Source organism: Desulfocicer vacuolatum DSM 3385, assembly GCF_900176365.1.
GTDB lineage: Bacteria > Desulfobacterota > Desulfobacteria > Desulfobacterales > Desulfobacteraceae > Desulfocicer > Desulfocicer vacuolatum.
Genome location: NZ_FWXY01000003.1, coordinates 115344 through 173014, shown reverse-complemented (window position 1 = coordinate 173014; position 57671 = coordinate 115344). Strand labels below are relative to the sequence as shown.

Genomic DNA, 57671 nt, shown 5'->3' with positions numbered 1-57671 from the left:
TGGTATCTGGATTCCCGGCGATTCGGGTCGGTTCCCCATTCCGGATTTGGCATGGGCTTTGAACGATTTCTCATGCTCATCACCGGAGTGACCAATATCCGGGACGTGGTTCCCTTTCCCAGAACCCCGGGAAGCATTGATTTTTAACTTGCAGTCAGACTTGTTCCGCTGAAATCCGCATGGTCGGGGGAAAATTTTTTGCTTGATTTTTTACTTTTTTTTTTATAACTGCCATGGGCAGAACCGAGGCCAAAATACGGTTTATCCATAGCAGTGTAATGTGTTATCACAGGATCATTGAATCGTTTTGGGGAACTCAATAGGAGATTATTTAAATGCCCACACTGGAAGAGAGGAAAGCAGAAACGAAAAAAGAGTTGGAAAGCAGGCTGAAAGACAGGGGCCATGAACTGGGAATTACCCCGGAATTTTCAGAGTACATTGAGATGATGGAAACCTACTTGCTGACCTTGGAAAGGCGGGTGATGCGCCTTGAAAAAGAGCATGATCTCCATGGAAAGGATGTTTTACAGGCGGATTTGTAAAAAACATTTAATAAAACTGCATCCATCCCGGTTTTTTCTATAACCGCCATGGGCAGGCCTTATTCTAACCTCGGTCTGCCCACAACAAAGATAGAAATTCTCTACAGGTTTGCGGCGTATTTCACATAAACGGGCATGTCCTGTCGAACATAACGAATAGTGAAAATGGTGTCATACCGCCGCCCCCCGAGGGGCAATGGGCCCGGTCGGAACTGTAGACAGCTCAATTGGCCGGTTCCTATTGCCCCTCGGGGGGGGCTCGGCTGAGGTCGCCTGGAAGTTTTATTTTCTAACAAAAAAAATATTCATAAACTTTTACGATTGGTTATGGCTTCTGGGCATCCTGTATGGCCACCTCTTCAAATGTTTTGATTTCCGCCAGAATCCGGGTGGCTGCCTCCATAAGCTGAAAGGCCAGGGCAGCACCGGTACCTTCTCCCAGTCTGAATTGGAGGTCCAGCAGGGGATCAAGCTGCATTCTCTGGTGCATAAAGGCGTGCCCCACTTCAACGGATCGATGGCCCGCAAAGAGATAGTCCCGGGCATGGGGGGCAAGTTCACAGGCAATGAGTGCCCCTGCTGTGGAAATGATACCGTCACACACCACCGGGATGCCATGGGCCGCCGCTCCCAGCACCAGCCCGGCAAGGCCCCCAATCTCAAAACCTCCCACCTTGGAAAGCACATCAATGGGGTCCTGGGGATCAGGGTTATGAAGTGCCAGGCCCTTGTCAATGACAGCAATTTTATTTTCCAGCATTTCATCGTTTATGCCGGTACCCCTGCCTGTGAGTTTTGATGGGGTAATGCCTGAAAAGGCGGCAATAATGGCCGTGGACGGGGTGGTGTTACCGATACCCATATCGCCGGTTCCCAATAGGTCAAGGCCTTGTTGCTCCACCAGTTCATCCACAATGTGGACACCGGCCATGATGCTTTCAACGGCTTCTTCTCTTGTCATGGCAGGGGTTTTGGTGAAATTGGAGGTTCCTTTTCTTACTTTTTTGTGAAAAATGGGCATCTCCGGGTTGAAGTCAAAATTAACCCCTATGTCTGCCACCTTCACCGTGGCTCCCACATGTTTTGCCAGCACATTGATGGATGCGCCGTTGTTGACAAAATTTTCCACCATCTGGGGGGTGACTTCCTGGGGGAAAAGGCTGACACCTTCTTCAACCACCCCGTGATCTCCTGCGCAGGTGATGACTATTTTTTTATTAAAACTGACATCCAGTGTGCCGGTGATGGCTGCCAGTTTTGCCCCCACCCCTTCCAGGATGCCAAGGCTTCCGGCAGGTCTTGCCTGTTCTGCCAGCCGCTTCAGGGCCTTTTGTTTGATTTTCCGGCTGGATGGCTCAATGTTTTTTATTACCTGTGTCAACTTTTCCATTTTTTGTCCTTTGGCTTGAATTGAGATGCACGATAAAACCGGTCAGTTGTGGAAAAGGGGGGCTGTTTTTTTTGCAGAAACAAAATAACTTTGCCCCCTTGTATTCGCCTTTGTCTGGATGGCCGGTGTGAAATATTTTTTTAAATTTCAGGCTGAGTAAGCGGGCTTAGGGAGTCCATGGAAAATAATATATCCAAATTAAATGAGCCTTGCTTGATAGTGCCGGACATGTCTTTTCAGAGTGGGTATTTTTATTGTCATAGCACCCTAAGTCTTTACTTAATGGGTGTTCATTTGCTTACTTTGTCATATTTGATATCGTCGGCAAAGACTTCCATTCCTTTTTTCATGGCACAGAAATCACCGCACATGGTACAGGTTTTTTCTTCCTGGGGGCATCTTTCCCGGCGCATCTGTTTTGCCACTTCCGGGAACATGAGGTGTTTTTCAAGATCTTCCCAGCGCATGTCCCGTCTTGCCATGGCTGCCAGTTTTTCAGATTCTCTTTTGTTGGGATATTTTGAAATGTCACCGATTCTAACGGCCAGCCGGGTGGCCCGGACACCCTCTCTTACATCATTTTCATTGGGCAGGGCAAGGTGCTCGGCCGGGGTGATGTAACACACCAGATCTGCGCCGTGCCAGGAAGATGTGGCAGCTCCGATGGCCGCTGTGATGTGATCGTAACCGGCCCCGGTGTCTGCGGGCAGGGGCCCCAGGACATAATAGGGGGCATTGCCGCTCATTCGTTTTTCCAGCATGATGTTGCCCTGGATTTCATCCAGGGGCACATGGCCGGGTCCTTCCACCATCATCTGACAGCCCCTTTCCCTGCCAAGTTCTGCCAGTTCGCAGTTGATGATCATCTCTGCCATCTGTGCCCGGTCGTGGCTGTCATGGATGGCACCGGCCCGGATGCCGTTACCAAGGGAGAGGACAGCATCATATTTTTTCATTAGATCGCATACCCGGTCAAACTGTTCATACAGTGGATTTTCTTTTCCTGTGGCATCCATCCAGGCCACCATAAAGGTACCCCCCTTGGAGGCAAGTCCTCCATATCTAAAGCCCTGTTTTCTGAGCCGCTCAATGGTGTATTGATTGATGCCGCAATGGATTGCCATGAAGCTCAGGCCGTCGGCCAGCTGTTTTTCTATGAGGTCAAAGAGAAATTCCGGGTCCAGCTTGGAGGGATTTTTGTATTTTCTGCCGGTTTCTTTAAACGCCTGGTACAGAGGCACATTCCCCACCGGCAGATTTACAGCTTTTAAAACTTCCCGTCGGATGGCATCAAGATCTCCGCCTGCGGAAAGCTCCATAAGGGTGTCAGCCCCTTCTTCCTGGGCGATGAGGGCTTTTCTCACCTCTGCATCAATGTCGCAGATGTCCGAGGATGTGCCGATGGAGGCATTTACCTTGGTGCGAAGTCCCGCACCAATGCCCACGGCCCGCTGGTTTTTTCTTGAGGGATTACAGGGAATGACAATTTCACCTTTGGCCACACGGCTGCGGATGAGTTCGGGGGAGATGTTTTCGTCGGCGGCCACCTGGTTCATTTGCTCAGAGATGATCCCGTCTCTGGCGATTTCAAGCTGGGTTTTCATTGGTTTATGTCCTTTTTACGGTCAAGTTCCGGACATTTTCCCGGAACTGACTTTGGTGTCAGCCCTGGGATTTACCATTTCACCTGGGTGGTTCTTTACCGTTTCTGGCAGGTCTTCTGACTTACGGATCATTGAAGTGACTTGCGTCTTCCCACAACGTTTATAAAGACGTTGCAGTGACATGGATGCAGCCACTCTCCCCGTTTACAGCGGCGGGACCGTTCCGGATTTTCACCGGATTCCCTTATTAAGGCAAGGTGCCACCAGAAACAGTGCGATGTTGGGACGCTAAATTACCATGGTATTGTTGGGGTGTCAATGTCAAAAAAAGATCCCTGTTTAAGACTCCTTCAGTTTAAAAATAAAGGGCAGGCCCATGAGTCCCACAACGGCACACACCAGATACATGTTACCAAGCCCGATGAGGTCAGCAATGCCACCCACCACCACAATGGCAATGGATCGGGTGATAAAGGAGATCATCATAAAAAGGCCATTGGCCGCAGAAGGGCTTCCCTTTGCCTGTTCCTGGATGATTGCCAGCATCACCGGGGTGGTGGAGAGAATGCAAAAGCCTGTGAGGCAAAGCATGACAGCCTTGAGTATCCCGGCGGTGATGATAAACAAAAACAGCGTAACCGGGGCCAGCATCACTGCGGCACAGAGGATTTTTTTCCTTCCCACGGTATCGCTTAAAATGCCTGCACTTAACACCCCGGCCACCCCAAATGCCTCATAAAGGGCAAGGGCGCTTCCGGCAAGCCAGAGATTCCCTGTCTGCTGCTCAATGAACACCGGAAGAAATACCCCCATGGCCGAATGCATGAAGGCCCGGGCTGTGAGTATCCCGGCAAGGGGTGTCAATACGTGGCGGATTTCTTTTGTGGTGGTGAGCAGAGATGTTTTTTTAGGGGAGCTGTTGGATGACATGTCCAGGGGGGCAAGTTTGATATAAAGCATCACCGAGGTGGCCAAGGCAAAAATCATCATGGGGTAAAATCCGGCAAGGCCTCCCATGGAGACCACACCCACGGCAATGATGGGGCCTGCCATTCTTGCAGCTTCCCCTCCGGTCATGTAAAAACTCATGCCACGGCCCTTTTTGTTGCCTGATACATGGGCAATGACCCCGGGGGCCGGGACATGGTAAACAGCCACACTGATACCTGAGATAAAAAACATGGCCAGAAGCATCCAGTAGTGTGTTGCCATGCCAATGAGGCACATGGGGACGGCGGTTATGCTGGGGGCCAGAATAATGGCCCACCGGGCAAGTCCCTTTCTATCTGCCAGGGCACCGATAAAGGGGTTCAGCAGTGCAGGAAGCTGCATGATGGTGGATAGCAGCCCGGCCTGGTAAAGGGTGATGGAGAGTTTTTCTATGATAATGGGTAGAACCGGGGCAAGAAAACTTGTGTAAATATCATGGATGAAATGGGAAAAAGAGAGGAGCAGAACATGCTGGGTCTGGAATTTTTTTTCATGGGATGCCATAGGAAAAGGTCCTTGTGAAGATAAATGCACCCCATATTCACACCCCTGGCAGGGCCGTTACTTTTTGTCCGGGGGCTTTTTGTCATGGCCGTTATGGCCATGACAAAGGATGATCAGTTTTGTGGGTTAAATGTCATAATAGAGAAAAAATTCATGGGGGTGGGGCCGGCTGTCCACCGGTGTCACTTCATTTGTCCGTTTATAAGCGATCCATTTTTCAATGACATCCCTGGTGAACACGTCGCCCTTGAGCAGAAATTCATGATCCGCTTCCAGGGCATCCAGGGCCTCTGCCAGGGAGGCCGGAGCCGATGCCATTTCTGCCAGCTCTTCCGGGGGCAGATCATAGATGTTTTTATCCATGGGGTCCCCGGGATCAATTTTGTTTTGAATGCCGTCCAGCATGGCCATGGTCATGGCAGAAAAGGCAAGGTAGCCGTTGCAGGAGGGGTCCGGGGTTCTGAATTCAATGCGTTTGGCAGCAGGGGCGCTGGAGTACATGGGGATTCTGATGGAGGCACTGCGGTTCCGGCTGGAGTAGGCCAGATTAATGGGGGCTTCAAAACCCGGCACCAGCCTTTTATAAGAGTTGGTGGTGGGATTGGTGATGGCACAAAGGGCCTTGCAATGCTTGATGATGCCGCCAATGGCCCACAACGCTTCCTGGGAAATTCCGGCGTATTTGTTTCCGGCAAAGGTGGGCTTTCCATCCTTCCAGATGCTCAGATGTGTGTGCATGCCGGTTCCATTGTCTTCGTAAAGGGGTTTTGGCATGAAGGTCACGGTGTGATCGTATTTTGCAGCAACGTTTTTCAATACATATTTAAACCAGGCAAGGGTGTCTCCCATGTGAAGCAGGGTGCTGTATCTCAGATCAATTTCCGCCTGTCCCCCTGTGGCCACTTCATGGTGCTGGCACTCTATTTCTATGCCCATATCTTCCAGGGCAAGCATCATCTCTGTTCTCATATCCTGGTATTTATCCGCAGGGGGCAGGGGAAAATATCCCTGTTTATGTCGAATTTTATACCCGGTATTGGGAATCTCCTCCCGGCTTGAGTTCCATATGCCTTCATCGGAATCAATTTCATAAAAGGCGGCATTGTTTTCCGAGGCAAACCGGATGTTGTTAAAAATAAAAAACTCCGGCTCCGGCCCCACAAAAATGGTGTCGCCAATGCCTGTGCTTTTAATATATTGCTCGGTTTTCCGGGCAATGTAACGGGGGTCCCGGCTGTAGGGTTCTCCGGTGATGGGGTCTTTAATGTCCCCTATGAGCACCAGGGTGGGCTCTTCAAAAAAAGGATCCATCCTGCCTGTGCCGGGGTCCGGTACCACCACCATATCACTGTTGTCTATTTCCCGCCATGCCCGCATGCTGGAGCCGTCAAATCCAAATCCATCCTCAAAGCAGGTTTCGGTTATTTCGCATGCCGGTACCGTGAAATGCTGCCAGGTGCCTGGTAAATCCATGTAGCGGATATCAATGACCCTGATTTTTTCGGCTTTGATTTTTGAAATGATTTGTTCTGGTGTCATTTTCTATTTCCTTAAAATAAGCGGATTGATCACAACATTGGTTTTTATCAAGTGGATACTTACAGTGCTTGACTGCCCCTTTCCCCTGTTCTTACCCGGATGACCTCATCAACGGGAAGTACAAATATTTTGCCGTCACCGATTTTACCTGTGTTGGCGGCCTTGCATATGCTGTCAATTACCTCTTCCACCCGTTCTTTATCAACCAGGATTTCAATTTTAATTTTGGGTACAAAATCAACCACATATTCAGCCCCCCGGTAAATCTCTTTGTGGCCTTTCTGGCGGCCATAGCCTTTTACTTCGGAGATGGTCATCCCATGGATACCGATTTCGTTCAAGGACTCTTTTACATCATCCAGTTTAAAAGGTTTGATAATGGCTTCTATTTTTTTCATTGGTGTCTCCTTTTCTTTTATATGAAATACTCCGCAAATCAGAGGCGTATTTCTACCTTTGTTGTGGGCAGCACCGGATCAAAATACGGTCCGCCCATGGCGGTTATATGAAACGGCAGCCTCCAAGACAACCTCAGCAGAGCCGCCGCCCCGATGGGCAATAGGAATCGGACAATTGGGCCGTCTATGATCCCGGGTCAGTCCATTGCCCGTCGGGGGGGCACCCGCTCAGTTGCGTTATTTTTTCGGCGGGATTTCGATGTCCGGTCAAACCGTCTCCTTTTCCGGGATAAGTTCCGGCAGCGCGTCAAGAATGGCCTGCTTTACAGATTCAATGCCATGGGGATCTATGAGTTTTTCGCCATGAAGGGTTTTAACATAAAAAACATCCACCACCTGATCCACTTTGGTGGCTGCCATGGCAATTCTCACATCCAGACCTTGGAGGAACAGGGTGTGGGTGATGGCAAAAAGAAGGCCGGGAAAATCATAGGTGAAAACTTCAATAATGGTGAAAAAGCTGGAGGTTTCATTGTCAATTTTCACACGATTGGGGATGGGGGCCTGGCCCGATGACAGCGTCAGTGTTCCAGGCAGTTTCTTTTTTAATCGATTCAAGAAACAATCATCTGCAATGGCAAGATGAAGATCCTTTTCTGCTTTTTCCCATTTTTCTGTTTCAAAGAGGCGGTCCCTGGGGGGCATAACTTTAAAAATATCAAGGGCTGTGTTGTTTCCCCAGGCATATGCCTGGGAGCCCACAATGTTTAACCCATTAAGGAAGAACACACCGGCAAGTTTAAAGAAAAACCCCGGGGTATCTTTTCCACAGATGGCAATGGTTCGTATGTCGGCATCTTCTGTCTTTTTAACTTTCCACAAAAATGCATTATCACCGAGTTTTTTATGCAGGTCAAGGTGTTCAATGATTTCTTCCGGGGGAACGTAAAGCAGATAGCGATGGGCCATGGAGCTCAGTTCCCGGGCCAGGCTCTCTTTATCCCATGATGCTTTTTTCAGGGCCATCACATCGGCTTTTTTCCTTTGGATGATTCTTGCGGCCCTCCGGGAGGCAAGTTCCCCTTTTTTTAAAATTCCCATTGTTTTTAAAAAAAGCTCTTTTAAGAGGTTCTCTGTCCACTCATTCCAGGCCTTGGGCCCGGTGGCCCGGGAATCGGCAACGGTGAGAAGGTAAAGCATTCTCAATCGTCCCACCTGGTTTATTTTATTGGCGCATAAAATAACGGTTTCTTCATCACTGATATCCCGACGGGTGGCGACTTTGATGAGAAACAGATGGTGTTCAATGAGAAAGCAGATCTCTTCGGTGTCTGTGGGGGAGTATCCAAATCGTTGGAGAATCTTTTCGGTGATTTCTGAGCCCTTGCGGGAGTGTTCACAGTTAGGCTCACCTTTGCCGATGTCATGGAGAAGGGCTGCCATCAAAAGATTTCGTCGATTCCGAACCTCTTTATAGATGCTGTTGTAAAAAACAGTTCTGGGGTCATTTTTTTTTGTTTTTTTCAGGCTGTTGATTTCCTGCACGCATCGGATGGAGTGTTTATCCACGGGAAAAAGATGGTATTGATTGTATTGGATTTTGTGCACAAGCCTTGAAAATTCAGGGATGATTTTAACCAGAAGTCCCGTGGCCAGCATCACATTGAGAACATTGAATTCCCAAAAGGAGGTGGCCAGGGTTTTTTCAAAATCTTTGACATGGGCGGGGTCTTTGCAGAACGCATCATCCACCAGGTGGACAAATTCTCCTACGATTCTTCTGGATTCAATGGAAAGAGGGGTCCTGGATCGACCGCTTTCCACAAAAATTTTTAACAAAAGGGAGGGGTTTTGGGGAATTTTTTTCATGGAGGAAAATTCCAGGCGTCGCCGCTGGATCTGGATGCCCGGAGTGGGGGTGGGTTTGGCTGGAAAGGAGAATCGTTTCCCCCGTTTATCCAGCAAAATGGTTTCTGTCACCCGTTGATTGGTTTGTTTGAGAAAATCCATTTTTGCATGGAGTTTACCCATGAAACTCTCCACGCCCTGGTGACGGTGCCTGCTTTTAAATCCCAATAGTTTTGCCACTTCCACCTGGTGTTCAAAATGGAGTTGATCACATTTTCTTCCGGTGATGTAGTGGAGTCTGTTTCTGATGCTCCAGATAAATGTCAAAGCTTCTTCAAGGGCTTCGTACTCTTCATGGGATAAGAAACCGTTGCGTTCCAGGTCCCTTCTACAGCGTATGTTTTCCTTTATACGGGCATACCACAGCAGGGTGTGGTAGTCCCGTAACCCGCCATGACCGGATTTTAAATTGGGTTCAATAAGATAGGTGGAGTCTCCAAAATCCCGGTGGCGCTTGCGGCCGTTTTCCACCAGGCGGGTCAGGCTTTTTTCCTGGTGCTGGGATGAAAGTGTTCTTCTGAACTGTTCCCGCAGCATAAAAAAAATGGGAGAGGCGCCGCAGATAAACCGGGCATCTAACATGGTGGTGAGGATATCAAACTGTTGCCAGGCCATATCCAGGCAATCTTTAACGGTTCTGACAGCATACCCGGTTTCCAGATGAATATCCCACAGGGGGTACAACAAGTCCTTGATTAATTGTTCTGTTTCACGGGGAATATTATTTTCAAATAAGAGCAGCAGATCCACATCGGAATGAACGCATTGTTCCTGGCGCCCATACCCCCCCAATGCCACCAGGGCCACGGGATTTCCCTGGAAAGTCATGTCCGCTGCCGCATTGCTTTTTCCCAGGGCAGACTGGAAATATTCGTCCAGAATCACGGCAAAGGATTCCAGAAATCGGGGTTCTTTGTTCCTTAGAAAATTTTTAATCAATTGATCCCTTTTTTGGATCAATATGCCAGCGTCGGTCTCATTTTTCATGGCATCCACTGTGGTATTGGGTTCTGATTAAGGGATTTGAATTTCATTTTATTCCTCCCCGGGCTTGCAATTAATACTGCAAAGAAGATGCCACAGAATTTTGCGTTGATGATGTAGAACTTCAGGTGCACCCATACATAGCCAAATCTTATTTGATTTTCAAAATTGTAATAAACCAGGGAGCCTATATTACAATTTTGTTATATGGCAGGCATGCCGATATAACGGCCATGCGTTGTTGCGGGCGGGAGCAAGGTTAAAATAAAGTTTGCCCGTGGCCGTTGCGTTGCGCCTGTCCACGACATCCATTAACGTTTTCCTTTGGGTTCATCCTCCATGGAAATCCCACAAAATTTAAGGATGGATTTCCTGGGATGATAGGTGTGATGCCACGGGAATGGCTGATGACGTCCATGTTTATATTGTCTGGGGGGATGGCAATGACATTTTTACAACGGTTGGCAGCGGTGGACGGCCGGATTATGATTTTGAATCATTTTCCAATTTTTCCGGATCTTTCTCCTCGGTTTCAACTTCTTTTGTGGCTTTTTTAAAATTTTTAATGCCCTTTCCAATGCCTGACCCGATTTCAGGTAATTTTCCTGCACCAAAAATAATTAAAATAATTACAAGGATAATTATCAGCTCCGGCATGCCAATTCCACCAATCATAACGAACTCCTGTGTCTGGGTTTAGCAAAGGGGTCCCCACGGGGGTACCCAAGGGTAAACATAGCTGCCATGGGCAGACCTTATTTTTATCTGGGTCTGATCATAACAAAGATAGAAATGCTCCCCGGATTTGCGGGGACTTTTTACAACTGCCCCTGTAGATCTCATGGCGTTGATCAGCCCGGTCAGCAGGTAACTCCAAGTGGTCGAAGTTAGAAGCAATTTTAAAAATTCTATAGCATCCGGTGTATTTTGTGTCAATGTTTAAACTTATCGTAAATATATCAGCCGATATCCCATTTACATTTCTTTTGACAGGCTCATTTAACATCCCCAGGTTACCCAGGGCAGCTAAGCCAATATGGCATGGGTCAACCATTTGTATTGCAATGCCTGATCTTTATAACTTTCCGGGTCGGCAATAAAGTTCTTGAGAAGCGCCTTAATATGCTTTATCCTGTTCCGATAAATGAAACACTGTTTTTATGATAAAATAAAAGGAGCCCCAATGACGCCCAAAAGAGAAAAGAACCTTCAATTTTCCGGTGCCAACCGATATGTGCTGGACCCGGAACTTGCCGGTATTGTTAATATATCCATGACCCTGGAGATGCCCCTGTTGCTCAAGGGCGAGCCTGGAACCGGTAAAACCATGCTGGCCCATGCCATTGCGGAAAACCTGGGGATGCCCCTCATGGTTTTGAATGTGAAATCAAGCATGAAGCTCATTGAAGCGCTTTACCAATATGATACCCTCACCCGCCTCAATGACAGCCGGTTCGGGGACTCTAAGCGGGATGTCAGTGACATTGATGCCTATATTAAAATGGGAAAGATCGGCCAGGCATTCACAGCAGATACCCGAACGGTGCTGCTCATTGATGAAATTGACAAGGCAGACACTGATTTTCAAGATGACATGCTGGACGTACTGGATCAGATGCAGTTTGATATTATTGAGACCGATCAAACTGTGAAGGCCCGTCATCGTCCGGTGATAATCATCACCTCCAATGCCAAGAAAGATTTATCTGATCCGTTCCTGGGGCGGTGTAATTTTCATCACATTGCCTTTCCTGATCCCAAAATGATGAGAAAAATTATTTCTGTCCATTTCCCGGATATTGACAACAGTCTGGCACAGCATGCCATTGACTCTTTTTACACCTTAAGGGAGGTGGAAGGCGTTGAGAAAAAACCGGCCACCCGGGAATTAATCAACTGGATTCGGGCTTTGAACGCTGATAAGGATTTCAGAGCAAAGGATTTAGTCAAAGGAGCTGTGCCGTTTCTTGGGGTATTGTTTAAAAAGAGTCCGGACTATGAAAAGGTGCAGACGCTCTCCCCCCGACGTCGTTTTTTTTAATTGGAAATTTTTCCAACACCGGACTTATGAATTCGTATAACCGCCACGGGCAGATCGTATTCTGATCCGGCTCTGCCCACAACAAAGCTTGAAATACACCCCCGGTTTGTGGCGTATTTCATATAACTGCCATGGGCAGACCTTATTCTGAACTCAGTCTGGCCACAACGAAGATTGAAATACATCCCTGATTTGCGGAGTATTTCATATAAAAAAAAACTTCTGAAATGCTACCCCCGACGTTTGCCTGGCCTGTGCAGGAAGATCGGGGGCTCAAATAGTCAGGGATGCAACCACTATGTTTATTCCTTTTTTTTATAAGTTAAAAGAGGTGGGAATACCTGTTACCCCCACGTCATTTCTCACCCTCCAGCGGGCACTTAACCATGGGCTTGTGAACTCCCTGGATGATTTTTATACCTGCGCCCGGGCCATTCTTGTTAAAAGTGAGCGCTATTTTGATCTCTATGACCAGGTGTTTGCTTTTTATTTTGAAGGGGTGCCTTTACCTGATAACCAGGGATTTGAGGTCGATGCCCTGGCCCGCTCCATGCTGGATGAATGGTTAAAAGATCCCAAACAGCTCAGTGACGCCCTGGGCATTGATCCTGACAAGTTGAAACATTTGACCCCGGATGAACTCATTGAGTATTTTAAGGAGCGTTTACAGGATCAGAAGGGGCGGCATGAAGGGGGGAATAAGTGGATCGGTACCGGTGGCACCTCCCCGGTGGGGCATTCCGGATATCATCCCGAAGGCATGCGGGTGGAAGGGGAATCCCGGAATAAATCAGCTTTAAAGGTGGCGGCGGAAAGGCGCTACAAGGATTATTCCGGGCGGGGCCCCCTGACCCAGGCCATGATGGGGGAGGCATTGAAGCGGCTGCGCAACCTTGTTCCCACGGGCCCCAGGGATCAGGTGAATGTGGATGAAACCATTTACCAGACCATGAAAAACGGGGGGGAAATTGAACTGGTTTTTGATCGTTCCCTGAGGGACAGGCTCAAGGTGATGCTGGCCATTGACAATGGGGGATGGTCCATGGATCCCCATATCCCTGTGGTTCAGACCCTTTTTGATTATGCACGATCCCAGTTCAAAGAGGTGAAAACCTGTTTTTTCCACAACACCATCTACGACTGTGTGTGGGAAGATCCGGCCCGTTATCGAAAGCCCCGGCTCATTGATGAGTTCGTGAAGATGGACCCGGAGACCCGGTTTATTGTGGTGGGGGATGCCAGCATGGCTCCCTATGAACTCATGGCCCGGGACGGCTCCATCCATATCCATGAACGCAGTGGAAAGCCCAGCATTGAACGCTTGAAATTCATTGCCGATACCTTTCCCCATGCCGTGTGGCTCAACCCGGTGCCCCGGCAGATGTGGGGGTATACCCATTCTCTTATGACCATTGCATCCATTTTCCCCATGTTCGAACTTTCCCTGGACGGCCTTGAAAAAGCTGTGGCCCACATGATGGCTTGATGTATCAAGGCTTTTGTTTTTCGGCCCGGAACCGTAGACGGCCCAACAGGTCAGCCTCCCTTGTCCGTCGGGGGCTCTGCTGATAATTATGCGCGGAGTTCATGAATGTTGTATAGATTTAAAGTATTGGTCCAGATGGTTTCAGCAAGTTCATGGGGGTCATTATTCCGGATGGCTGCAATTTTATTGAGCACCGCCGCCACAAAGGCAGGTTCGTTTCTGCGGATTTTGTTTTTCATGGGGGCCGGTGTGAGGTAGGGAGCATCGGTTTCAATGAGCAGTCTGTCCTGGGGAATGTGGGGGACAAGTTCTCTTAAATATCGGCCCCGTTTCTGGATGGTTACAATGCCGGTGATGCCAATGTGGTAACCCAGGTCAAGGTATTTAAACATCTCTTCCCGGGTACCGCTGAAGCAGTGGATCACCCCCTGTCGTTTTTTATTGTCCATGGCTGTGAGAATTTCAAGCAGCCTGCCCCGGGAATCCCGCTCGTGGAAAATCATGGGAAGACCGGCTTCATCTGCTGCTTCAATCTGGCGGATGAACCATTTTTCCTGGAGATCCACCGGGGAGTGCATTCGGTTAAAGTCAAGGCCTGTTTCTCCCCAGGCTTTTACCTTTTTATGACAGGCAAGGGTCTTTAATGATGACATCACCGCCTCGGAGCAGGTGTTTGCATCATGGGGATGCACCCCCACCGAGGTAAACAGGTTTGCATGTGTTTCCACAAGTTTAATGGCTTTTTGAACTGTTTCAAGGTTTATTCCCACCACCATGACAGCTTTGACGCCTGACGCGTCTGCCCGTTCCATGATCTGGTTAAAATCTTGGTTAAAACTGATGTCATCAATGTGGGCATGGCTGTCAAATAAACGCATTTTTTCTCCTGTTTTATGCTGTTTCGGGCATGGCTCTGGCAAAATTTTATCATCATTGTAAAATTCAAAGGACACAGACTGTACAAAAGAATTATTATGGGATCAAGGAAAAAATCAGGAGGGCATCCCATAATATTGTGGGCTTTGATCACAATATTATGGGAAGTGGGACATCTGTATTTCCAGAATGCCAGTTGCAGAAAAAAGGCAGGAAGGGGGGATACCCAATTTCTGCAACCGGTTGGATATTTAGGCGTTTACTACACAGGATTGTTGTCAGCTTTTTTTTTATGAAAAAAGCGCCAAATTAAGGTGTTACACAGAATTAAGAATGTAGGGGAAGCATTTATGTCCTCCTATGTGCTTGATTTTAAACGTTACTTTTGTCCGGTAAGGTATGGCCGTTGTCCGGGCATGTTCTTTATCTGTTAAAGTTTTTTTATTCACTGGCAGGGGTCGGTGCGAATAGGCCGAAACAAGTTTTTTTCTGTGGGCAGCGTTGTCGCATTTTTTTAGGACCATGGAACCCCTGTTTTCCCGGGAACATTCCCATGCCTCGGAAAAACTTGTGAATACGAAGATCTGGTGCAATTTCTTTGGCTTTAAGAGCCAAATCAATGCCCTTTTCCATGACCGTTTTTTGTGCGTCTGCAAGTTCACTGGTCAGAGTTATCAGTTTATCACGATTTGGTGTACTGGTTTCCATGAGAATACGAATTTCTTCATGTTTTGATATCATGGATGCTCTCTGGGTGGCTGTTTCATCCACAAATTTCTGATGCAGGGCCTTGAGTTGTTCCTGCTGTTCCTGGGTAAGGGCTGCCCAATTTTGTCCGATCCCTTTCATGTATCGGGGACAGTTGTCATTTCCTTTGTGCTTTCGATCTCCGTAGTTTCCGGCAAAGACAGGTGGCGTTATAGTCATAAGGGTGAAAATAATTGCCGTGATCACGAATGTCTGTTTTTTCATGGTGCCTCCTTGGCATTGAAGTGTTGTCTTCTCAAAAAATGATAAGTTAAAAAATAAAACATGGCCTTATTACATCGTCTCCAAGATTTTTTTTTACTGTTCAGGGAGAGATACTGAAGGTGAAGATTCTCCTTGGGCAGTTAAATTTATTTGAGCGATGTCAAAAAATAAATTTGTTTCTGATGAATTTAAATAGCAAATGATGTGCCAGATTGTATTGCTATTTTTAACAATTTGAAAAACATTGTTATTTTTAATGTTTGGTCTTAAATGTTGCTATGGGTTGGGAAAATGGATGTGGGTATTTAGTATCCAGGGTGTGTATCCAGGTGGGTATAAAATATCCAGAATCTATTGCTTAAAAAAGCAGGCGATACTAAGGGGGTGGGCATGGAGGGTAGCGTATCAGATGTTTTTCAATTTAGGTGCTTGTTCCAGGCATGAGTGTGTCATTCAATGGTATTCAGATGCCCGGTGACGGTTTTTTTGTTTTGATAATATTTTCATCCATCACAGGTATTTATTTTGCATTTAACTGAATAACTTAACTTTTGGTGTTCGTTGAATTATGGGTCTATTTTGGTGATAGGGCATTTCCCCTGTAAAATAGTGTCAAATTTTGATTTTAAAGTGACTGGGCTTGAATGGACCGAAAGATGCAACCGCCGGGGTGTTAAGCAAAATATCGACAGGAAGCTTAACCATGTAAAAGACGATTTCTGGTAAGAAAATATGACTAAATTTAAAATGTTTAAACGGGAATTGCCTGGGCTTTCTCCTTTGCTCATCATGGGGATTTTTGCCATTCTTGTTCCCATTTTTGTGTTGATGACCATTGATAATATCCGGGAACAGCAAGGTAGAATAAAGGAAAAACTAACAGGTAAGGGGCTTTTGCTCATTCGTTCCTTTGAAGCGGGAACCCGCACCGGGATGATCACCACCCGATGGGGGGGGGGACGGGTCCAGCGACTGCTTGCGGAAACTGCGGAACAGCCTGAAATTGAATATATGATGATCACCGATCCCGGGGGGAAAATTCTTGCCCACAGTGATGAGACAAAGGTGGGGAAAGTATATGAAAAAATGCCGGATATGACTTTTAATAAAGGTAAAGCCCCCCTTTTCCACCGGGAATTCACCTCAAAAAAGGGTATTCATATTTTTGAGGTATACAAAGAGTTCACGCCGGTACGACGAAGGGGAAAGCTCAAAAGGCTTCCAGGATCTCCTTCCGGATGTGTGCTTGATGAAAATAATGTCCGCCATTGTCCCCCTCCGGAGTATTTTGATGAAAAATGGGAGGATGCACCTCCCGTGCAGGGAAAAATAGATTGGTTTCGTTCCCATTTTTCCCCCTTGGAAGATGGAAGAAAAACACGGCATCACCAGGTGATTTTTGCGGCCATTAATATGAAGGAAATTGATCAAATCAGGCACAAGGCTGTGAATCATGCCATATTCATGGGCATTCTTTTTTTTGCCCTGGGTGGTGTGGGCGTGGTTTGTGTGGTGGCTTTGCAGGGATATCGATCTGCCAGAACCTCTTTGTCCCAGATGAAGGCTTTTTCCGATGAGGTCATTGCCAATATGCCAGCGGGCTTGATCACCGTGGATAAAAATATGGAAATCACCTCCAGCAACGATGCTGCCCTGGAAATACTTGGACACTTGAGTCAGAGGGCGATTGCGTTACCCCCGGAAATGGCAGAACTTGTAAAAGTTTCCAGGGAGATGCCCCGGAAGATAGCCGGGGAGATTTCCTGTAAGGTGCACGGGGATCGCAGCCTGCTCTTGGATGTGACGGCTTCATCTATTTTCAGTGAGGGCAGGGTGCTTTCAGGGTATTTATTTCTTTTCCATGATTTAACGGAATTAACTGCCATGAAAAAGGAGGTGGATCGGAATCGGCATCTTGCTGCTGTGGGGAAACTGGCCGCCGGTGTGGCCCATGAAATAAGAAATCCGTTAAGCTCCATCAAAGGATTTGCCACCTGGTTCTTTGAACGTTATGAAAAAATTCCCCAGGACAGAGAGGTGGCAGGCATAATGATCCAGGAAGTGGAACGACTGAACCGGGCTGTTACCCAGCTTCTGGAGTTTGCCAGGCCTGTGCCGGTGGTTAAAAAACGAGTGAACATAAAGGAACTCATTGATCACTCCCTTCGCTTGATTGCGCCTGATCTGCAAAATAAGCAGATTGCGGTGGAAACGTTTTTTAGAGCCGACACCGTGTCGGTTAACACCGATCCTGACCGGGTGAATCAGGTTTTACTTAATCTTTATTTAAATGCTTTACAGGCCATGGATGCCGGAGGAACGCTGTCCGTTACGATGACCCACGCCCCCGGGGAGGGAATTATTATTGTGGTGGCAGACACAGGGCGCGGGATTTTGGAAAATGATCTGGATAAGATATTTGACCCTTACTTTACCACCCGATCCAATGGGACTGGCCTGGGGCTTGCCATGGTTCATCGTGCAATGGAAGCGTTGGGCGGGGATATTAGGGTGGAGAGTTCACCCGGGGGAACACAATTTTTTATCAAGCTGGCAGATGATTTCCAGGGTGCAAAAAAGTGTTGATCACCATCACTATTATGCATTCAAAACAATGGCGGGAATATGGTTGTGCTGAAAATAAAAATGGCAGGTGGGTGGTATGAAAGAAAGAAAAAGGGTGCTGGTTGTGGATGATGATGCCGGGCATCGAAGTATGTTGAAAACACTCCTCAGTGGATGGGGGTATGAAATTGTTCTGGCTGATGATGGTATGGTGGGGGTGGAAAAGGTTCAAGAGGGTGGTTTTGATATTGTTTTGATGGATATGCGCATGGTGAAAATGTCCGGCATGGAAGCCCTGGAGGCCATTCATCAATACAATCCTTCGTTGCCGGTGGTGATCATGACAGCTTACTCCTCTGTGGAAACCGCTGTGGATGCCCTTAAAAAGGGGGCCTGTGATTATCTTACCAAACCCCTGGATTTTGAAAAATTAAAATTAACCATGGCCAGAATACTGGAGAGTATTTATCTGAAACAGGAGAATGAAACCCTGAAACAACGACTGGGAAAAGGGTTTAACCGGGAACGCATCATTGGTCGCAGTTCTGCCATGACCGCCCTTTTGGACACCGTTGAGATGGTGGCAGCTTCCGATGCCAATATTCTCATCACAGGGGCTTCCGGCACGGGCAAGGAACTCATTGCCGGGGCCGTTCATTACAACAGTCCCCGAAAGGCGGCCCCCTTTGTGCGCATCAATTGCGCTGCCATCACCGAAACCCTTCTGGAATCAGAACTGTTCGGTCATGAGCGCGGGGCTTTCACCGGAGCGGAGCGCCAACGAAAGGGGCGCTTCCGGGAGGCCCACGGCGGCAGTATTCTTTTGGATGAGATTGGGGAGATGCCCCTTGCCATGCAGGCAAAACTGTTACGGGTGCTCCAGGAAAAGGAGGTCACCCCTGTGGGGGGGGATAAAAATATAAAGGTGGATGTGCGGGTTATTGCCTCCACCAACAGATCCCTTGGAGAGATGGTGGCCGGAGGAACCTTTCGTGAAGATCTTTTTTTTCGACTCAATGTGGTACGTCTGTCCATTCCAGTCCTGGCTGATCGGCGGGAGGATGTGCCGGAGCTGGCCCAGTATTTTTTAAAATCATTTGCCGAAAAAAATCATAGGGAAATCAAGGGGTTTGCCCCGGAGGCCATGGATGCCATGATTCGGTATTCCTGGCCCGGGAACGTAAGAGAACTCATGAATTGTGTGGAGCGATGTGTGGTATTGGCCAGATCCCAGTATATCACCCATGGGGATCTTCCCTTTGTTTCGGCAGGGCAGGAAAAAGAGGAATATCCCGGGCCGCTGAATCATTTGTCTGTGGGAGATATTCCCCTGGTTGAAGTGGAGCAAAAGGCAGTGCTTCAAACCCTGTCGTCGGCGGGTGGGAACCGCAGCGAAGCGGCCCGAAGACTGGGTATCACCCGGAAAACTCTGTTGAAAAAATTGAAACAATATGGCAAGGCGTAGCCTTAGAAACGATTTGTGTTTAAACCGATAGCGGTGGGCCCGGGATTCCCGTTGGTTGGTGTATATCTTTAAGATTTTACACAAATAATAATAAAATCAGTAAATATTGGCATGTTTCATTTTTCAGCTTACACTTTTCAGACAGATGTAGCCATTTTCCGGGAAAATTTGATGAAAAAGTGTAAACTTTTTTTGAAGCTGTATGAAAGATGCCTAAATATTCGGTTTGGTCTGTGAATGTTCGGTCAGTGCTCTATATTTGCTTTGTTAAGACTGCGTAGTGCAACGTCAAATCTTAATTTTAGGATTATTAATTCTCAAAGATCTCGTGGGGTAATAATCTTTGAACTTTATCGTCTCAAATCTTAGCCTTGACCATTCAGTAGCATACTTTTGCTATGTGAGCAGGCCCAAATGGGTGAAGATGGAGTGCCGGTCGAATATTTACCAAAATCAGGTATGATTGAGCAATGAACATTGAAAATATGGCTGCACACATTGACAGGTACTGTGTGCTCATCTAAAATATACTGACGTTACATGATACCGGCGTTGGACGTGTTGGGCATGGTAATGTAAATGTTTTACCACTGCACCTATTGGCTTGGTTGTTCCCGGCCGGGGCTTTTTTTAATGTAGCCTCTCAAACTCAGTGAAGACGGGAGGTTGCCCGAATATTGATGGGGTGAATGCATTTTTCAGGTGGCAATGTATGGAGATTGATAACAAAGGGGGAACCATGGAACCCATGGAGAATAAAAGGGCTGTTGAACGGTTTGATCTTGAGATTCCGGTTCAGTTGAAGTTTGTGGAGGGAGAAAGCCATTCCCAGGGTATCATGAGTCTTCGCAGTAAAGATATCTCTTCCACTGGTGCATTGTTGGAGTCGAATAGTGGTCTGGAAGTGGGGATGGTGATGGAATTAAACCTTGATATCCCTTTAGGATACCTGGGGCCTCCGGGCAGTCGTGCCCGGGTGTCTGTCCGGGGTAAGGTGGTGCGGTCAACGGAAAAAGGGGCCGCCTTTTCTTTCCAGGGAGAAGCTGATTTTAAGTACGGGGCAGATGAAAAAGCGGTGTCCCACAATGTTCATTTAACCCCCCGGGAACGGGAGATACTGGAAAAAATTGTCCAGGGAGCTTCCAACCGCGATATTGCCGATGGACTGTATATAAGCCCCCACACCGTAAAAACCCATCTGCACAATATTTTTCAAAAAATCAATGTCAGCGGCAGGCTGCAGGCAGCGCTGTGGGCAGCCAAGCATCTTGCAATGTAAGGTGGATAACTCAGTTTCCCCGGGGAGTGCCCACGGTACCTTCTTAAACCGGACAGCTTCTTAAAAAAGAGGGCGGCAGACCTCCCCCGTGTTTAATTTTCAAGCTTCCTGTTTTAATTCTTCGCAGCACTAAGGACCGCAAATTTTATAACTTGAACGAAATAGCTTGCCTTTTGGCCCATCTACTGCGTTGCATCAAAGGCCAAACAGGCCTGCTATTAAACCTTTAATGCGCCTTGTAGATGAACCAAAATTCTGCGCTATTTCTGCTCAAGTTATTTCATCTGCGGTCCTAAGGATGTGGATCATGGGCGTTGACTACCTTCTATCCGGCCAGATGGTTTTTGACATTTCCGTCAGCTTATATTTTTGAATTTTACCGCTGGCGGTCATGGGATAGCTCTCCACAAAGGAGACATACCGGGGAATTTTGTGCCGACTGATGTTTCCCCTGCAAAAATCCTTTACATCGCTTTCTTCCATGTCTGCATCTTGCTTGCGAATGATGAACGCTCCCACCTCTTCACCGTACTTTTCACTGGGCACTGCAGCCACCTGGATATCCTGGATACCTTCCATGCGGTAAAGAAATTCTTCAATCTCCTTGGGATAAATATTTTCTCCGCCCCGGATGATCATATCTTTATGACGCCCGGTGATGGATAGAAAGCCGTCGGGGTCCAATATCCCAAGATCTCCAGAGTGGAGCCATTGATCCTTGTCCACGGCTTCGGCAGTGGCTTGGGGGTTGTTGTAGTAGCCCTTCATGACGTTGTACCCCCGGCAGCAAACTTCTCCCTGGGTATTGGGGGGCAGGGTTTCACCGGTTTCCGGGTCAATTATTTTAACTTCAATGTGGGGCAGGGCCTGGCCCACGGTTTCCACCCGTTTCTGGAGTTCATCATGGATGCGGGTGTAGGTCATCACTGGGGACCCTTCGGTGAGGCCGTAGCAGATGGTGATCTCGGACATGTTCATTTTTTCAATGACCTGACGCATGATTTCCACCGGACAGTTGGAACCTGCCATGATACCGGTTCTGAGGGTTGAAAAATTAAATTTGGAAAACAGGGGGTGCTCCAGCAGGGCAATGAACATGGTGGGAACCCCATAAAGGGCGGTGCAGCCTTCCTGTTCCACCGATGCCATGACCAGCAGGGGATCAAATCCTTCCAGAATCACCATGGAGGTGCCATGGGTCACAGAGGCAAGAACCCCCAGCACACAACCAAAACAGTGGAACAGGGGCACAGGCAGGCACAGGCGGTCTTTTTCTGAAAAATTCTGGTTTTCTCCAATCCAGAATCCGTTGTTGCCGATGTTGTAATGGCTGAGCATGACCCCCTTGGGAAAGCCTGTGGTGCCGGATGTGTACTGCATGTTTACCACATCATGGGGGCTTAAGGAGGCTTGCCTTGCCTGGTATTCTTCATCCGATACCATGGTGTGCAGTCCCCGGATTTCCGGAATGGAGTACATGCCCCGGTGTTTTTCCTGGCCCAGAAAGCAGATTCTTTTCAGGTGGGGAAATGTTTTTGATGAAATGCTTCCCCGCTGCTGGGTTTTCAGTTCCGGTACCAGTTCATAAATGGTGTTGACATAATCGGTGTCCTGGAAGCCGTCAATGAGAAAGAGATTTTCCGTTTCAGACTGTTCAAGAAGATAGGAGAGTTCAGCCTTTTTATAATTGGTGTTCACCGTTAACAGGATGGCCCCTATTTTGGCTGTTGCAAATTGCAGGGTCACCCAATAGGGGATGTTGGTGGCCCATACGGCAACTTTTTCGCCTTTTTTAACCCCCAGCGCCATGAGGCCCTTTGCCATTTCATCCACCACATGGGCAAATTGCCGGTAGGTGAGTCGAAAGTCTCTGTCCACATAGACAATGGCTTCATTGTCCGGATATTTCTTGACAGTTTCATCAAGAATTTGACCCAGGGTGATCTCCCTTAAGCCTTTTTGCGTTTCCATTTTATTGTCTCCATGGTGATTTGTTGGCTTATTTGGGAATGTAGATAACCGCAAGAATTTCCGCTTTTTCATCCCCCACGCAGCTGACATAATGGGGTACCACGGAATTGTAATAAACGCTGTCACCTTTGTTCAGGCGGTAAATCTCTTTGCCGTAAATGATTTCAATACTTCCCTGCTGCACCACAATAAATTCTTCTCCTTCATGGGAGGAAAGTTTTTTTTCTTTGGCAGATTCCGGAAGAATTTCAACGAAAAAAGGTTCCATGTGACGGTCTGTCTTGCCTTTGCCCAGGGAATAGAATTTCAGGGCTGCGGGTTTGCCTTTGCCCCCAAGTACGCTGATCTCCGCCTCTCTGTCTGGACGTCGCACTATAAAAGGGTCTTTGCTGTCCTGGTCATCCAGAAAGGTTCCCAGACGGACCCCAAGGGCCCTGGCAATTTTCATCAGGGGACCCAGGGGGGGGTAAACATTGTCGGTGAGCATGGTGTTTAAAAATGGGGTGTCAAGGCCTGTGAGTTGGGAGAGTTTTTCCAGGTCTATGTCTCTTTTTTCCATGAAATAGGTGATGCGCTGGCTCACTTTTCCGGTTTGCATTGTGTCTCCTCTTGGGGGATTAATGGCCTGTTTAAAATAGATGAATCAGCTGCAATCTCATGGGTGGGCTTTCGATTAATCTCAATTTTCGGCCAATAGTTCTACCATTGACATAAAATTTGAGAAAATTGATTCTCGCTCTTATGAAATTTTACTTTGATCCTCTGATGTTTCAAACTTGCCTAAGTAAAAAAATTAAAAGTTTTTTTTATAATAAAAAACAAGTGTTTTGTCAAAAAAAATGATGGGATCGGTTGATCTTCGTGCCCGGGTATAAGATAATTAAATCATCAGCAACGATGATGATTTTTCCGGGGATTAAAAAAAGTGAAGGAATGTTAATATGTCAACAGAAAAGAAAATAGCGTGGGTGGTCATTGTGATTCTCCTGCACTGCCAGGTTCGTTGTGCATGGGCCATATCCATTTCCGAGGAAAGAAAGATGGCCAAGGAGTTCATGGAGGCCATATCCATGCAGAACAAGCTGGTTAAAGACCCCATGGCCGTGGCCCTTGTGTCCGAGGTGGGAAGACGCATTGTGGCGCAATTGCCCCCCCAGCCGTTTCCCTTTTCTTTTTACATCGTGGATAATGGTCAATTTAATGCCTTTGCCACCCCGGGGGGGAATATCTTTGTACACCGGGGGTTGATTACTTCCCTTGATAATGTGGATGAACTGGCCGGTATTCTTGGGCATGAATCAGCCCATGCGGCATGTCGCCATGTTTCCCAGATGATCGACCGCTCCAAGGTGGTGAACATGGGAACCCTTGCCGGGGTGCTTGCCGGGGTATTGGTGGGGGCCGCAGGGGGGGCTGATGCCGGACAGGCGGTGGCCATGGGGGCCATGGCCGTGGGGCAGACTTCCATGCTGGCCTACAGCCGTGAGAATGAAACCGAAGCAGATCAAAAGGGAATTTTACTTACCCAGGCCGCTTCCTTTGATCCCCGGGGATTGTTGACTGGGCTTGAAAAGATTCGTTCCCGGGACTGGTACGGTTCGGAAAAAATTCCCGGATATCTCAAGACCCATCCCGGTTCTGCAGACCGCATTGTTTATATCTCTTCGTGGCTGGATCAGCATGGGGACGAAACCGAGCCCGATAACGGCATTGATCCCTTTCGTTTTGATCTGGTAAAACACCGTCTTGCAGGTCTTTATGGGGCTGTGGATGAAACAGAGCAGGAATTTAATCACCTTTTGGAAAAAAATCCCAATGATCCTGCCGTACATTATGGTATGGGGGTTCTGCTCCCCCGGGTGTCCCGGTTGGATGAGGCCCTGGTTCATCTGCGTCGGGCGTTGTCCCAGAAGATATTTGACCCTTATATTCTTCTGGAAACGGGGCATGTCTATCTTTTGGCCGGGGATGGCAAAAAAGCATTTGATCTCATGGCAGGGCTTGAAAAAATACCGGCCATTGCCACCCAGGCCACTTATTACCAGGCCTGGGCACTGTGGATGATGGGGAAAGGGGACAAGGCAGAGCGGGGATTGTTAAAAACCATACAAACCGCCGGGGATGTTTTTCCAAAATCCTATTACTTCATGGCTGATGTGGCCAGGCAACGGCAGCAGACAGATCAGACCCATTACTATCTTGGGCGCTACTACTATGAAATAAGCGCATTTAAAAATGCTGTCTTTCATTTGAAAAAAAGCATTGCCTTGCTCCCCGACGGTGAAATGAAGACAGGGGCACGGGAAATGATCGGGCAGATGGAAAAACAAAAAAAGAAGAAAAGGGGGTGAGTGTTGACTCCTTCCATCTGTCTTGGGGACTTCTAAAAAATGTAAATATTCGGCTTGGTAATGTAAATGTTTGGGCCGTGCCCCATATTCACCTGCTTGGGACTGCGTAGCATACTATTGCTACGGGTGAGCAGGCCAAAACAGGTGAAAATGGGGCGCTGACCGAATATTAACTAAAAAATAGATGAATCGGCTGCAATTTCATGGGAGTTCATTGCCATTCCCTGATTTTTAAACAGACGCTTACTCTTTGTCAAATCGGGAAAATTTCATGGAAAAGGTTCCCCGGCCCTGGGTGGCAGACCTCAATGCCGTGGAATAGCCAAACATTTTGGCCAGAGGGACGGTGGCACTGATCACCTGGATGTCATTTCTGGGCTCGATGGATTCAACTTTACCCCCCCGGGTATTTAAATCCCCAATGGCTTCTCCCATGTAATTATCCGGTACCAGAACTTCCACATCCATGATGGGCTGGAGCAGGTACACGGCCCCTTGTTCCATGGCATTTCTACAGGCCATGGAGGCACACACGGAAAAACCAAGTTCCGAGCTCTGGGATTCCCGGCATGAGGCCTCTTTTACGGTGATTCTGGTATCCACCATGGGATATCCTTTAATAAAACCGCTTTCCAATGCTTCCCTTGCCCCTTTTTCCACGGCTGGGATGTAATTTTCCGGGATGGACTCTTCCGGGGCCTGGAAGCTGAATTCTATGCCTTTCCCACGCTCCAGGGGAGACAATTCCAGGCTAATTTCTGCAAAATGCTGTTTTCCGGCAATTTCTCTGTCAAAAAGCGCATGCCCGGTGGAGGGGGCATCCATGCTTTCCCGGTAAACCACCTGGGGGCTGCCCACATTTACATCGGTTTTAAACTCTCTTTTCATGCGGCTGATGATGATCTCAAGGTGAAGTTCCCCCATGCCGGACAGGATGGTCTGGCCTGTATCTTCATCAATTTTGACCTTTAATGTGGGATCTTCAATGGTGAATTTTTCCAGTACTTCTTCGAGTTTCTCCTGATCTGCATGGGTTCTGGGCTCAATGGCAATGGAGATAACAGGTTTGTCAAACTCCATTTTTTCCAGAAGTACCTGGTCTTTGGAAGAGCAAAGGGTCTCACCTGTGGAGCTTTTTTTCAGTCCAAGGATACCCACAATGTCTCCGGCATAGGCTTCTTCCACCCGTTCCCGTTTATTGGCATGCATTTTAAGAATCCGGGAAATTTTTTCCTTTTTCTTTAAGGTGGGGTTGAACACATCTTCCCCGGCTTTGAGGGTGCCGCTGTAAATTCTTGCAAAGGAGAGTTTCCGGCCCTCAATCATGGATACTTTGAAAATCAATGCCGAAAGGGGGGCTGTTTTATGGGGAGGAAACTCCATGGGTTTTTCTGTGTGCGGGTGGATGCCTTGCACCGGAGGGATATCTTTGGGGCTTGGCAAAAAGTTTTCAATGGCATTTAAAAGGGGCTGTATTCCCTTGTTTTTTAACGCCGTGCCGCACATCACAGGAACCAGTTCCCGGGCGATGGTGGCAGAGCGGATGGCGCTCTGGAGCTCTTTTATGGAAATCTCCTCTTCCCCAAGGTATTTTTCCATGATGGTATCATCCACCTCGGACAGGGTTTCCAGAAGCGTTTCTCTGTACTCCCGGGCCTTGGTTTCCATGTCCGGTTCAATGGGGCCCTTGGAAAATTCTGCCCCCAGTGTTTCATCATCCCAGGTGATCTGCTCCATGGAAATCAGATCAATGACGCCGGAAAACCGGTCTTCTGAACCCACTGGAATCTGGATCATCAAAGGGGTTGCCCTCAGTCGTTCCCGGATCATATCAATTACATTAAAAAAATCAGCACCTGTGCGGTCCATTTTATTGATAAAGGCAATTCTGGGCACATCGTATTTGTCTGCCTGGCGCCACACGGTTTCTGACTGGGGCTCCACTCCTCCCACGGCACAAAATACCCCCACGGCACCGTCAAGGACCCGGAGGGCTCTTTCCACCTCAATGGTGAAATCCACATGTCCCGGTGTGTCTATGATCTGGATCAGGGATCTGTTCCACTGACAGGTGGTGACAGCCGAGGTGATGGTGATTCCCCGGTTCTGTTCATCCTCCATCCAGTCCATGACAGCTTCTCCGTCGTGGACTTCACCGATTTTATGGGATTTTCCTGTGTAGTAGAGGATACGCTCGGTGACCGTGGTTTTGCCCGCATCAATGTGGGCCATGATGCCGATGTTTCTTATTTGAGAAATAGGTGTTTTTTTGCTCATGGTCTATGCCTGCTTATGGTAAGGGATTCCAGGGGCCACGTTGAAAAAAGGCTTGGGCTTAATGTGTGTTGTCCCGGCCGACGGTTGGCTCCACAGGACAGATCTTGCGGTTTTCAGCCCACCCCCGGGATGGGATTGTTTTTCTATCAGGACAACGGGTTGTTTGCCATTGTGTGTCCCGGGCATCGGGATGTGGCCACACTGTAAAATTTTGTTGTTTAATTAAGAATAAATTGGATACAGTAACCAGCAAAAAGTGTCAAGAAAATAAACATTTGAAAAGATTTGGCCTTGCAAATGAAGCGTGTTTTCTATAATATTAAAAATTTGATTATCACCTCATCTTTTATCCCTTTCCTGTAGTGAGCATGGGTTTGTGTTGTGTGTCTTGTGCCTGATATTTTTATTTGGTTTGCTGTGGGTGTGGTGGTTATTAAGGGCAGGGTGATCCCAAAATATTAAGAATATCACATTGATTTGCCCTATGAGCGTTCTTAAAAATCAGGCTTCCATAGATTCTAAATTTTATTTTTGTTAAAGGGTGGGGGTAAAACAGCTGTGCCCACCGGGAGAAGATACCGGCATGGTAACCGGATTTGAAAAGTTGGTGGAACAAAGAATTTTAAAGGCCCGGCAGAAAGGGGAACTTGACAATCTGCCCGGTGCAGGTAAACCTTTGAATCTTGAAGATATGAGTATACCCGAAGAGTTTCGCATGGCCCACCGGGTGCTTAAAAATGCAGGGTTTCTACCGCCGGAGGTGAAGTTAAGAAAAGAGATAGAAAATGTGGAATCGCTTTTGCACACAATGGCATCTGATGCACCGGAACGATACAAGGTTCAAAAAAAATTAAATTTTTTGATCAACAGGTTGAACGCTTCCCGGGGAAATCATGATAAATGTCATATCCCCGGCCTTTATCAGGATCGTGTGATTAAAAAAATTTCATAGTTAACAACGCTTTTATGACCGATAATTAAGGATTTTATGAAAAATAAAAAACGAGACCAGGAGGGGATTTTTAAGAGTCTCTTTGCTGCATATTTTGTTTTGCTTCTCCATGTATTTCTGCTGGCCGGTACCGGCATCACTGTGGTGCTGTTCAGAGGCGTTTATCATTATCTGCCCTGGATCATGGCAGGCCTTGCTGTTCTTATCATTGCGCTTTTCTGGATTTTTTATCTGCGCATGAAAAAAAATACCCGGGAGATAAAAGAGATCCTTGCATTTCCCCAGTTCCAGGGCCGCAATGTGGAGATCAAGCTTCTGGGGGGCATGGCATCTGTTAAAATTGACGGGGGCACGCCATCTGCTTCCAATGTGATGGCCCTGGAACAGCCCCTGAATTCCCGGGGAGAAGCGGTTCCTTTACTGGCATCGGCACAGGAATCACCGGATAAGCGTTTATCTGATCTGGCCCAGCTCTATCTGAGTGATTTAATTACCAGGGAGGAGTTTGATTTGGCCAAGGAGCAGATTTTTTCCGGAAATCATACCGGAGATCTGGCCGACGCTCTGGAATCCATTAATATGGACAATATGCCGGGTGAAAACCGGCAACCGGATAAATCGAACAGGGGGGAAATGGGATGAAAAAAATAAGGCTGGCATTGCTGTCAGGAGGAGATACACCGGAAAGGGATGTCTCCTTGAACAGTGCAAAACAGGTGTATGAGGCCCTGGATAAAAATAAGTACGAAATTTATCAATACGATCCTAAAACGGATCTGGCACGTCTTGTGGACCAGTCGTCATCCATAGATGTGGCCCTTTTAATTCTCCATGGCCCCAACGGAGAAGACGGCACTGTCCAGGGACTTCTGGATTTGCTGAAAATTCCCTATCAGGGGGCCGGAGTTCTTGGCAGCGCCCTTGCCATGAATAAGCTGGCAGCCAAGGAGATGTATATCCAGGCACAGATTCCAGTGCCGGAGCATCTGGTGATTCGTAAATCCATGACCCGGGATGCGGCATACTATGTTGAAAAAATAGGGCTGCCCCTGGTGGTGAAACCGGTGTGTGCAGGTTCCAGCGTGGGAATGTCCATTGTTAGAGAAGAAAAAGAGCTGACACCGGCGGTGCAAAAAGCGCTCTCCTTTGATGATGTGGTCATGGTTGAAGCTTACGTTGATGGGGTGGAACTCACCTGCGGAGTGTTGGGCAATGATACGCTGGAGGCCCTGCCTGTCATTGAAATTTTGCCTGGTGAAGGGTTTGATTTTTTTGACTATACAGCCAAGTATACCCCGGGTGCCACCGAAGAGATCTGCCCTGCACGCATTGAAGATACCATTCGGGATCAGGTGCAGTCCCATGCCATGGCGGCCCACAAGGCATTGTTTTTAAAAGGGTACAGTCGCACAGACATGATTTTGTCCCAGGGACGTCTTTATGTGCTGGAGACCAACACCATTCCCGGCATGACTGCCACCAGTCTCTACCCCCAGGCGGCCCAGGTGGCCGGGTACTCTTTTTCTGCGCTTCTGGATCGCCTCATTGCCCTGGCCATGGAATGAAAAAAGTATGATTAATCAACTCAACTTTCGGTGTTCGCATTCGTGGTGGGGTCAGGCTTTCGTTATTGACATTATCGAGGCTTTTTTCGTTGGCAAAGGCCTTGGTCGATAACATCAATAACAAAAGCCTGACCCCGTCGGCACACGGAGCCCATCGGTACATTTAAAAATGCCAGCTTTGAAATGAAGCCCGAAAGTTGAGTTAATCAATACCAACCAATGTTGAACAATATAGATAACAGACTCAGGAGAAAATAAAATGAAGGTTCTTGTGGTGGGAAGTGGCGGCAGAGAGCATGCCCTTGTGTGGAAAATTGCCCAGAGTAATCTGGTGGATAAAATTTATTGTGCACCGGGTAATGCCGGTACAGCCATTGATGCTGAAAATGTGGCCATTGGGGCCGAAGACATTGAGGCCCTGGCAACCTTTGCCGCTGACAACGAAATTGATCTCACCGTTGTGGGGCCGGAAGCCCCGCTGGCCCAGGGCATTGTGGATCTTTTTGAAGAAAAAGGGCTCAAAGCCTTTGGCGCCTCCCGGAAAGGGGCTCAGCTGGAAGCCAGTAAGATTTTTGCCAAAAATATCATGGAAAAGTATGGAATTCCCACGGCCCGGGGCAAGGCTTTTAATGACGTGGACAAAGCCCGGGATTACATCCGTGTCATGGGGGCACCCCTGGTGGTCAAGGCTGACGGCCTGGCCGCCGGCAAGGGCGTATTTGTGTGCACCAGTGAAGAAGAAGCTTTAAATGCCCTTGATGCCATGATGCAAGAAGGCATATTTGGCGATGCCGGTTCATTGGTGGTGGTGGAGGAGTGCCTTGAAGGTGAAGAAGCGTCCTTTATTGCATTAACGGACGGGAAAACGGTTTTACCCATGCCCACCTCCCAGGATCATAAGCGGGCTTTTGACAATGATGAAGGTCCCAATACCGGTGGGATGGGGGCCTATTCTCCGGCCCCGGTGCTGGATTTCATGCTCCGGGATCGGGCCATGAAGGAAGTGATGATCCCTGCCGTTAAGGGCATGGCCGCCGAAGGAATTCCTTTTAAGGGGGTTCTTTATGCCGGTCTCATGATCCACAAGGATCAGATCAAGGTGCTGGAATTTAATGTGCGTCTGGGGGACCCTGAAACCCAGCCCATTCTCATGCGGTTGAAAAGTGATCTGGTGCCTTTGATGGAAGCCTGCGTGGATGGTACCCTTCATAAATACACCACAGACATTGATCCGAGGAGCACCATGTGTGTTGTCATGGCCGCCGGTGGATATCCGGGAGCCTATGAAAAGGGCGCTGTTATCAAAGGCCTTAAGGATGCTGCAACCCTTGAAGATACCGTGGTTTTCCATGCCGGAACCGGCCTTGACGGTGAGGATGTCACGGCTGTGGGGGGACGGGTTCTGGGGGTTACAGCCCTGGGAGACGGGGTTAAAAATGCCATGGACAAGGCCTATGCCGCCTGTGAAAAAATCTCCTGGAAAGACTGCTTTTACCGCAAGGATATTGGGGCCAAGGCCATTGCAAGGCTTTCCATACCCCCCAGGGTGGGGGTGATCATGGGCAGTGATTCTGATCTGCCGGTGATGGAACAGGCGTTAAAAATGCTTAAAAAATTTGGTATTGCCTATGAGGTCACCGTGGCCTCGGCCCATAGAACCCCTGCCCGGGCCGAAGCCTTTGCCAAAACAGCCCGGGAAAAGGGCATGGGGGTCATCATTGCCGGTGCCGGGCATGCTGCCCATCTGGCCGGTGTACTTGCCGCCCACACCACTTTGCCCGTTGTGGGGGTACCCATTGACTCTTCTGCATTAAAGGGAATGGACTCTTTGCTGGCAACGGTGCAGATGCCCCCGGGCGTTCCTGTGGCCACCATGGCCCTTGGAAAATCGGGTGCCATGAATGCCGGTATTTTTGCGGCCCAGATTCTTGCTGCGTCTGATCCGGTACTGGCGGAAAAATTGGCAGATTATAAAAAAGAGATGGCAGATAAGGTGAACAAAAGGGCTGAGAACCTTGCCTGGTAAGAAACTGGACATTGAAAAAGCAGCCACTTTGATTAAACAAGGCGGACTGGTGGTGTTTCCGGCCAAGTGCCTTTATGGACTGGCCGTGGATGCCTCCAGTTCTGAGGCGGTGTCACAGATTTTTAAGGTTAAACAGCGGCCGCCGTCCAACCCCATTCTGGTGTTGATTTCCGATATCTCATGGCTTGGGCAACTGGTGGCACAGGTCCCCCAGAGTGCAAAAGCCATCATGGAACGCTTCTGGCCCGGTGATGTAACCCTGGTGTTTGAGGCCGGACCCAATTTGCCCGGGGCGTTAACTGCTGCCACCGGTAAAATCGGTGTAAGGTTGCCCCAGCATCCTGTTGCCCGGGCACTGGTTCGGGCTGCTGGCATCCCGGTGACCGGTACCAGTGCCAATATTTCCGGTGAGAAAGGGTGCAGCAGGGTTGATGAACTGGATGCCCGGCTGTTGCAGGGCGTTGATATGGTATTGGATGCCGGGACATTAAAAGGGGGAAAGGGCTCCACTGTGGTGGATGTGACCCAATTTCCCCCCAGGGTGTTGCGTCATGGAGAAATTGGGGAAGATGAAATTTTGCAATGTGTGTCAGGAATTCATTGACAAAATATTTTTTTTGGCTTAAAAAGCAAAAACAAATTGATTCCGAGTGAATATTCGGGAGTTTTTGTGAAATTTAAAATTCAGTAAATATGCCGGAGTGGTGGAATTGGTAGACGCAGAGGACTCAAAATCCTCCGGGCTTTATGCCCTTGAGAGTTCAAGTCTCTCCTCCGGCACCATATAAATAAGGGCTTTCAGCGTTTTCGTTGAAAGCCTTTTTTATTGGGAGAAATCAGAAGGTCAACAAATAGCATGCACCAGAATTATAAGTTGAACAAAACCGCTTCGCGGAAGGAGGTTCAGCCATAGTTTCGTCCATTAATATTTAAACGTATCAACATAATTCCCCGAATACCTCCTGAACCCGATCTTTGATCTGACACAACCTGCGGCAACGACAATGGCTTCAGGCCATACCGGTGAGATGCGTCTTGAAACCGGCATTATCCAGTCCATTATTTCCTGTATCCGGAAAACAAAAGGGTATTTGACAGATGAGACCTGCATTTTTGACCATTCTCCATAAAATCACAAAAATCACGCCGATTTTTTCTTGCACTAACATGCAGCATTCGATATAAATTCCATAGAGTAAACAATCGTTACCGTTTCTGACCAGCGGCACTGTTCAACAACGTTTTATCAATAATCCCGCTTACCGAAACCAACGATTCAGTAACAACGAAGGATTTTAGAGAATCTAATTGCCTTGCCTTCTCTGTGGGCGGGACTATTGATAAAACGCTTTTAGTTCACGGCGGCTCCGCCGCCGTGAATCGCGGTCCTGACTACGTCCAGTACCTTGTTCCGGCGCTCCGCGCCTGAACAAGGTACTGGACCGGACACCGCACACAGATCAACCAGACTCCGTCTGCTTGATCTGCGCACGGTGCCGGTTAGCACCGCGATTCACCTGAACTCGCGTGGCGGGCTGGCAAATTGTCCGATTATATGGTACGGCTGAAGCGATACTAAGCGGTAGCACAAAGTGCATTCGGCTGATTCAAAAAATGAATCATAAAAAAGCGCAAAATTTTTCAATAACTTACTGTCAATCTTTTTGGAAATAGATTGACTTATAAGAGATTTTCAGTTGATTATTCTTTTTACATTTTGTTTCTAAATACTACGGTAAAATAGCATACCTTTTTTTAAAAGATGAAGGGCATTCGATATGGTACAAACTGAAACACCTGAAAAAGTTGTTATAGAAACTATCAAAGAAGAGCGGCCATTATTACTTTTTCTTGGGCAAGATGCTTGGAACATTAGAGGTGAACCTGATCCTGTACTTAAGCACACTCTCACACATCTTAATAAAGAAGGGACAGGAATAAAAGGTTGGCCCTCATTAATTAAATCTGAGACTTTACCACATGATTTTTTTCAATGGCTTGCAGAACGTTTCCGCCGACGTGTGCAGCCAGATTGGCTTAAGACTATATTCACTTTACCTTTCAGTGCAATTTTTACTTCAAGCCTTGATCCGAGTATAAAAGATGCCTTTTCTGTAGAGGGCAGATATCCACAGGTCATTTTAACTGGAGAAGAAATCCCAATAGTGGTTCGCAGTCGTAACCGAACCCCCATATATTATTTGTTTGGACGTGCCGGTCAAGATGATGAAAACTCAAAACCCCCAATAAGCGCTCAGACATTAAGAAAGCGTCGAAACACTCATGCCATACCAATGTTGAATCGTTTGGCTGAAACTGTAACAAGTATGGGGACGGTCGTTGTTGAGGGATTCAATCCAAAAAACGATTGGCTGCAATTAGATGATGTACTTGCTGTGATTGACCAAATGCCGGACAAACATGTCATCTGGTTTGGGTGGGATGAAAATCACAATCTTCCTGAACTAAAAGAAGTGGAAGATTTAGCAGAGCAAGGGAAAATCCTACTAACTAAAACTAAATTAAGTTCTTTGGTTGCCGAACTCAATGCAACGGGAAAGTTACGTGATCCTTCTCAATATTTGTTAGGTGAGAGTAGCGATATCACCTTTGCTAACAGGAAATTTTTTGCTCCAACACCCGAAATGCGAATAAGGGTCGAATCAGTGGCTTCAATTATTGATGATTCCTGGACAACTTTTCTTCCGCCCCTTGGTGATGATGCTTTATACGTTTCTTTTCGTCAATTTCATGGAGACGCTGAGGGTGCTAGGAATTTAGTTGAAGGTATCCGTCGAAAATTAGCCATAAAAAGAGATTTCGAAAAAGAACTATTTAAAAAAGTTTTAAATGCTTCTCTTGAACATGAAAAATACAATGATCCGATAGTCTTGCATGGGCAATCCGGTACGGGAAAAAGTATTGCTTTATCCAGACTGGTTCTTTTTTTAAAAGAAAAAGGTGACGTTGCAATACTATATTCTGTTTCCCGTATCCCTCAAAGTACTGACTTATCAGATTTCTGTGAGTTGGCCGAAAACTCTGGTGCTTCTTCAACAGTTGTCATTTGTGACTGTAATGCTCACATCAGTCGGTATCGTGAATTATTACACCAATTAAAAAGCCGTGGTCGTAAGATTGTAGTAGTTGGTTCGTGTTACCGTCAAATTGATAAAGCCCTTGCTTCCAATAAAGAACTAATCGAAGCTCCAACAAGCCTGTCAGGCTCAGAACGTTCTGATTTGGCCACACTTTTGAACCAATTTGGGGCAGTAACATCTTCAGATAAAATTAGCGGTTCAAGCAACGTCCTGGCCGCATTATATCGCGTGCTTCCTGCGAGTCGTGCAAAATTTATTCAAGGTTTGGGGTGTGAAGCTCAAGTTGCAGAAGGGGACATTAGGGAAAGAGGGAAAATTAGGAAAAAACAAATGGGCCATTCTAATTTGGCTGAACAACTAATAGCTGCTGGGTTAGCTAATGGTCAAAATACGTTATTAGATCAATGTATAGATGATGCTTTAGAAAACATTGACGACTCTGCGGGAAAATTAATTGATTATGTAATGGTGCCAGGCCGCATCAATTGTTCTGTTCCAATTAATTTATTGATAAGAGCTGTTTCAACTAACAGTGAAAAGATTGACCTTAACACTATTGCAAGAATGTTTAGTGGAATTGATCTCTTTCGTTGGAGAAGGTCTGATCAAGAAGGTGAAGATTTTTTAATTTCTCCAAGGATTCAACTAGAAGCTGCACTAATTTGCCGGCGCCGGTTAGTCAATCCTCTTGTTCAGGGTGAACGGCTGGTGGCTTTGATAGAAGCGGCGCGATTGTCATGGGATGCTGGCGGTGCTGAAAGAAGATTTTTAATTGATTTAATTCAGAAATTTGGACCTGACGGGCCTGAAGGTAATTATTTTAAAAATTCTTATTTAGATGCTGCTAGGGCCTTAACCAATCTTCGCCAACGCTTCAGTATCCTTGATCCGAGCTTAATGTTGCAAGAGTCAGCGTTACGTCGCGCAGCAATAAGGCTTAATACTATTGAAGAAAGTGAACAGTCTACAATTCTTGATGAAGCACGAGATTCAATCCAATCAGCAATAGAGCATCTTAACAAAAACAGATATAGTGGATCTCAACGCACAATGAACAATTTATTGGTTGAGCGTGCTTCGATCTATGGTTTTTTGGCAAGCAACTGTTTAAAAAGAGTTTGTTCAAATGATGAAATTTGGTCGGCATATACAGCAGCCAGAACTGTAGCTCAGGCTGCTGCTAACTCAATTTCTACTTACTATCCTTTAGATATTAGTTTATGGGTACCGGCTGATCTACTTGATTCCGATGCTTTATCTGAGCAGCAGAAGATAGATTTAAGAGCAGATATCCACTCTGTGCTAGATCGAATAGATAAAGATAACCTGGAATACGAACAAAAAAACCAATTTGAAATCAGGCGATTAAAATTAGGCGAGTTACTTAAAATACCAAATCTCTCAGATGAGGCTTTTGCAGAGCTTGATAATATTGGGTCAACCGCGGGTTTTTTTCTTCGAGCTCGTTCTTACGGCCCTGAAGTTGGTTATAACGCATCAGACGATATTACAGATAATGACATAGAAAAAGCCAAAGCGGCGGTTAGTTTTCTGATAAAAAATTGGGAAAAAATTAATAGTGATTTGCGTTGTCTCAGATACTTGTTGCAATGTAAATGGATTGCTACTACCAAGCATTATTTATTTAGAGGTGAGCGGCAGTCTTTACCCTTCGATAACGAAACCAGAAGAAGCATTTTAGAGATTGTCCAAGCTCTTATCGCTACCACAGGTGATAATTGTGACTATGCTTTTAAATATTTAGAAGCAGTTTTTACCTGGTTATTAGGAGATGAAGGACAAGCTAAACAACAATGGCAGACTTTGAGTAGAGAGACTGATAATAACGATCCCAGGCGTATCTACAAACACCACATCTTTACTAAGTCTGATGGATATCCACAAATTTTTTCTGGAAGGGTCGAGCGTGAGCATGCTCAGGGAAGATGGTCAGTAAATGTTGATGAACTAAATCGTAGAATATTCATGCGACAAGCGGATTTTCCCGAGGTAGAGCTCGCGTATGGTAGATCAGTATCCAATTTTACTATCGGTTTCAATTACATTGGGCCGATTGCCGATTCTTTAAAGCATATTAGGAGATAAGATTGAACTTTGCAGCGCTAAATTCGGCAGTTAATGATCTACGGAATGGTTTATGTGCGCAGGTATCAGATAATGCCTTGTTGAGTGTTAAAAGTAGACCTCCTGCAGGAAATAATGATGAGGCATCGTTTCTCCGCCTTACTACATGGTGCTATATTTTGATTTTTGAAGCTGGAAGAGTCGGTATCCGCTACTTATTGAAAGTACCTCCTCCGTTAGGAGATCTTGCGAGGAGTGAAAGTGCCAATAAAATATGCAACAACGTAAATTTACTACGCACTTGGTTTTTTCATAACCTTGACTTTGAAGACACAAAAAGGAAAGAAGTTTCAAACTGGTTCCTTGCACAATGTAAAGTTATTTCTCCAACTGAAAAAAAACACTGGAAGGCATGTATAAAGGGATTATGTAAAGAGGGAACAGAATTAATAGTGTACTGTAATGAAGTTTTATCAAAAATTGCCGCTTCAGAAGAAGATAAAGAGATTTTTTTTGAAGATTTGATAAATCGTATAGAACGAAATTGGCCCGCATATGAATTTGATAAATTGGTTAGCAATGCTGCAAGTCATATAGGAGAAAATTTAGATGTTGTGAAATTTCGCAATATAAAACTTTCAACGTGGCGTCAATATTTAGAACAACAGCCAGAAGACGCTGATTTAAGAAGAGAGGCTACTCGTATTATTGAACGTGATGTTCATGATCATTTCAGATCAATTCTACCAGTTACAACACAAGAAATAATGACAGTATTAGGCTTAGATCCAGGCCCAGAAGTTAGAGATGCTATTGAGTTATCCAGGAGCTTATTTAATGATGGGGTTAGGGATCCGGAAACACTTTTAGAGCAACTAAAAAGTAAGTACTCCTAAAAATCTCACATATGATGTTATGTACAGACTTGTTTTAAGAAAAGAGATCTACATTTAACTCTGTTTGGTAATATCTCAACAACGGACATGCTGACGGGCAAGCCGCAGATGTCCACGTTGGGTTGGCGCTCCGCGCCAACCCAACAACGCAGTTCAAACTGACACAGGCACCTTAACTGCGGGCGTTATGCATGAAAACTGTACCGCCAGGATGAAGATTAATGAAAGAACTCGATTATTACTTTTCAGCTTTTTTTAGACAAACCAACCGTCTTTATTATATGAGATACGCCTTGCTGGTTGCTATAATCTCTTTTCTTTCATACTCTATATACGCTCGTGGCTATCTTCTCTATGCGCATATGGCGATGGTTATGTTAAATTGAGCCATTAGGGAATTGAACAGGGGGACCGCAGGTTCACTCCCCCCTGTTCAATTTCCCGGGTAAATGCTTATATTGGTAATTTTATCCGGGATAACAGTGGAGTGTTTCTGAAAAAAAGGAGACCATATTTGGATATACTGGATCTGCACAGGTCCGGCTTGACCCAGCCAGCCATAGCTCGACGTGCAGGTACGGTAAATGCCAGAAAGGCATCAGCGCACGAAACCAACAAAGCATTTGACAGATATTGTCAATACCAAGATGATACGGCTTTTGAAATGGCCCGAATTGTAAAGGGGGAAAACAGTCTGTGCGGGTCAAGAAATGATGAAAAGTGGAACCCCCAAAATCAGCATTTTGGCAGCACCTTTTCAAGGGGTTAAAAACGCTGAGACCCACGTCAATAAAGAAAAGTGATGGTGGAGGCGGCGGGAATTGAACCCGCGTCCGAAAACAGTCAGCAGTGGCTTCTACATGCTTATCCTGAAATTTAAATTTAGCCGGTGGGTCTCCTTCAGGAGGGATACCCTGCGACATAGTCTGAAAAATTTAACCAAACACAGGGTCAGACACCCTGGTTCAGCGGTCCCGCATAGTCGACGTCCATTGCCTGAATCTGCAGGAAAAATCCCGACTGGACGGAAGCTGCCTTAAGCAGCTACAGCGTAATTATAATCGTCTGCGATTACTTTATTTTCCACCAATTTTACGAGTTGGCAGAACGCTCGGCATGCAACCAAAAGCCTCATAATTTCCGTCGAAGCCTTTACGCCCCCAAATTATAAAAGATCATATTATTTTATCATATATTTGTATGATATAAATAATGGTACTAAGATAACCCCTTTCTTTGTGAAAGTCAATATGCATTGTCGAGTCACTATCATTAAAAGCAGAGATTTACATTGTTTTTTTGAACGTCCGTCATAGGTTCCAAAAGTAGTGCATAGTCAAACTAAAATTTAGGATGACAGATTGCGAAAAGTATTTCACCATGGCATATTGGGAAATCGGCAATCCTGAAATTAAGTTTTGACTGTGCAGTGGTTTGCCCACTGTTTCAGTCCAGACCCATGGCAATTTCAAGTTTTTCAATGTCCATAAGGAGTTGACTCCTTGTTTCCGGTGTCAAGTCTGGTTTGGCCAGTTGCCGCTGAAGTGCCGCCAGAATCATCTCTTCCCGGTATTCATTACAGGTGTATTTTGGGGGTGTCTCTGGATCTGACATGGTATTCTCATCTGCTCCTTTGGTTTATTGTTATTTGTGTTTTAATATGAGATACGTCTGTATGGGGATTGTGTCAATGACAATGTGAAAAATACCGGGAGGAATTCATGGGGCCCAGGCAGGAAAAAATAGATGCATTAAATGCCAGGATGATTGAGCAGGGCATTCGAAAAGAAGACATACAGGAAAAGTTCATCAAAGCATCGGGGCGTGGTGGGCAAAAGGTCAACAAAACCAGTTCTGCTGTGTTTTTACGCCATCTTCCCACAGGTATTACTGTAAAATGTGGAAAGACCCGGTCCCAGGCCCTGAATCGTTTTCTTGCTTTGAGAGCTCTGGTGGAAGCGGTGGAGGCATACCAGACAGGTGCCCCATCAATTGAGGATATCCGCCGGGCAAAAATCAGAAAGCAGAAAAAAAAGACCCGGAAAAGGGCCGTTGATAAATATGGGGATTAGCGTCAGAGATACAATCTAAGGGTGCTGAAAGCGTTTGCTGTTTCCGCGCAAAGTGCGGATAATTTTTTAAAAAATTTAATATTTTAAACCATACAACGTTTGATAAATTTGCATTACCCATGATCTGTTTTATGCGTTTCAAATATTAAATTTGAATAAATTATGAAGAATTCACAAAATGTCAACAGAACCTAAAATTAAGATTTGACGCTACACTACTCACCTGGCATTAACTGATTAAAACGCTCCTATCTGGCACGGTTTTATTTTTATACTCATTTTTTCACAGGCAGAAGAGACATGGGAGGGTTTCAGGCCCAATCTTTTTGCAATATTCCAGCAATCGATGCAGCTGATTTTATTATCCTTTGCCTGTTGAATAAGGGTGTCTTTTAATTCTAAGGAAATGGATACCTGGTCATCAAGGTTTTTTCGGTTTCCCTTATTTTGACGCTCATGGCCAAACAGCCCCAGGATACATCTGGTGAGGCGCAGTTCAATGAGGTCTGCCTGTGTACCCACCTCCAATGGTGTGATATGAAATGAAGCGGCAATGGCATGGACAGCTGCACAGGAAATTCGTCCTTCCACAGCTTTTCTTTCCAGGGCCTCTGCAATTTCAGGAAAAATGGATTGTTCGATGTGTTTTAACGCATAGTGGGCATTTGTATTTTTGCTCATGGATGGGATCCTTGGGTGTGGATTGATATGGGTTTTGGACAGGATAGTCGTCGGGGGCGGCATAATGCCATTTTCAATATTTGTTGTGTTGCAAAGGACATGACCGTTTTTATATGCAATCCTCCGCAAATCTGTGGAGAATTTCTATCTTTGTTGTGGGCAGAACCGGATCAAAATAAGGTCTGCCCGTGGCAGTTATAAAAAATGAAAAATAACAAAAACAGCATAACTCAATTGCAGCAGCACTTGCAAAGCCTTTAATGTCAGGGCCATGGCCACTTTATTTTTTTGACAGGGCTCTTTTCTTGTTATATACACTGGTTACTGCTGTTTCATTTTGTTTTCGCCAATATATGGAATGGGCAAATATAATAGTTTAATTTATTGTTTTTTAAAAGGACAAAAAGTGAATCTGACACAAAAAAATGTGAATGAAAATTTTCATATGATCTATATTGCCTCCTGCGGTGAAGGGATTAATGCCTATCATCTTGCCCAGAGCGCCCTTGTGCAATTTCCCGCCAATGATATCACCGTGGTTAAGGTGCCCCAGATTCGTTCCAAAAATCAGGTGGATGATCTGGTGGAAAAAGCCACAAATACCGAAAGCATGATTGTTCATACCATGGTGAACACTGAACTTAGAAAGTATATGACCCGCAAAGGAATGGAAAAAGGAGTTGTCACCATTGATCTCATGGGGCCGGTACTCTCCCGGGTGAGCAGTTTTCTGGACAATGATCCCATTGAGAAACCCGGTCTTTACCGGGAAATTCATAAGGTGGATCTGGATCAGGTGTCGGCCATTGAGTTTGCCCTGGCCCATGATGATGGGGTAAACCCCGAACATCTTGACAAGGCTGAAATTGTACTGGTGGGACTTTCCCGGGCCGGAAAAACCCCTTTATCCATGTATCTGGCTGTTCTTGGCTGGAAAACTGCCAATGTGCCCCTGGTCATTGGCGTTCCCATGCCAGAGGTGCTCAAACAGATTGATCGCAGGCGGATCATTGCCCTGAACATTAATGTGGAGCAGCTCATTGCCCACCGGAGAATGCGCCAGGAAACCCTTGGCACCCGGGATATCTATACCTATGTTTCCCGGGAGGAAATTGAAAAGGAGATCAATGCGGCCCGCCGGCATTACATTACCCATGGCTACTCCATGGTGGATGTGAGCAATAAACCCATTGAAAACAGTGCCGAAGAAATTATTGAGATGATTACCCGTAGATTTAAAGCCCAGGCACATAAAAGATAACTGCATATATGAATGGAAATAGACATGAAATATGATGAAATAAAACAGATATTAAAGAAAAATCCTCTTCGATGGTTGATTACCGGGGCTGCTGGTTTTATTGGCTCCAATCTGGTGGAAACGTTGCTGGGACTGGATCAGGAAGTTACGGGGCTGGATAATTTTTCAACGGGTTTTCAGCATAACCTGGATCAGGTGGAAAAACTTGTCTCCCCGGCCCAGTGGCAGCGTTTTTCTTTTATAGAAGGAGATATCCGGGATACAGCCACCTGTGCCATGGCCTGTGAAGGTCAGGACAGGATACTTCACCAGGCAGCACTGGGGTCGGTGCCCCGTTCCGTTGCAGATCCCCTTTTAACCCATGCCAATAATATCACAGGTCATCTCAACATGCTGGTGGCGGCCCGGGATGCCGGGGTGGAACGCTTTGTTTATGCGGCATCCAGTTCCACCTATGGGGACCATCCAGGACTTCCAAAGACCGAATCTGTGATCGGCAACCCCTTGTCGCCCTATGCTGTGACCAAGTATGTCAATGAACTCTATGCCGATGTCTTTAACAGAACCTATGGGCTTGATACAGTGGGACTTCGTTATTTTAATGTGTTTGGACGACGTCAGGATCCCCATGGGGCCTATGCTGCCGTGATTCCTCTCTGGTTTTCAGCTTTGATTAACAACTCAACCGTATACATCAATGGAGATGGCGAAACCAGTCGGGATTTTTGTTACATTGATAATTGTGTCCAGGCCAATATCCTGGCGGCCATGACCATGAATAAAAATGCCGTAAACCGGGTGTACAATGTGGCCTTTGGAGAACGAACCACGCTCAATGGGCTTTTTTCTCTTATTCGGGAGCGGGTGGGGCAGAAAATTCCCCGGGCCCTGGATGCAGCACCGGAGTTTCGGGATTTCCGTGCCGGGGATGTGCGCCACTCCCTGGCAGATATCTCCAGTGCAATGGGATGTCTGGGATATGCACCGCAATTTTCCGTGACCCAGGGACTTGACCAGGCCGCTGCCTGGTACATGGCATATCTTAAATAGCGCAATCTCCCATGATTAAAATAAGGAATAAATAGATGAATATAACCATTGTTGGAACCGGATACGTGGGCCTTGTCTCCGGGGCGTGCTTTTCTGAAATGGGCAGTACCGTTACCTGTGTGGATGTGGATGAACAGAAAATTGAAAATTTAAAAAAGGGTATTTTACCCATTTATGAACCGGGGCTGGAAAATCTGGTCATTGAAAATCACAAAGAGGGATTGCTGCGATTTACCACATCCCTTGAATCTGCGGCACAGGAATGTGATGTTTTTTTCATTGCCGTTGGTACGCCCCCTGATGAGGACGGATCTGCCGATCTTCAATACGTGCTCCAGGTGGCCCGGAACATTGGGCGGGTGATCAACTCCTACACAGTGATTGTGGATAAGTCAACGGTGCCTGTGGGAACGGCGGATAAGGTTAAGAAGGTGGTTCAGGAATCCCTTGATAAACGGGGCAGTGATCTTGAGTTTGATGTGGTGAGTAACCCTGAATTTTTAAAGGAAGGGGCCGCTGTCAATGATTTTTTAAGTCCGGATCGCATCATCGTTGGGTGTGACAGTCCCCGGGCCATTAAATTAATGAAACGCCTTTATGCGCCTTTTTCCAGAAATCGGGACAAGCTGATCACCATGAAGGTCCGGGATGCTGAAATGACAAAATATGCCGTCAACTCCATGCTGGCCACTAAAATTTCATTCATGAATGAAATGGCCACCATTTGTGAGCGCCTGGGGGTGGATGTGGAAAACGTAAGAAAGGGGATTGGGTCGGATCAGCGCATTGGATATTCTTTTATCTATCCCGGGTGCGGGTATGGGGGATCTTGTTTTCCCAAGGATGTCAACGCATTAATCCGCACCAGTCGAGATATGGGGGTGGAACCCCATGTGCTGGCATCTGTGGCCCGGAGGAACAGCCTTCAAAAGGAAGTTCTGGGAAATAAAATAAAGGAACGCTTTGGCAATGATCTGTGTGGAAAAATATTTTGCATCTGGGGACTTTCCTTTAAGCCCGGCACCGATGACATGAGAGAGGCTCCGGCCATTGTGCTCATTAATGAACTGGTGGCGGCCGGAGCAACGGTTCATGCCTATGATCCCGTGGCCATGACCCAGGCTGTCGGGGAATTTTCCCCCTCTTTTTTTCAAGAAAATAGACTTCGGTTGTTTAAAACCCCCTATGATGCCCTTGTTGACACAGATGCCCTGGTGCTGGTGACGGAATGGAAGACCTTTCGACAACCGGCATTCCAGGCCATGGCCAAGGTAATGCGACAGCAGATTCTCTTTGACGGTCGGAATTTATATGATCCCGGAGAAGTGCAGGAGCATGGATTTGAATACCATGGGATTGGAAGGAATTTTGGCGGGAATTTATCAGGAGCATAAACGATTGACATGAAATATTTTCCCATCAAAATTGTTGTTCTTTGCATTTTATTAACACCGGTGTTTTATACCGGGACCATCTCCCTTATTGAGAGAAGCTGCGTGGGGTGGTATCAGCAGGCAGTGGAACAGCGTGTTCTGGGGGATACCCAGTTATTGATTAACGGCTCCATGGGGGTCAGTGAATCCATTGAAAAAAATATTAATCTTTTCCTTGAATCTGATGTGTGGGTCAAGCGGTTTGGATTGCAGCTGGATATTCTTGTTTTTGCCAATGAAGGCGATATCTTATATCCTTTTTTCCCGGAGATAACCTCCGAGGGCATGGATATCATTAATAATAAGATTTTTCTTGGCATTGCACGTCATAACTATACGATTTTAAAGCAGGGACTCACCGTTAAAGTCAGTGTTCGGTTGCACCACGGCACCCTTGGGGCTAACCTTATTCTGGCATTTTATGTCAGTATTGCCATGGGTATTTTCTGGATTTATTATCGACGGGGTGTGGGGAAATCCATCCAGGAGAATAGAGAAAGGAAAAAACAATTTAATGCCCTGCTGGTGGATGAGAAAGCCCATAAAAAAAGCCTGGGGGTACTTAAAAAAGAGCGGACACGTCTTTTACAGAAAATGAAGGACCTGAGGGAAACCTACAAAGATGCCCAGAAAAAGGCCACCATCACAGAGGAAGAGATGTTTGATGAGATTGTTTCCCTGGAGAATCAACTCAATGAAAACGTGGAGCTTCAAAAGGAAAAAACCTATGAGATTGAACTTTTAAAGGATAAGTTGAAAAAATATGAGCAAAAAAAAGGAGGCCAGAAAAAACAAAAAGGTTTTGATTTTATGGCCAAGCGTTTTTCTGTGCTCTATAAAAATATAGATATGAACCGCCGGGCCATCACCGGGTTTCTGGATTTGAACGATGAACTCCAGATAAAGGCAGAAGAGGTGGTGCATCAACTCAATGAAAATTCAGATAATGTGGTGATAAAGCGAAAGGTGTTTGCCGGGAAAAAACATAAATCTGCCTCCTTTGAAGTGTTATTTGCTTACAATGGCAGGCTTTATTTCAGGCAGGGTGAGGATCATCGCATTGAAATTCTGGTGATTGGAACTAAGAATTCCCAGGATAAGGATATGGATTTTCTCCATCGAAATTGACTTTGAATTTTTTATAACCGCCACGGGCGGACCGTATTCCGATCCGGCTCTGCCCACAACAAAGATAGAAATTCTCCACAAATTTGCGGAGTATTTCATATAAACCCACATGGCTGTAATCTTCAGCCACAACGAATATAGAAAATGGTATTATGCTGCCGCGCCCCGGTGGGCAATGGGTCCGGACCGGAACTGTAGATAGCTCAATTGTCCGGTTCCTATTGCCCATCGGGGGCGCGGCTCTGCTGAGGATAGTTGAACACTATCTTTTTATATAAAACCGCCACGGGTGGACCAAAACAGAATATGGTCCACCTGTGGCGGTTAATTTTTAACGCTTCAGGTCTTTTTGTGGTCTCAGGCGGTAAATGAGCAACACCACAGCGAAACTTTAAGGCATCATCCCCATTTGATGGCAGCCTGGGCCGCTGCCAGACGGGCCACAGGTACCCGGTAGGGGGAGCAGCTCACATAGCTTAAGCCAGCCTTGTGGCAAAACTCCACCGATGCCGGATCTCCACCGTGTTCCCCGCAGATACCAAGTTTGATATCCGGTCTCACAGATCTTCCTTTTTCCACGGAGATTTCAATGAGACTTCCCACGGCCTCCTGATCCAGGGTTTCAAAGGGGTCAGCATCCAATATGGCATTGTCAATGTAGTCATTCATAAATGAGCCGATGTCATCCCGGCTGAATCCAAAGGTCATCTGGGTGAGATCATTGGTCCCAAAGGAGAAAAATTCAGCATGTTCGGCCATTTTGTGGGACATCAGGGCCGCCCGGGGAATTTCGATCATGGTGCCAAATTGATGGGCAATGTCATTGAGTTCATATTTTTTCAGTACCTCTTTAAGGGTGGACTGGGCCAGTTCCTTGGTGAATATCAACTCTTTTTCATTACATGTCACCGGTATCATGATTTCGGGAATGGGTTTTTTCCCCTCCTTGATCAATTCCGCAGCTGCTTCAAAAATGGCACGGATCTGCATGACACTGATTTCAGGAAAGCTAATGCCAAGTCGAACCCCCCGGTGACCCATCATGGGATTGGTTTCAATGAGTTCTTCGCTTCTTTTGATTAACTCTTCAAAATCAATGCCGATTTCCCGGGCCAGTGCTTCCTGGTGATGCTGTTTCTGGGGAACAAATTCATGCAGCGGCGGATCCAGCAGACGGAAGTTAACCGGTTTGCTGTCCATGATATTCATGGTGGCCTTTACCTCATCTTTAATAAAAGGGTATAGTTGGGCAAGGGCACTTTCCCGTTCATGTAGAGATTTACTCAAAATCATTTTGCGCAACAGAAAAAGGGGCTTGTCAGAGTTTTGACCGTAAAACATATGTTCGGTTCTGAAAAGTCCGATGCCCTCGGCTCCAAACTGAAGGGCAAGTTGGGCATCCTTGGGTGTTTCTGCATTGGTTCTGACTTTCATGGCTCTGTATTTATCTGCCGCGGCCATGAATTTTATGAATCGTGGGTTGGCTGTGGCATCTTTCATGTCAATGGCGCCGCTGTAAACCATACCCCGGCTGCCGTTCAGGGTTAGAAAATCCCCTTCTTTAAATATTCGGGTGCCCACCTTCATGGTTTTTTCCATGGAATTAATCTGGATGGCGCCGGCCCCCACAATACAGCATTTTCCCCATCCCCTTGCCACCAGGGCGGCATGGCTGGTCATTCCCCCCCGGGCCGTTAATATGCCCTGGGCCGCCCGCATGCCTTCAATATCTTCGGGGTTTGTTTCTTCCCGCACAAGGATTACTTTTTTTCCTTTTTTCTGCCACAACACTGCATCTTCCGAAGAGAATACAATTTGGCCAAAAGCTCCTCCAGGGCCCGCAGGAAGTCCCTGAACCACCACAGGTGCCGTTTTTTCAGCTTCCGGGTCCACAACAGGATGGAGCATTTCATCCAATTGTCTGGGGTAAAGCCGGGTGATCATGGTGGGTTCATCAATCATACCTTCTTCAAACATGTCCATGGCCATGTTCAAGGCCGCGGTGCCGGTGCGTTTTCCCACCCGGCACTGGAGCATGTAAAGGGTGCCCTGCTGTATGGTGAACTCAATGTCCTGCATGTCCTGGTAGTGGTTTTCCAGCTTTTCTCTGATGTCGCAAAGTTCCCGGTATATGGCGGGCATGGTCTCTTCCAGGGAAGTAAGATGGGCGTTGTGCTCGGATCGGGTGTCTGTGTTTAAAGGATTCGGGGTACGAATACCTGCCACAACATCCTCCCCTTGGGCATTGGGCAGCCATTCACCGTAAAATTTATTATTCCCCGTGGCCGGGTCCCGGGTGAAGGCCACTCCAGTGGCAGAACTTTCTCCCATGTTGCCAAATACCATGCTCTGGATATTCACTGCCGTGCCCCAGTCATCCGGGATGTGCTCGATGCGTCGGTAAGAGACTGCCCGTTTCCCGTTCCAGCTTTTAAATACGGCACCAATGGAGCCCATGAGCTGTGCCATGGGGTCATCGGGAAAGGGTTTGCCCAGCTTTTCCTTTATTTTGACTTTAAACTTTTCACACAATGCCTTCATTTCTTCGGTGGTGATTTCGGTGTCAGCGTCATAGGCACGGTCATTTTTAAGGTCGTTGAGAAGCATTTCAAGGTGCAGCCGAATTCCCATGCCGTCGGCGGGTTCCTCTCCTTCGGCCTTTTCCATGACCACATCTGAGTACATCATGATCAAGCGGCGGTAGGCATCATAAACAAACCATTCATTACCTGTCTGTTTTATCATTCCTGGAATGGTGGAGGGGCACAGGCCTACATTGAGGACGGTTTCCATCATGCCGGGCATGGAGCTTCTGGCACCGGAACGACTGGAAACCAGAAGGGGATTGTCCGGATCTCCAAACTTCATACCCATGGAGGCTTCCATGGCCGCCATGGCCTGTTCTAATTCCCGGTGCAGCGATTCCGGCAGTTTGCCTCCTCTCTCAAAATAGGCTGTGCAACACTGTGTGGAAATGGTAAATCCTGCCGGTACCGGCAGTTTGAGTCGGGCCATTTCAGCAAGGTTTGCCCCCTTGCCACCCAGAAGATTTTTCTGGGTCGCGTCTCCTTCGGCCATTCCATTACCAAATTGATAAATATATTTTTCCATTGTTATATCTGTTTCCTTAAAATTAATATTAATATTTTCCCAGATGAAGGTTAAAAACAAAATAAGGATACAAGTCAAGCTTAATATTGGGTCGTCAAGGATTTTGTCTTTATTGTCAAACGATTAAATTGTGTTTCCCATGTTCCATGCAGCTCCTTTTAGCAGCGGGGCGGGAATAATAATCTGTGGCATTGTTTTTAGATTTTATGGTATACAGATTGATTATGATAACCATTGAATCCATATCCAAAAGTTTTGGTGCCCAGATATTGTTCAGCAATGCAGGGCTACAGATTAATCCCGGAGAGAAGGTGGGCCTGGTGGGGCGCAACGGTCACGGAAAAACCACCCTTCTTAAAATGATCACCCATGGAGAAGAGCCGGACTCCGGTCAAATACAAATTCCCGGTGATTATCGATTGGGATATCTTACCCAGCACATTGCCTTTACCGGTGAAACTGTTCTGGAAGAGTGCATGGCAGGTCTTCCCATCCATGAAAAGGATCACAGCTGGAAGGCGGAGAAAATATTGGCAGGCCTTGGTTTTTCCGATGAAGAGATGCAACATAGACCCGACTCTTTTTCCGGAGGATACCAGGTGCGCCTGACCCTTGCCAGGGTATTGGTGTCTGATCCTGATCTGCTGGTGCTTGATGAGCCCACCAATTACCTGGATATTATTTCCATTCGCTGGCTCACCTCTTTTTTAAGGGCCTGGCCCCGGGAAATTTTGCTGGTAACCCATGATAGGGGATTCATGGATGGAATTGTCACCCATATCGCCGGTATTCACCGGGGGGTGATTCGAAAAATCCAGGGAAATACAGAAAAATATTACGAGCAGATTGCCCAGGATGAAGAGATTTACGAAAAAACCAGGGTTAATGAGGAAAAGCGCAGAAAGGAGATGGAGACCTTTATCACACGCTTCCGGGCCAAGGCAAGACTTGCCGGTATGGTGCAGTCCCGGGTAAAGGCTCTATCCAAGATGGAAAAAAAGGAAGGGCTTAAAAAAATAGAATCTTTGTCCTTTTCTTTCAGGGATCTTCCCTTTGCCGGTAAACAGCTCCTCACAGGAGAAGGATTGACCTTTTCCTATGAAACCTCCACTCCTTTGATAACAGATGTGAATCTCATGGTGCACCCCGGGGATCGCATCGCCATTGTGGGTAAAAACGGCAAAGGTAAAACCACTTTATTAAAACTCCTTTCCGGTATGCTGGCGCCCGTTGCAGGGGGGGTGAAGTATAATCCCGGTGTGGAGATGGGCTATTTTGAACAGACCAATGTGCAATCCTTGAATCTCAATGCCACGGTGGAGGAGGAGATGCTCTATGCCCATGAAGATATGGATCGCCAGCAGGCCAGAAATATCTGTGGGGCTCTGATGTTTGAGGGGGATGATGCGTTAAAGCACATCAGTGTGTTGTCCGGTGGGGAAAAAAGCCGGGTGATGCTGGGAAAGCTTCTGGCCCAGCCATTGAACCTGCTTTTGCTGGATGAGCCCACCAACCATCTGGATATGGAAACCTGTGATTCCCTTGTCATGGCCCTGGAGAAATTCACCGGGGCTGTGGTGCTGGTGACCCATAATGAAATGTTTCTTAATTCCCTGGCCAACCGGCTGATTGTTTTTAAAAATGATGCCATCCATGTTTTTGAGGGAACCTACCGGGATTTTTTGGAAAAAGAGGGCTGGGATGAAGAAAAAAAATCTTCCATGGAGGGTAACACAGGGGACGGGGCAGTAGAAGATGAGAAAAAAATATCCAAAAAGGCATTGAGAAAAATGCGTTCCGAGGTTGTTTCCAGAAGATCCTCGGCCCTTGGTCCCCTGGAAAAAAGCATTGCCGCAACGGAAAAAAACATAGAAAAATGTGAGAATGAACTTTCACAGCTCAATGAACAGATGCAGATAGCAGCAGAAAATCAGGAAGGAAAGCGCATTGAATCACTTTCCCGCAGCATTGCCCGATGCCAGGAAAAAATTGATAAATTTTTTACTCAATTAGAGTGTGATATGGACGAACTGGACGAAAAAGGTCAAATTTTTGAAGAACAACTTGCTGAAATTGATGGGAGGTAGTATCCAGTGGATAAAAAAAATATACAGATGATATGGGGCGTCGTACTGGTGATGGCAGGCTTGGGTGTTTTTTATCGCATTCCCCAGGTGATGCCCAGGATTGCACAGATGGATGCCTTTGCCAATGCCCTTTCCATCATTCGATTTTGTTTTTATTTTCTCGGGGTTCTGCTGGTGTATGGGGGCAGCAGAAAATTGTATGAGAATTATAAAAAAAAATAGGTAACCATGGTCAGACCAACCACAAAAGCAAGTAAAGGCACCCGTCTTAAAGCCACCATCAAAGATCAATCCGGTGCCGGTAAAGAGCGTATCGGTGAAATCCTTTCCAAGGAGGGGCAGATAACAAGCCTGCAGTTCCAGGCGGCCAAGACCCAGCAGAAAAAAAATGGGGGGCGTCTGAGCAGTATTTTATTGCGCATGGGGCACATTGATCCTGACACCATTGTCAGTGTGCTTGGCAGGATCTATGACTACCAGGTTATCCGTGTAACAGATATGAAGCCCAATGAATCTGTCCTGGAGATGCTTCCCTTTGAAACTGCCCGGGAATATATGGCTTTTCCTTTGGGATTAAGCGACGAAACCTTTTCCATCACCATGACAGAACCCACGGACAGCAGTGCCGTGGAGGCCCTTCAGGAGATAGTAGGGCGCTCCTTGAAAGTCATGGTTTCCACGGAAAATGACATCATTGAGGCCTATCGGGATTATTATAAAATCAGCGAGGAGGTCTACAAGGAGTTCCTTCACTTTGACGAAGAGCCGGATGAAGAGCCTGTCACCTCTGTGGAGGACTTTGGCTCCCTGGTTTCCGAAGCCGCTGAAGAGCTTGAAGTTCAGGTCACTGAAGATGATGATTATGATCAGTTCATGGCATCGGATGCCCCCATCATCAAGCTGGTTAACGGTATTTTAATCAAGGCCATCAACGATGGGGTCAGTGATATCCACATTGAACCCTTTGAAAAATCTTTGCAGGTGAGATACCGCATGGACGGATCGTTGTTCAAGGCCATGAATTTACCCTTGACCATTAAAAATGCCGTTATATCACGTCTTAAAATTCTTGCGGAGCTGGACATAGCCGAACGACGAATTCCCCAGGACGGTCGCATTAAGTTGCGATTGGGCAGAAAAAAAGCCGTTGATTTTCGGGTTTCCACCCTGCCCACCTTGTTTGGTGAAAGTGTGGTCATGCGAATCCTGGACCAGAGCGCTTTAAATGTGGATCTGTCAAAACTGGGATTTGAAAGGGACACCTTTGATGCCATTAAGCGGTGCATCAATAAACCCTATGGCCTGCTTCTGGTAACAGGGCCCACCGGAAGCGGTAAAACCACCACCCTTTATTCCCTTTTAAATAGATTAAACCAGGACGATACAAAGATCCTCACAGCAGAAGACCCGGTGGAGTTCAATTTCCGGGGGATTAATCAGGTACCGGTGAAGGACAGCGTGGGAATGACCTTTGCTGCGGCATTGAAGTCTTTTCTGCGCCAGGATCCTGATATTATCATGGTGGGTGAGATCCGGGACATGGATACGGCAGAAATTGCCATCAAGGCTGCCATGACAGGACACCTGGTGTTCAGCACCCTGCACACCAATGATTGCCCCTCCACCATTGGCAGACTCATGGACATTGGTATTCCCTCGTATATGCTGGCCTCTTCTGTGACCATGGTGCTTTCCCAGCGACTGGCCAGAAGGCTGTGCCCGGCGTGCAAGCAGGAGGTCACCGGCTATGATCCAGTGGAGCTTGAGATGCATGGGTTTTCCAAAGAAGAAATTCCCAATCTTAAGATAATGGGACCCACAGGCTGTTCCCAGTGTAATGGTACGGGATATAAGGGCCGGGTGGGACTTTATGAGATGATGGAGGTGGGGGATGAGGTATCCAAGGCCATCAATGCCTCCGTTCCCGAGGACCAACTGCGTAAACTTGCCATCCAGCAGGGCATGTGCACCCTTCGTGATGCAGGGCTGGAAAAGGTACGTCAAGGGGTGACTTCCCTTGAAGAGGTGTTAAAAAGGACAAATATCACTAAGGAGGCCCTGCCCGCTTATCTGGTGAACCCCGATGTTGAAAATTACGAGGACCGGGATGTTATCATACGGGAGGGAAACAGTGATAATGATTTTTATAAGCTGGTCCGGGGGGCTGTGTATGTGGTCAAGGGCGGTAAAAAGATAGCGGAAATTTCAGAGCCCGGGGAGTACTTCGGAGAGATGGCCGCCATCACCGGAGAGGTCCGCTCTGCATCTATTCTGTCCAAGGGGCGTTCGGTTATCAAGCGGTTTCCCGGGGATAAGCTCTTGGATATCATTGAAAAATACCCCGAGGTGGCCAAACACCTTTTCACAGTGCTGGCCAACCGTCTCAATGCCACAGATAGAACGCTGGTTCACAGATTGAATGTGGGAAAAAACAGACCCCATAAATGAATATTTTCGGAGTCAGAATCAAGTCTGCCCGTACCCCTTCTCGTCAAGATGTCCGGGATGGGTTTGCCTTTGGGTAATATCGCTCTTTTTCGCTGTAGATGCAGCCACAGTATTGCTGGCGATACATGCCAAGGGCCTTTGATGTCTCAATACCTTCCTTCCACCCTTCCCTGAAATCCCGGTAGAAAAAGGGAATTCCCAATTTTTTTCCAATGGCCTCGCCGGTTTCCCGGATTAATTGATGATTTTGAAACCGGCTGTAAAGCAGGGTGGATGAAAAACCGTCAAATTTTCCCTTGCGGGCCACCCGGGCGGCAGCACTTAAACGGTCATGATAACAGAATCTGCACCGCATGCTTTCCCGGAATGCGATTGATTGAATAAAACGTTCCATTTCATAGGTGTCCTGCCAGATCACCCGGAAATTCGAGGTTTCTGCATACTCCCTCAAGGTTTTTTCCCGTTGGAGACACTCGGTGTAAGGGTGAATATTATGACGATAAAAAAAGCCCATCACCTCAATGTTTTCTTGGCGGAGGACTTTTAAGGGGAAAATGGTGCAGGGTGCGCAGCACATGTGCAGCAATATCTTCATTCCCGGCTCCCGAAAATGGCAGTGCCGATTCTCACCAGGGTAGAGCCTTCTTCAATGGCCACCTTGAAATCTCCGCTCATGCCCATGGAGAGGTGTTCCAAGTCAACTCCTGGAATTTCTTCTTTTTGGATGGTGTTAAAAAGATTTGCCATGGCTTTAAAATAGGGGCGGGCACCTTCGGGGTCATCAAAAAAGGGAGGCATGCCCATGAGTCCTGTGAGGTGGATATGTTCAAGGGGGGCGATTTCCCGGGCAAGGGCCAGGGCACTGGCTGCGGTGGTACCGGATTTGGTGGCCTCATCTGCGATGTTCACCTGCATGAGAATGGCCTGGCGTTTATTTATCTTTGCGGCCTGTTTGTTTATTTCCCGGGCAAGTTTAAAGCTGTCAACGGTGTGGATCAGGTCAAAGTACGGGACGGCAAATTTGGCTTTGTTGGACTGCAGGTGTCCGATGAAATGCCATGAGGCCGGGGTGTTGCCAATGGTGTTGATTTTGTCCATGGCTTCCTGGATATAGTTTTCACCCAAAAGGGTGACGCCAGCCTGGATGGCGGAAGTGACGGCAGCACTGGATTTTTTTTTGCTCACAGCCACAAGATCAATGGTTTCTGGGTCTCTGCCACAGGCAAGGGCTGCCGTGCGAATTTCATCTTTGATATGGGCCAGTCGTTTTTCAATGGATTCCATTTTAGTGATTAAAACTCCTTATAACATTTTCCTGTATCAATACTTCAATCACCTCGCACACGGGCAGCCCCACCACATTGGTGTAGGAACCATGGATACCTTTCACAAGAAAAGTTCCAAGACCCTGGATGGCGTAGGCTCCGGCCTTGTCAAAGGGTTCTTGGGTGGAGATGTACCATTCTATTTCTGCCGGGGAGAGTGATTTGAATTCAACTTGGGTGGTAACGTGGCGGGTAATGATGGCGCTTTCATTGGGGCCACACACGGTAAAGCCCGTGAATACCGTGTGGGTTCTGTTGCTCAGCTGCTGGAGCATTTTCCGGGCATGGTCCATGGATGTGGGTTTTTCCAGTAAGGTGTCATCCACCACCACAATGGTATCAGCCCCAATGATCCAGGCATTTTCATGGTGGCGGGCCACATCCAGGGCCTTGTCACGGGAGAGTCGTTCCACATATTGCCGGGGTGTTTCCCCTGTCTGCTGCATCTCATCAACGTGGGAAGGTATCACCGAAAATGTGATGCCTGCCTGTTCCAGCAGATATTTTCTCCGGGGGGACTGGGAGGCAAGGATGATTTGAGTATGGGTTATATGTTTCATGGCCGGGTATATTACCAGACCCATTACAATATAACAAGAAAAGCGGAACGATTTTAAATCCTGAACCATGTATTTTAAGTCCTTGAATCCAGGTTGAACGTGTGAATTAGGGCTTGCAAAAAAACGCATCATGTTATATGAAGAAACAGTTTTTTTGCCTGGGTGGCGGAATAGGTAGACGCAAGGGACTTAAAATCCCTCGGAGCATAGCTCTGTACGAGTTCAATTCTCGTCCCAGGTACCAAATTTAATATAAAGGGTTAGCCGTGGATGCGGTTAACCCTTTTTTTATGGCCTATCCTTTGAAATTGGGGTTCTTTATTGACTTTTTACCAGGATACATATATTGAAAAGTTAGAAGTAAAAGTGGAAAAAATTTAAAAATCATATGGATATTGATAGTATTATCGGCATCCTTTCCATTTTCTTTGGAAATGAAAAATATCGGTTTTGGAGTTTCAATCAGGGAAATCTCTCTTTCTTGCTGGACTCATTGTTAGTGTCTTTGAGAATATTTGTTTGTCCATACCCGCTAAAAATATTGACTATTGCCAAGTGATGCCCAAGAGGTTTTATGCAACAAAATGAATTAACCATAAAACCAGATGAAATTATTGATATACTAATACGTTATCGGTGGTTGCTGGTCATTCCTTTGTCTCTTGCCCTCACTGTGGGATTTTGCCTCTCCCTGTTGATTCCCCGGGTTTATTCCAGCTCCACCACCATTTTGATTCAGGCCCAGAAAGTACCGGGAACTTATGTGAAATCCCTTGTCACTTCTGGCATTGAGGAACGCATCAGCACTATTTCCCAACAGATAATGAGCCGGAGTAACCTGGAAAAAATTATTAAGCAATTTGGGCTTTTTCAGGAAAATAAAGATGAGAAAATGTATCTTGAAGATAAGATCAAAAGTCTTCGAGATCGCATTACCGTGGATATCACCAGGGACCGAAAAGGTGCGGATGCCTTTACCATTTTATATAGAGGAACCAATCCCGAACGGGTGATGAAAATCACCAATACCCTGGCCAGTTTTTACATGAATGAAAATTTAAAAATAAGAGAGGCCCAGGCTGTGGGAACCAGTGAGTTCCTGGATGCGGAGTTGAAAAAAACAAGGCAGAAATTGGTGGAAAAAGAAAAAATTTTATCTGCCTATCGTTCAAAATTCATGGGTGGACTTCCCGATGAACTGGAATCTAATTTGAGAACTTTGGATCGGTTGCAACAACAGCTTACTGATCGTCAGTCCATGTTACGGGAAACAAAAAACAGTATTGGCAGTCTTAAATCCCAGATTGCCCAGATACAAAAGCTCAAAGCCAGCGTGGAGCAAACCATGACCCAGCAGGTAAGAGCTGAATCTGGAGTCAATCAACCTCATCCCAGTGATTTTACTATCCGTCTTGCCCAAGCACAGCGTGAGCTTGAAGATTTATTGTTGCGGTATACTGACAAGCATCCGGATGTTCTTAAACAACGAGCAACCGTTCTAAGGCTTGAACAATTGCTGGAGGCTGAAGGCTCGTTGGATTCAAATATCTCCTCTGCCTCTGCAGACCCAATTGATTACAGGATGAATTCTTCCACCAGAACGATTGCACAGGAGGCAGATATACAGCAGCAAATACGGCTCAATCAGCTGAAGAATGAGATGCGACAGATTCAGCTTGATATTAATGATATTCAGCGTCGTATGAAGGTGTACCAGCGTCGGGTGGAGGAAACTCCTAAGCGGGAACAGGAACTCAGGTCATTGGAACGGGATTACACCAACATCCAGGCTATTTATAGTTCTCTCTTAGATCGAAAGCTGGAAGCGGAGCTTTCAGTTAATATGGAAAAAAAGCAAAAGGGAGAGCAATTTCGAATTTTAGATTTTGCCCGATTACCCCAGAGGCCTATTTCTCCGGATGTGAGAAAATTATTTGTGTTTTCTTTTGCTACAGGTGCAGTAATCGGTGGTGGGATCATTTTTATTCTGGTATTTTTTGACGGAAGTATTCGACGAGACGAAGAGATTGAAGTTTTAGCAGGGCTTCCCATTCTGGCCAGTGTTGCTCCTTTGAAAATATCTGGAAATCCTATGAAGAAACGCGTTCAATGGCTGTTTTTTTTTCTTCTTGTGGGATATATATTTTTGATTATGGCTGGTTTTGCTTTTGTTTATTTTGCGGGAGTTGACAAAATACTGATTCTTTTTTAATTCAACGCTTTACTGGAAATGTAATATGGGAAAATTTTTTACGGCACTGCAAAAATCAAAAACTCCCATCCATGAAAGGGATAAAAAAGATAAAGTACGCTTAGTCTCCACTCAATCGCAGAAAAAGGTTGAAAAAAAAACATCCGCTTCTTTATTGAATCCTGTTGCACCTACTCAACTGGATGATGATTCTTTTATAGAGAAAAAATCGGCTTTTCCTGTACAGGGAAATGTTAAGTCCGCCATGGGGGATCTTACTGAATCGTCCCCCCCTTCATGGAAGGAGACTTCTCCCGGGATTTTGGAGATTCGGGATCCTCACATTTCTTTGATTGCTTATAACAAGCCCCATTCTCCTGAAGCTGAGCAGTTTCGGATGCTGAAAACCGCTATTCTTTTTCCAGACAAAGGAGAGCCGCCCCGGACTATCATGATCACCAGCAGTACTTCTGGGGAAGGAAAGTCCTTTGTGGCAGCCAATCTTGCCGTTAGTATGGCAAACAGCATTGATGAATATGTTCTTTTGATGGATT

45 protein-coding genes, 2 tRNA genes, 1 other RNA gene and 1 riboswitch (2 of these 49 cut by a window edge) are annotated in these 57671 nt (G+C 46.6%); of the genes, 28 read left to right on the top strand and 20 right to left on the bottom strand.

What is annotated here, in order from left to right:
* Both asnS and B9A32_RS04110 read left to right on the top strand, forming a co-directional pair.
* Window positions 1–147, top strand: the end of a protein-coding gene (gene asnS / locus B9A32_RS04115) for an asparagine--tRNA ligase (protein WP_084067111.1). Its footprint begins 1233 nt before the window's first position; the window shows 147 of its 1380 coding nt (coding positions 1234–1380); the start codon falls outside the window, past its left edge; it ends in the stop codon at window positions 145–147.
* Window positions 148–335: 188 nt separating this feature from the next.
* Window positions 336–545 (top strand): hypothetical protein, encoded by a 210-nt coding sequence (locus B9A32_RS04110; RefSeq protein WP_084067110.1) that lies wholly within the window; start codon window positions 336–338, stop codon window positions 543–545.
* Between the two features lie 325 nt (window positions 546–870).
* On the opposite strand, the gene cobT is transcribed toward B9A32_RS04110, so the two are convergent.
* The 7 genes from cobT to tatA form a co-directional block, all read right to left on the bottom strand.
* A complete protein-coding gene (cobT, locus tag B9A32_RS04105) occupies window positions 871–1935 on the bottom strand; it encodes a nicotinate-nucleotide--dimethylbenzimidazole phosphoribosyltransferase (protein WP_084067109.1) in 1065 nt (354 codons plus the stop codon).
* Between the two features lie 290 nt (window positions 1936–2225).
* Window positions 2226–3539: a phosphomethylpyrimidine synthase ThiC gene (gene thiC, locus B9A32_RS04100; protein WP_084067108.1), complete on the bottom strand. Its 1314-nt coding sequence runs from the start codon at window positions 3537–3539 to the stop codon at window positions 2226–2228.
* 89 nt (window positions 3540–3628) lie between these two features.
* Window positions 3629–3822: riboswitch (cobalamin riboswitch) on the bottom strand.
* 56 nt (window positions 3823–3878) lie between these two features.
* Window positions 3879–5033 (bottom strand): MFS transporter, encoded by a 1155-nt coding sequence (locus tag B9A32_RS04095; RefSeq protein WP_084067107.1) that lies wholly within the window; start codon window positions 5031–5033, stop codon window positions 3879–3881.
* Between the two features lie 126 nt (window positions 5034–5159).
* Complete coding sequence (gene glnA / locus B9A32_RS04090) at window positions 5160–6572, bottom strand: type I glutamate--ammonia ligase (RefSeq protein ID WP_084067106.1); 1413 nt, start codon at window positions 6570–6572, stop codon at window positions 5160–5162.
* A gap of 59 nt (window positions 6573–6631) precedes the next feature.
* Window positions 6632–6970: a P-II family nitrogen regulator gene (locus B9A32_RS04085; protein ID WP_084067105.1), complete on the bottom strand. Its 339-nt coding sequence runs from the start codon at window positions 6968–6970 to the stop codon at window positions 6632–6634.
* A gap of 267 nt (window positions 6971–7237) precedes the next feature.
* Window positions 7238–9865 (bottom strand): [protein-PII] uridylyltransferase, encoded by a 2628-nt coding sequence (gene glnD, locus B9A32_RS04080; protein WP_084067104.1) that lies wholly within the window; start codon window positions 9863–9865, stop codon window positions 7238–7240.
* Between the two features lie 480 nt (window positions 9866–10345).
* Window positions 10346–10537 (bottom strand): twin-arginine translocase TatA/TatE family subunit, encoded by a 192-nt coding sequence (tatA, locus tag B9A32_RS04075; protein ID WP_084067103.1) that lies wholly within the window; start codon window positions 10535–10537, stop codon window positions 10346–10348.
* A gap of 508 nt (window positions 10538–11045) precedes the next feature.
* Between tatA and B9A32_RS04065 the strand changes: the two genes are divergently transcribed.
* Window positions 11046–11903, top strand: coding sequence for an AAA family ATPase (locus tag B9A32_RS04065; RefSeq protein ID WP_084067101.1), 858 nt, complete (start codon window positions 11046–11048; stop codon window positions 11901–11903).
* On the opposite strand, the gene B9A32_RS22280 is transcribed toward B9A32_RS04065, so the two are convergent.
* The gene (locus B9A32_RS22280) at window positions 11900–12025 is read right to left on the bottom strand and encodes a hypothetical protein (protein ID WP_269748994.1); all 126 of its coding nucleotides are present in this window, start codon (window positions 12023–12025) and stop codon (window positions 11900–11902) included. The two genes, B9A32_RS04065 and B9A32_RS22280, sit on opposite strands and share 4 nt — an antisense overlap.
* 176 nt (window positions 12026–12201) lie before the next feature.
* Here B9A32_RS22280 and B9A32_RS04060 point away from each other — a divergent pair, with 176 nt between their 5' ends.
* On the top strand, window positions 12202–13389 hold the full coding sequence (locus tag B9A32_RS04060) for a vWA domain-containing protein (protein ID WP_084067100.1): 1188 nt from the start codon (window positions 12202–12204) through the stop codon (window positions 13387–13389).
* Window positions 13390–13475: 86 nt separating this feature from the next.
* Here B9A32_RS04060 and B9A32_RS04055 read toward each other — a convergent pair whose 3' ends face one another.
* Together B9A32_RS04055 and B9A32_RS04045 are read right to left on the bottom strand one after the other, a co-directional pair.
* Window positions 13476–14267: a TatD family hydrolase gene (locus tag B9A32_RS04055; RefSeq protein WP_084067099.1), complete on the bottom strand. Its 792-nt coding sequence runs from the start codon at window positions 14265–14267 to the stop codon at window positions 13476–13478.
* 439 nt (window positions 14268–14706) lie between these two features.
* Window positions 14707–15237: a Spy/CpxP family protein refolding chaperone gene (locus B9A32_RS04045; RefSeq protein WP_084067097.1), complete on the bottom strand. Its 531-nt coding sequence runs from the start codon at window positions 15235–15237 to the stop codon at window positions 14707–14709.
* Window positions 15238–15969: 732 nt separating this feature from the next.
* Between B9A32_RS04045 and B9A32_RS04040 the strand changes: the two genes are divergently transcribed.
* The 3 genes from B9A32_RS04040 (at window position 15970) to B9A32_RS21540 (ending at window position 20546) form a co-directional block, all read left to right on the top strand.
* A complete protein-coding gene (locus tag B9A32_RS04040; RefSeq protein WP_084067096.1) occupies window positions 15970–17823 on the top strand; it encodes an ATP-binding protein in 1854 nt (617 codons plus the stop codon).
* A gap of 76 nt (window positions 17824–17899) precedes the next feature.
* Window positions 17900–19267, top strand: coding sequence for a sigma-54-dependent transcriptional regulator (locus tag B9A32_RS04035; protein ID WP_084067095.1), 1368 nt, complete (start codon window positions 17900–17902; stop codon window positions 19265–19267).
* A gap of 712 nt (window positions 19268–19979) precedes the next feature.
* On the top strand, window positions 19980–20546 hold the full coding sequence (locus B9A32_RS21540; RefSeq protein WP_212637716.1) for a LuxR C-terminal-related transcriptional regulator: 567 nt from the start codon (window positions 19980–19982) through the stop codon (window positions 20544–20546).
* A 318-nt stretch (window positions 20547–20864) separates the two neighbouring features.
* Here the strand turns inward: B9A32_RS21540 and B9A32_RS04025 are convergent, their stop codons facing one another.
* Both B9A32_RS04025 and B9A32_RS04020 read right to left on the bottom strand, forming a co-directional pair.
* Window positions 20865–22517, bottom strand: coding sequence for an AMP-binding protein (locus B9A32_RS04025; protein WP_084067094.1), 1653 nt, complete (start codon window positions 22515–22517; stop codon window positions 20865–20867).
* Between the two features lie 28 nt (window positions 22518–22545).
* Window positions 22546–23115: a cupin domain-containing protein gene (locus B9A32_RS04020; protein ID WP_084067093.1), complete on the bottom strand. Its 570-nt coding sequence runs from the start codon at window positions 23113–23115 to the stop codon at window positions 22546–22548.
* A 343-nt stretch (window positions 23116–23458) separates the two neighbouring features.
* Between B9A32_RS04020 and B9A32_RS04015 the strand changes: the two genes are divergently transcribed.
* Window positions 23459–24868 carry a M48 family metallopeptidase gene (locus tag B9A32_RS04015; RefSeq protein ID WP_084067092.1) on the top strand — a complete coding sequence of 470 codons (1410 nt, stop codon included), beginning with the start codon at window positions 23459–23461 and terminating at the stop codon, window positions 24866–24868.
* Between the two features lie 243 nt (window positions 24869–25111).
* Here the strand turns inward: B9A32_RS04015 and fusA are convergent, their stop codons facing one another.
* A complete protein-coding gene (gene fusA / locus B9A32_RS04010) occupies window positions 25112–27145 on the bottom strand; it encodes an elongation factor G (protein ID WP_084067091.1) in 2034 nt (677 codons plus the stop codon).
* Between the two features lie 583 nt (window positions 27146–27728).
* On the opposite strand from fusA, the gene B9A32_RS04000 reads away from it, so the two are divergent.
* The 9 genes from B9A32_RS04000 to B9A32_RS21535 all read left to right on the top strand — a co-directional run bounded on the left by B9A32_RS04000 (window position 27729) and on the right by B9A32_RS21535 (window position 38539).
* A complete protein-coding gene (locus tag B9A32_RS04000; protein ID WP_084067230.1) occupies window positions 27729–28097 on the top strand; it encodes a DnaJ family domain-containing protein in 369 nt (122 codons plus the stop codon).
* A gap of 36 nt (window positions 28098–28133) precedes the next feature.
* Complete coding sequence (locus B9A32_RS03995) at window positions 28134–28739, top strand: SHOCT domain-containing protein (RefSeq protein WP_212637704.1); 606 nt, start codon at window positions 28134–28136, stop codon at window positions 28737–28739.
* Window positions 28736–29662, top strand: coding sequence for a D-alanine--D-alanine ligase family protein (locus B9A32_RS03990; protein WP_084067089.1), 927 nt, complete (start codon window positions 28736–28738; stop codon window positions 29660–29662). Before B9A32_RS03995 ends, B9A32_RS03990 begins: the two co-directional genes overlap by 4 nt.
* Before the next feature lie 259 nt (window positions 29663–29921).
* Window positions 29922–31688, top strand: a complete 1767-nt coding sequence (purD, locus tag B9A32_RS03985; protein ID WP_084067088.1) for a phosphoribosylamine--glycine ligase — start codon at window positions 29922–29924, stop codon at window positions 31686–31688.
* Window positions 31678–32292, top strand: coding sequence for an L-threonylcarbamoyladenylate synthase (locus tag B9A32_RS03980; RefSeq protein WP_232367034.1), 615 nt, complete (start codon window positions 31678–31680; stop codon window positions 32290–32292). The genes purD and B9A32_RS03980 overlap by 11 nt, the downstream gene beginning before the upstream one ends.
* A gap of 91 nt (window positions 32293–32383) precedes the next feature.
* Window positions 32384–32471: transfer RNA gene (locus B9A32_RS03975), tRNA-Leu, on the top strand.
* A 995-nt stretch (window positions 32472–33466) separates the two neighbouring features.
* Complete coding sequence (locus tag B9A32_RS03970; protein WP_084067086.1) at window positions 33467–36895, top strand: ATP-binding protein; 3429 nt, start codon at window positions 33467–33469, stop codon at window positions 36893–36895.
* Window positions 36896–36897: 2 nt separating this feature from the next.
* Window positions 36898–37770 carry a hypothetical protein gene (locus B9A32_RS03965; RefSeq protein ID WP_084067085.1) on the top strand — a complete coding sequence of 291 codons (873 nt, stop codon included), beginning with the start codon at window positions 36898–36900 and terminating at the stop codon, window positions 37768–37770.
* 514 nt (window positions 37771–38284) lie between these two features.
* Window positions 38285–38539, top strand: coding sequence for a hypothetical protein (locus B9A32_RS21535; protein ID WP_084067084.1), 255 nt, complete (start codon window positions 38285–38287; stop codon window positions 38537–38539).
* Between the two features lie 34 nt (window positions 38540–38573).
* Here B9A32_RS21535 and ssrA read toward each other — a convergent pair.
* Window positions 38574–38932: a transfer-messenger RNA gene (gene ssrA / locus B9A32_RS03955) on the bottom strand.
* A gap of 284 nt (window positions 38933–39216) precedes the next feature.
* Window positions 39217–39384 (bottom strand): hypothetical protein, encoded by a 168-nt coding sequence (locus B9A32_RS21295; RefSeq protein WP_170923695.1) that lies wholly within the window; start codon window positions 39382–39384, stop codon window positions 39217–39219.
* Between the two features lie 107 nt (window positions 39385–39491).
* Here B9A32_RS21295 and B9A32_RS03950 point away from each other — a divergent pair, with 107 nt between their 5' ends.
* Window positions 39492–39842: a peptide chain release factor family protein gene (locus B9A32_RS03950; protein ID WP_084067083.1), complete on the top strand. Its 351-nt coding sequence runs from the start codon at window positions 39492–39494 to the stop codon at window positions 39840–39842.
* Window positions 39843–40079: 237 nt separating this feature from the next.
* On the opposite strand, the gene B9A32_RS03945 is transcribed toward B9A32_RS03950, so the two are convergent.
* On the bottom strand, window positions 40080–40523 hold the full coding sequence (locus tag B9A32_RS03945) for a hypothetical protein (RefSeq protein ID WP_084067082.1): 444 nt from the start codon (window positions 40521–40523) through the stop codon (window positions 40080–40082).
* Between the two features lie 406 nt (window positions 40524–40929).
* On the opposite strand from B9A32_RS03945, the gene B9A32_RS03940 reads away from it, so the two are divergent.
* The 4 genes from B9A32_RS03940 to B9A32_RS03925 are packed head-to-tail and all read left to right on the top strand — an operon-like array spanning window position 40930 to window position 45395.
* Complete coding sequence (locus tag B9A32_RS03940; RefSeq protein WP_232367033.1) at window positions 40930–41784, top strand: pyruvate, water dikinase regulatory protein; 855 nt, start codon at window positions 40930–40932, stop codon at window positions 41782–41784.
* A gap of 24 nt (window positions 41785–41808) precedes the next feature.
* Window positions 41809–42834, top strand: a complete 1026-nt coding sequence (locus tag B9A32_RS03935) for an SDR family oxidoreductase (RefSeq protein WP_084067080.1) — start codon at window positions 41809–41811, stop codon at window positions 42832–42834.
* A gap of 35 nt (window positions 42835–42869) precedes the next feature.
* Window positions 42870–44228 (top strand): UDP-glucose dehydrogenase family protein, encoded by a 1359-nt coding sequence (locus tag B9A32_RS03930; RefSeq protein WP_084067079.1) that lies wholly within the window; start codon window positions 42870–42872, stop codon window positions 44226–44228.
* Between the two features lie 9 nt (window positions 44229–44237).
* The gene (locus B9A32_RS03925) at window positions 44238–45395 is read left to right on the top strand and encodes a hypothetical protein (protein WP_084067078.1); all 1158 of its coding nucleotides are present in this window, start codon (window positions 44238–44240) and stop codon (window positions 45393–45395) included.
* 399 nt (window positions 45396–45794) lie between these two features.
* On the opposite strand, the gene ppdK is transcribed toward B9A32_RS03925, so the two are convergent.
* Complete coding sequence (gene ppdK, locus B9A32_RS03920) at window positions 45795–48506, bottom strand: pyruvate, phosphate dikinase (protein WP_084067077.1); 2712 nt, start codon at window positions 48504–48506, stop codon at window positions 45795–45797.
* Between the two features lie 224 nt (window positions 48507–48730).
* Between ppdK and B9A32_RS03915 the strand changes: the two genes are divergently transcribed.
* Genes B9A32_RS03915 through pilB form a run of 3 tightly spaced genes read left to right on the top strand, consistent with a single transcriptional unit; the run spans window position 48731 to window position 53041 of the window.
* Window positions 48731–50593, top strand: coding sequence for an ABC-F family ATP-binding cassette domain-containing protein (locus B9A32_RS03915; RefSeq protein WP_084067229.1), 1863 nt, complete (start codon window positions 48731–48733; stop codon window positions 50591–50593).
* Between the two features lie 6 nt (window positions 50594–50599).
* Entirely contained in the window at window positions 50600–50815 is a 216-nt protein-coding gene (locus tag B9A32_RS03910; RefSeq protein WP_232367032.1) for a hypothetical protein, read from the top strand.
* Window positions 50816–50821: 6 nt separating this feature from the next.
* The gene (gene pilB, locus B9A32_RS03905) at window positions 50822–53041 is read left to right on the top strand and encodes a type IV-A pilus assembly ATPase PilB (protein WP_084067076.1); all 2220 of its coding nucleotides are present in this window, start codon (window positions 50822–50824) and stop codon (window positions 53039–53041) included.
* Window positions 53042–53084: 43 nt separating this feature from the next.
* On the opposite strand, the gene B9A32_RS03900 is transcribed toward pilB, so the two are convergent.
* From B9A32_RS03900 to B9A32_RS03890, 3 genes are read right to left on the bottom strand one after another with little or no spacing between them, the layout of a single operon-like run.
* Window positions 53085–53636, bottom strand: coding sequence for an epoxyqueuosine reductase QueH (locus tag B9A32_RS03900; protein ID WP_084067075.1), 552 nt, complete (start codon window positions 53634–53636; stop codon window positions 53085–53087).
* Entirely contained in the window at window positions 53633–54325 is a 693-nt protein-coding gene (locus B9A32_RS03895) for a YggS family pyridoxal phosphate-dependent enzyme (RefSeq protein WP_084067074.1), read from the bottom strand. Before B9A32_RS03895 ends, B9A32_RS03900 begins: the two co-directional genes overlap by 4 nt.
* Before the next feature lies 1 nt (window position 54326).
* A complete protein-coding gene (locus B9A32_RS03890; protein WP_139795702.1) occupies window positions 54327–54926 on the bottom strand; it encodes a Maf family protein in 600 nt (199 codons plus the stop codon).
* A gap of 156 nt (window positions 54927–55082) precedes the next feature.
* Here B9A32_RS03890 and B9A32_RS03885 point away from each other — a divergent pair.
* The 3 genes from B9A32_RS03885 to B9A32_RS03875 all read left to right on the top strand — a co-directional run.
* Window positions 55083–55170, top strand: a tRNA-Leu gene (locus B9A32_RS03885).
* Between the two features lie 330 nt (window positions 55171–55500).
* Entirely contained in the window at window positions 55501–57138 is a 1638-nt protein-coding gene (locus tag B9A32_RS03880; protein WP_084067073.1) for a GumC family protein, read from the top strand.
* 25 nt (window positions 57139–57163) lie between these two features.
* A protein-coding gene (locus B9A32_RS03875; protein ID WP_232367031.1) for a polysaccharide biosynthesis tyrosine autokinase crosses the window boundary here: on the top strand, window positions 57164–57671 show its 5' portion. 440 nt of this gene lie beyond the right edge of the window; only the first 508 of its 948 coding nucleotides appear in the window; it begins with the start codon at window positions 57164–57166; its stop codon lies beyond the right edge, outside the window.

Coding starts and splice junctions, on each gene's coding strand:
- B9A32_RS04110 (WP_084067110.1), top strand. CDS start 336: ATGCCCACACTGGAAGAGAGGAAAGCAGAAACGAAAAAAGAGTTGGAA.
- cobT (WP_084067109.1), bottom strand. CDS start 1,935: ATGGAAAAGTTGACACAGGTAATAAAAAACATTGAGCCATCCAGCCGG.
- thiC (WP_084067108.1), bottom strand. CDS start 3,539: ATGAAAACCCAGCTTGAAATCGCCAGAGACGGGATCATCTCTGAGCAA.
- B9A32_RS04095 (WP_084067107.1), bottom strand. CDS start 5,033: ATGGCATCCCATGAAAAAAAATTCCAGACCCAGCATGTTCTGCTCCTC.
- glnA (WP_084067106.1), bottom strand. CDS start 6,572: ATGACACCAGAACAAATCATTTCAAAAATCAAAGCCGAAAAAATCAGG.
- B9A32_RS04085 (WP_084067105.1), bottom strand. CDS start 6,970: ATGAAAAAAATAGAAGCCATTATCAAACCTTTTAAACTGGATGATGTA.
- glnD (WP_084067104.1), bottom strand. CDS start 9,865: ATGAAAAATGAGACCGACGCTGGCATATTGATCCAAAAAAGGGATCAA.
- tatA (WP_084067103.1), bottom strand. CDS start 10,537: ATGATTGGTGGAATTGGCATGCCGGAGCTGATAATTATCCTTGTAATT.
- B9A32_RS04065 (WP_084067101.1), top strand. CDS start 11,046: ATGACGCCCAAAAGAGAAAAGAACCTTCAATTTTCCGGTGCCAACCGA.
- B9A32_RS22280 (WP_269748994.1), bottom strand. CDS start 12,025: ATGAAATACGCCACAAACCGGGGGTGTATTTCAAGCTTTGTTGTGGGC.
- B9A32_RS04060 (WP_084067100.1), top strand. CDS start 12,202: ATGTTTATTCCTTTTTTTTATAAGTTAAAAGAGGTGGGAATACCTGTT.
- B9A32_RS04055 (WP_084067099.1), bottom strand. CDS start 14,267: ATGCGTTTATTTGACAGCCATGCCCACATTGATGACATCAGTTTTAAC.
- B9A32_RS04045 (WP_084067097.1), bottom strand. CDS start 15,237: ATGAAAAAACAGACATTCGTGATCACGGCAATTATTTTCACCCTTATG.
- B9A32_RS04040 (WP_084067096.1), top strand. CDS start 15,970: ATGACTAAATTTAAAATGTTTAAACGGGAATTGCCTGGGCTTTCTCCT.
- B9A32_RS04035 (WP_084067095.1), top strand. CDS start 17,900: ATGAAAGAAAGAAAAAGGGTGCTGGTTGTGGATGATGATGCCGGGCAT.
- B9A32_RS21540 (WP_212637716.1), top strand. CDS start 19,980: ATGGAGATTGATAACAAAGGGGGAACCATGGAACCCATGGAGAATAAA.
- B9A32_RS04025 (WP_084067094.1), bottom strand. CDS start 22,517: ATGGAAACGCAAAAAGGCTTAAGGGAGATCACCCTGGGTCAAATTCTT.
- B9A32_RS04020 (WP_084067093.1), bottom strand. CDS start 23,115: ATGCAAACCGGAAAAGTGAGCCAGCGCATCACCTATTTCATGGAAAAA.
- B9A32_RS04015 (WP_084067092.1), top strand. CDS start 23,459: ATGTCAACAGAAAAGAAAATAGCGTGGGTGGTCATTGTGATTCTCCTG.
- fusA (WP_084067091.1), bottom strand. CDS start 27,145: ATGAGCAAAAAAACACCTATTTCTCAAATAAGAAACATCGGCATCATG.
- B9A32_RS04000 (WP_084067230.1), top strand. CDS start 27,729: ATGGTAACCGGATTTGAAAAGTTGGTGGAACAAAGAATTTTAAAGGCC.
- B9A32_RS03995 (WP_212637704.1), top strand. CDS start 28,134: ATGAAAAATAAAAAACGAGACCAGGAGGGGATTTTTAAGAGTCTCTTT.
- B9A32_RS03990 (WP_084067089.1), top strand. CDS start 28,736: ATGAAAAAAATAAGGCTGGCATTGCTGTCAGGAGGAGATACACCGGAA.
- purD (WP_084067088.1), top strand. CDS start 29,922: ATGAAGGTTCTTGTGGTGGGAAGTGGCGGCAGAGAGCATGCCCTTGTG.
- B9A32_RS03970 (WP_084067086.1), top strand. CDS start 33,467: ATGGTACAAACTGAAACACCTGAAAAAGTTGTTATAGAAACTATCAAA.
- B9A32_RS21295 (WP_170923695.1), bottom strand. CDS start 39,384: ATGTCAGATCCAGAGACACCCCCAAAATACACCTGTAATGAATACCGG.
- B9A32_RS03950 (WP_084067083.1), top strand. CDS start 39,492: ATGGGGCCCAGGCAGGAAAAAATAGATGCATTAAATGCCAGGATGATT.
- B9A32_RS03945 (WP_084067082.1), bottom strand. CDS start 40,523: ATGAGCAAAAATACAAATGCCCACTATGCGTTAAAACACATCGAACAA.
- B9A32_RS03935 (WP_084067080.1), top strand. CDS start 41,809: ATGAAATATGATGAAATAAAACAGATATTAAAGAAAAATCCTCTTCGA.
- B9A32_RS03930 (WP_084067079.1), top strand. CDS start 42,870: ATGAATATAACCATTGTTGGAACCGGATACGTGGGCCTTGTCTCCGGG.
- B9A32_RS03925 (WP_084067078.1), top strand. CDS start 44,238: ATGAAATATTTTCCCATCAAAATTGTTGTTCTTTGCATTTTATTAACA.
- ppdK (WP_084067077.1), bottom strand. CDS start 48,506: ATGGAAAAATATATTTATCAATTTGGTAATGGAATGGCCGAAGGAGAC.
- B9A32_RS03915 (WP_084067229.1), top strand. CDS start 48,731: ATGATAACCATTGAATCCATATCCAAAAGTTTTGGTGCCCAGATATTG.
- pilB (WP_084067076.1), top strand. CDS start 50,822: ATGGTCAGACCAACCACAAAAGCAAGTAAAGGCACCCGTCTTAAAGCC.
- B9A32_RS03900 (WP_084067075.1), bottom strand. CDS start 53,636: ATGAAGATATTGCTGCACATGTGCTGCGCACCCTGCACCATTTTCCCC.
- B9A32_RS03895 (WP_084067074.1), bottom strand. CDS start 54,325: ATGGAATCCATTGAAAAACGACTGGCCCATATCAAAGATGAAATTCGC.
- B9A32_RS03890 (WP_139795702.1), bottom strand. CDS start 54,926: ATGAAACATATAACCCATACTCAAATCATCCTTGCCTCCCAGTCCCCC.
- B9A32_RS03880 (WP_084067073.1), top strand. CDS start 55,501: ATGCAACAAAATGAATTAACCATAAAACCAGATGAAATTATTGATATA.